47 protein-coding genes and 2 tRNA genes (1 of these 49 running past the window's edge) are annotated in these 57671 nt (G+C 59.6%); 32 read left to right on the top strand and 17 right to left on the bottom strand.

What is annotated here, in order from left to right; genetic code table 11:
* The 3 genes in view from oppB to HEP89_RS00235 are tightly spaced (at most 13 nt apart) and all read left to right on the top strand, a layout consistent with a single transcriptional unit that may run on beyond the window.
* Window positions 1-515 carry the 3' portion of an oligopeptide ABC transporter permease OppB gene (gene oppB, locus HEP89_RS00245; protein ID WP_031268981.1) on the top strand. Its footprint begins 409 nt before the window's first position, so 515 of the gene's 924 nt are visible here — the last part of the coding sequence; the start codon falls outside the window, past its left edge; its stop codon occupies window positions 513-515.
* 13 nt (window positions 516-528) lie between these two features.
* Window positions 529-1656 (top strand): ABC transporter permease subunit, encoded by a 1128-nt coding sequence (locus HEP89_RS00240; RefSeq protein WP_168691056.1) that lies wholly within the window; start codon window positions 529-531, stop codon window positions 1654-1656.
* Between the two features lie 10 nt (window positions 1657-1666).
* The gene (locus tag HEP89_RS00235) at window positions 1667-3292 is read left to right on the top strand and encodes an ABC transporter ATP-binding protein (protein WP_035908324.1); all 1626 of its coding nucleotides are present in this window, start codon (window positions 1667-1669) and stop codon (window positions 3290-3292) included.
* A 114-nt stretch (window positions 3293-3406) separates the two neighbouring features.
* Here the strand turns inward: HEP89_RS00235 and HEP89_RS00230 are convergent, their stop codons facing one another.
* Both HEP89_RS00230 and HEP89_RS00225 read right to left on the bottom strand, forming a co-directional pair.
* Window positions 3407-4174: a GntR family transcriptional regulator gene (locus tag HEP89_RS00230; RefSeq protein ID WP_161633233.1), complete on the bottom strand. Its 768-nt coding sequence runs from the start codon at window positions 4172-4174 to the stop codon at window positions 3407-3409.
* A 381-nt stretch (window positions 4175-4555) separates the two neighbouring features.
* On the bottom strand, window positions 4556-5623 hold the full coding sequence (locus tag HEP89_RS00225) for a dipeptidase (protein ID WP_077290455.1): 1068 nt from the start codon (window positions 5621-5623) through the stop codon (window positions 4556-4558).
* Between the two features lie 148 nt (window positions 5624-5771).
* Between HEP89_RS00225 and HEP89_RS00220 the strand changes: the two genes are divergently transcribed.
* Window positions 5772-6509 (top strand): L,D-transpeptidase, encoded by a 738-nt coding sequence (locus tag HEP89_RS00220; RefSeq protein WP_023000057.1) that lies wholly within the window; start codon window positions 5772-5774, stop codon window positions 6507-6509.
* Between the two features lie 66 nt (window positions 6510-6575).
* On the opposite strand, the gene HEP89_RS00215 is transcribed toward HEP89_RS00220, so the two are convergent.
* The gene (locus tag HEP89_RS00215; RefSeq protein WP_023000058.1) at window positions 6576-7229 is read right to left on the bottom strand and encodes a hemolysin III family protein; all 654 of its coding nucleotides are present in this window, start codon (window positions 7227-7229) and stop codon (window positions 6576-6578) included.
* 297 nt (window positions 7230-7526) lie between these two features.
* On the opposite strand from HEP89_RS00215, the gene HEP89_RS00210 reads away from it, so the two are divergent.
* Window positions 7527-9038 (top strand): malonyl-CoA synthase, encoded by a 1512-nt coding sequence (locus HEP89_RS00210; RefSeq protein ID WP_168691055.1) that lies wholly within the window; start codon window positions 7527-7529, stop codon window positions 9036-9038.
* On the opposite strand, the gene HEP89_RS00205 is transcribed toward HEP89_RS00210, so the two are convergent.
* The gene (locus HEP89_RS00205) at window positions 9039-9662 is read right to left on the bottom strand and encodes a TetR/AcrR family transcriptional regulator (protein ID WP_055658554.1); all 624 of its coding nucleotides are present in this window, start codon (window positions 9660-9662) and stop codon (window positions 9039-9041) included.
* Between the two features lie 215 nt (window positions 9663-9877).
* On the opposite strand from HEP89_RS00205, the gene HEP89_RS00200 reads away from it, so the two are divergent.
* On the top strand, window positions 9878-10438 hold the full coding sequence (locus HEP89_RS00200; RefSeq protein WP_168691054.1) for a carboxymuconolactone decarboxylase family protein: 561 nt from the start codon (window positions 9878-9880) through the stop codon (window positions 10436-10438).
* 35 nt (window positions 10439-10473) lie between these two features.
* Here HEP89_RS00200 and HEP89_RS00195 read toward each other — a convergent pair whose 3' ends face one another.
* Together HEP89_RS00195 and HEP89_RS00190 are read right to left on the bottom strand one after the other, a co-directional pair.
* Entirely contained in the window at window positions 10474-11850 is a 1377-nt protein-coding gene (locus tag HEP89_RS00195) for an MFS transporter (protein ID WP_168691053.1), read from the bottom strand.
* 82 nt (window positions 11851-11932) lie between these two features.
* Complete coding sequence (locus HEP89_RS00190; RefSeq protein ID WP_168691052.1) at window positions 11933-12907, bottom strand: LysR family transcriptional regulator; 975 nt, start codon at window positions 12905-12907, stop codon at window positions 11933-11935.
* A gap of 78 nt (window positions 12908-12985) precedes the next feature.
* Between HEP89_RS00190 and HEP89_RS00185 the strand changes: the two genes are divergently transcribed.
* From HEP89_RS00185 to HEP89_RS00175, 3 genes are all read left to right on the top strand, one after another.
* On the top strand, window positions 12986-13906 hold the full coding sequence (locus tag HEP89_RS00185; RefSeq protein ID WP_168691051.1) for a DMT family transporter: 921 nt from the start codon (window positions 12986-12988) through the stop codon (window positions 13904-13906).
* A 97-nt stretch (window positions 13907-14003) separates the two neighbouring features.
* Window positions 14004-14588: a nitroreductase family protein gene (locus tag HEP89_RS00180; protein WP_023000065.1), complete on the top strand. Its 585-nt coding sequence runs from the start codon at window positions 14004-14006 to the stop codon at window positions 14586-14588.
* 150 nt (window positions 14589-14738) lie between these two features.
* A complete protein-coding gene (locus HEP89_RS00175) occupies window positions 14739-15278 on the top strand; it encodes a DUF2867 domain-containing protein (protein ID WP_208993867.1) in 540 nt (179 codons plus the stop codon).
* Here the strand turns inward: HEP89_RS00175 and HEP89_RS00170 are convergent.
* Together HEP89_RS00170 and HEP89_RS00165 are read right to left on the bottom strand one after the other, a co-directional pair.
* Window positions 15263-15919 carry a cupin domain-containing protein gene (locus HEP89_RS00170; protein ID WP_168691050.1) on the bottom strand — a complete coding sequence of 219 codons (657 nt, stop codon included), beginning with the start codon at window positions 15917-15919 and terminating at the stop codon, window positions 15263-15265. The genes HEP89_RS00175 and HEP89_RS00170 overlap by 16 nt on opposite strands.
* Window positions 15920-16077: 158 nt before the next feature.
* Window positions 16078-16830, bottom strand: coding sequence for a transporter substrate-binding domain-containing protein (locus HEP89_RS00165; protein ID WP_023000068.1), 753 nt, complete (start codon window positions 16828-16830; stop codon window positions 16078-16080).
* Window positions 16831-17195: 365 nt separating this feature from the next.
* Between HEP89_RS00165 and HEP89_RS00160 the strand changes: the two genes are divergently transcribed.
* Both HEP89_RS00160 and HEP89_RS00155 read left to right on the top strand, forming a co-directional pair.
* A complete protein-coding gene (locus HEP89_RS00160) occupies window positions 17196-18671 on the top strand; it encodes an ATP-binding protein (RefSeq protein WP_031268989.1) in 1476 nt (491 codons plus the stop codon).
* Window positions 18672-18751: 80 nt separating this feature from the next.
* The gene (locus HEP89_RS00155; RefSeq protein ID WP_145915810.1) at window positions 18752-19117 is read left to right on the top strand and encodes a nuclear transport factor 2 family protein; all 366 of its coding nucleotides are present in this window, start codon (window positions 18752-18754) and stop codon (window positions 19115-19117) included.
* A gap of 25 nt (window positions 19118-19142) precedes the next feature.
* On the opposite strand, the gene HEP89_RS00150 is transcribed toward HEP89_RS00155, so the two are convergent.
* The 3 genes from HEP89_RS00150 to HEP89_RS00140 all read right to left on the bottom strand — a co-directional run bounded on the left by HEP89_RS00150 (window position 19143) and on the right by HEP89_RS00140 (window position 22135).
* A complete protein-coding gene (locus tag HEP89_RS00150) occupies window positions 19143-19547 on the bottom strand; it encodes a GFA family protein (RefSeq protein WP_168691049.1) in 405 nt (134 codons plus the stop codon).
* Window positions 19548-19614: 67 nt separating this feature from the next.
* Window positions 19615-19929 carry a hypothetical protein gene (locus HEP89_RS00145; RefSeq protein WP_062489557.1) on the bottom strand — a complete coding sequence of 105 codons (315 nt, stop codon included), beginning with the start codon at window positions 19927-19929 and terminating at the stop codon, window positions 19615-19617.
* Between the two features lie 172 nt (window positions 19930-20101).
* Window positions 20102-22135: a methyl-accepting chemotaxis protein gene (locus tag HEP89_RS00140; protein WP_168691048.1), complete on the bottom strand. Its 2034-nt coding sequence runs from the start codon at window positions 22133-22135 to the stop codon at window positions 20102-20104.
* 192 nt (window positions 22136-22327) lie between these two features.
* Here HEP89_RS00140 and hmgA point away from each other — a divergent pair, with 192 nt between their 5' ends.
* The 5 genes from hmgA (at window position 22328) to HEP89_RS00115 (ending at window position 27135) form a co-directional block, all read left to right on the top strand.
* Entirely contained in the window at window positions 22328-23698 is a 1371-nt protein-coding gene (hmgA, locus tag HEP89_RS00135) for a homogentisate 1,2-dioxygenase (protein ID WP_168691047.1), read from the top strand.
* A gap of 182 nt (window positions 23699-23880) precedes the next feature.
* Window positions 23881-24894 (top strand): fumarylacetoacetate hydrolase family protein, encoded by a 1014-nt coding sequence (locus tag HEP89_RS00130; RefSeq protein ID WP_077290443.1) that lies wholly within the window; start codon window positions 23881-23883, stop codon window positions 24892-24894.
* Between the two features lie 157 nt (window positions 24895-25051).
* Window positions 25052-25642 carry a carboxymuconolactone decarboxylase family protein gene (locus HEP89_RS00125; RefSeq protein WP_023000075.1) on the top strand — a complete coding sequence of 197 codons (591 nt, stop codon included), beginning with the start codon at window positions 25052-25054 and terminating at the stop codon, window positions 25640-25642.
* On the top strand, window positions 25639-26598 hold the full coding sequence (locus tag HEP89_RS00120; protein ID WP_023000076.1) for an MBL fold metallo-hydrolase: 960 nt from the start codon (window positions 25639-25641) through the stop codon (window positions 26596-26598). The genes HEP89_RS00125 and HEP89_RS00120 overlap by 4 nt, the downstream gene beginning before the upstream one ends.
* A gap of 3 nt (window positions 26599-26601) precedes the next feature.
* Window positions 26602-27135, top strand: a complete 534-nt coding sequence (locus HEP89_RS00115; protein ID WP_077290441.1) for a DinB family protein — start codon at window positions 26602-26604, stop codon at window positions 27133-27135.
* Here HEP89_RS00115 and HEP89_RS00110 read toward each other — a convergent pair.
* Window positions 27132-27362: a hypothetical protein gene (locus tag HEP89_RS00110; RefSeq protein WP_023000078.1), complete on the bottom strand. Its 231-nt coding sequence runs from the start codon at window positions 27360-27362 to the stop codon at window positions 27132-27134. The genes HEP89_RS00115 and HEP89_RS00110 overlap by 4 nt on opposite strands.
* 125 nt (window positions 27363-27487) lie before the next feature.
* Here HEP89_RS00110 and HEP89_RS00105 point away from each other — a divergent pair, with 125 nt between their 5' ends.
* The 9 genes from HEP89_RS00105 (at window position 27488) to HEP89_RS00065 (ending at window position 40610) form a co-directional block, all read left to right on the top strand.
* Window positions 27488-29104: an FAD-dependent oxidoreductase gene (locus tag HEP89_RS00105; protein WP_168691046.1), complete on the top strand. Its 1617-nt coding sequence runs from the start codon at window positions 27488-27490 to the stop codon at window positions 29102-29104.
* Window positions 29104-29292 carry a DUF2783 domain-containing protein gene (locus HEP89_RS00100; RefSeq protein WP_023000080.1) on the top strand — a complete coding sequence of 63 codons (189 nt, stop codon included), beginning with the start codon at window positions 29104-29106 and terminating at the stop codon, window positions 29290-29292. The genes HEP89_RS00105 and HEP89_RS00100 overlap by 1 nt, the downstream gene beginning before the upstream one ends.
* 298 nt (window positions 29293-29590) lie before the next feature.
* The gene (locus HEP89_RS00095) at window positions 29591-32035 is read left to right on the top strand and encodes a HAMP domain-containing methyl-accepting chemotaxis protein (RefSeq protein ID WP_168691045.1); all 2445 of its coding nucleotides are present in this window, start codon (window positions 29591-29593) and stop codon (window positions 32033-32035) included.
* Between the two features lie 269 nt (window positions 32036-32304).
* Window positions 32305-33213 (top strand): metal ABC transporter substrate-binding protein, encoded by a 909-nt coding sequence (locus tag HEP89_RS00090; RefSeq protein WP_228148054.1) that lies wholly within the window; start codon window positions 32305-32307, stop codon window positions 33211-33213.
* An 88-nt stretch (window positions 33214-33301) separates the two neighbouring features.
* A complete protein-coding gene (locus HEP89_RS00085; protein ID WP_062489545.1) occupies window positions 33302-34201 on the top strand; it encodes a manganese/iron ABC transporter ATP-binding protein in 900 nt (299 codons plus the stop codon).
* Window positions 34201-35112, top strand: coding sequence for a metal ABC transporter permease (locus HEP89_RS00080; RefSeq protein ID WP_023001559.1), 912 nt, complete (start codon window positions 34201-34203; stop codon window positions 35110-35112). The genes HEP89_RS00085 and HEP89_RS00080 overlap by 1 nt, the downstream gene beginning before the upstream one ends.
* Complete coding sequence (locus HEP89_RS00075) at window positions 35112-35963, top strand: metal ABC transporter permease (RefSeq protein ID WP_077290438.1); 852 nt, start codon at window positions 35112-35114, stop codon at window positions 35961-35963. The genes HEP89_RS00080 and HEP89_RS00075 overlap by 1 nt, the downstream gene beginning before the upstream one ends.
* Before the next feature lie 305 nt (window positions 35964-36268).
* Window positions 36269-37447, top strand: coding sequence for an efflux RND transporter periplasmic adaptor subunit (locus tag HEP89_RS00070; RefSeq protein WP_075284163.1), 1179 nt, complete (start codon window positions 36269-36271; stop codon window positions 37445-37447).
* A gap of 31 nt (window positions 37448-37478) precedes the next feature.
* Entirely contained in the window at window positions 37479-40610 is a 3132-nt protein-coding gene (locus HEP89_RS00065; RefSeq protein ID WP_077290437.1) for an efflux RND transporter permease subunit, read from the top strand.
* A 247-nt stretch (window positions 40611-40857) separates the two neighbouring features.
* Here HEP89_RS00065 and HEP89_RS00060 read toward each other — a convergent pair whose 3' ends face one another.
* From HEP89_RS00060 to HEP89_RS00045, 4 genes are all read right to left on the bottom strand, one after another.
* Entirely contained in the window at window positions 40858-42120 is a 1263-nt protein-coding gene (locus HEP89_RS00060; RefSeq protein WP_168691099.1) for a TRAP transporter large permease subunit, read from the bottom strand.
* Window positions 42121-42173: 53 nt separating this feature from the next.
* Window positions 42174-42722: a TRAP transporter small permease gene (locus HEP89_RS00055; RefSeq protein WP_031269566.1), complete on the bottom strand. Its 549-nt coding sequence runs from the start codon at window positions 42720-42722 to the stop codon at window positions 42174-42176.
* A 72-nt stretch (window positions 42723-42794) separates the two neighbouring features.
* Complete coding sequence (locus tag HEP89_RS00050; protein WP_055658597.1) at window positions 42795-43817, bottom strand: TRAP transporter substrate-binding protein; 1023 nt, start codon at window positions 43815-43817, stop codon at window positions 42795-42797.
* A gap of 29 nt (window positions 43818-43846) precedes the next feature.
* Window positions 43847-44404, bottom strand: coding sequence for a gluconokinase (locus tag HEP89_RS00045; RefSeq protein WP_023001566.1), 558 nt, complete (start codon window positions 44402-44404; stop codon window positions 43847-43849).
* Between the two features lie 132 nt (window positions 44405-44536).
* Between HEP89_RS00045 and HEP89_RS00040 the strand changes: the two genes are divergently transcribed.
* Window positions 44537-45547, top strand: coding sequence for a LacI family DNA-binding transcriptional regulator (locus tag HEP89_RS00040; RefSeq protein ID WP_353621962.1), 1011 nt, complete (start codon window positions 44537-44539; stop codon window positions 45545-45547).
* Between the two features lie 26 nt (window positions 45548-45573).
* Here the strand turns inward: HEP89_RS00040 and HEP89_RS00035 are convergent.
* Window positions 45574-45648 (bottom strand) — tRNA-Gln (locus HEP89_RS00035).
* A 360-nt stretch (window positions 45649-46008) separates the two neighbouring features.
* Between HEP89_RS00035 and HEP89_RS00030 the strand changes: the two genes are divergently transcribed.
* The 6 genes from HEP89_RS00030 (at window position 46009) to HEP89_RS00005 (ending at window position 57177) form a co-directional block, all read left to right on the top strand.
* Window positions 46009-46085 (top strand) — tRNA-Pro (locus tag HEP89_RS00030).
* Between the two features lie 701 nt (window positions 46086-46786).
* Window positions 46787-47335: an invasion associated locus B family protein gene (locus tag HEP89_RS00025; RefSeq protein WP_168691044.1), complete on the top strand. Its 549-nt coding sequence runs from the start codon at window positions 46787-46789 to the stop codon at window positions 47333-47335.
* A gap of 4 nt (window positions 47336-47339) precedes the next feature.
* Window positions 47340-49079 (top strand): ShlB/FhaC/HecB family hemolysin secretion/activation protein, encoded by a 1740-nt coding sequence (locus tag HEP89_RS00020; protein ID WP_168691043.1) that lies wholly within the window; start codon window positions 47340-47342, stop codon window positions 49077-49079.
* Between the two features lie 12 nt (window positions 49080-49091).
* Entirely contained in the window at window positions 49092-56282 is a 7191-nt protein-coding gene (locus tag HEP89_RS00015; RefSeq protein WP_077290433.1) for a hemagglutinin repeat-containing protein, read from the top strand.
* 11 nt (window positions 56283-56293) lie between these two features.
* Window positions 56294-56740, top strand: coding sequence for a hypothetical protein (locus tag HEP89_RS00010; protein WP_077290432.1), 447 nt, complete (start codon window positions 56294-56296; stop codon window positions 56738-56740).
* A gap of 86 nt (window positions 56741-56826) precedes the next feature.
* Window positions 56827-57177: a hypothetical protein gene (locus tag HEP89_RS00005; RefSeq protein WP_077290431.1), complete on the top strand. Its 351-nt coding sequence runs from the start codon at window positions 56827-56829 to the stop codon at window positions 57175-57177.
* The last annotated feature ends 494 nt before the right edge of the window (window positions 57178-57671 follow it).

The following is a 57671-nucleotide window of genomic DNA, read 5'->3' as shown; positions in this document are numbered from 1 at the left end:
TCGGTGTCACGATCCCCAACTTCGTCGTTGCGCCGATCCTGACCCTGATCCTCGGCGTGTGGCTCGGCTGGCTGCCCGTTGGGGGCTGGAATGGCGGGGCTTTCGTCAACCGGGTACTGCCGGTCGTGACTCTCGCGCTGCCTCAGATCGCGGTCGTGGCACGTCTGACGCGCGGCTCGATGATCGAGGCGCTCAGGTCCAATCATGTTCGTACTGCAAGGGCCTATGGGCTGACCTCCTACATGATCGTGGTGGTGCATGCGCTCAGAGGGGCGATCCTGCCGGTCGTTTCCTATCTCGGCCCGGCTGCGGCAGCGCTGCTCACCGGTTCCGTCGTGATCGAGACCATCTTCGGTATCCCGGGCATCGGCCGCTACTTCGTGCAGGGCGCTCTCAACCGTGACTACACCCTGGTCATGGGGACGGTTGTTGTCGTTGCCTGCTTTGTTATCTTGTTCAACCTCGTCGTGGATCTGCTCTATGCGCTGCTCGATCCGCGTGTGCGCTACGACTGAGGAGGAGACGACTGTGACCCTCACTGCTACTTCATCCACCGGGGCGCCTGCGAAGGGGCGTTCCCTGTGGGACGACGCACGCGACCGGTTGCTCGCCAACCGTGCGGCGGTCGCCTCCATCATCGTGCTTCTGACAATCGGCCTGATCTCGATCCTTGGTCCGATCCTGTCTCCCCATCACTACGACACCGTCTATCGTGACTACGTGAAGGTGCCAGCCAGCCTGGAGGCCTATCCGAAGCCTGAGCAGGTCGAGCCCGGTTTCATGTCTTCCGCCAAACGGGCGCGTCTGACCGTGGATTCGTTTGAGCGCGAAGGCGACACGATTGTCGCCAAGGTCACCTCCAGCCGGGATATCGATCCCCGGTCCGTGCTGTATTTTGACCGTAGCGACCTGTTCAAGAATACCGAGCTGACGGACATGTCCGCAGACAACAAGTCTGCAACGGTCAGGGCCGACATCAACTTCATGCATTTCTATTTCGGTACCGACGCCAATGGTCGTGACATGATGACCCGGACCTTCATCGCCGGCCGCGTGTCGCTGACCATCGGTCTGTTGGCGACCATCGTTGCGATCTCGATCGGTGTTCTCTACGGGGCGACTTCAGGATATCTCGGTGGCCGGGTCGACCAGATGATGATGCGCGTCGTGGATATCCTCTATTCGCTGCCGTTCATCTTCTTCGTGATCATGCTCGTCGTGTTCTTCGGCCGGAACTTCATCCTGATGTTCATCGCCGTCGGTGCCGTGGAATGGCTCGACATGGCGCGCATCGTGCGCGGGCAGACGCTGACCATCAAACGCCAGGAATATGTGCAGGCGGCGGAAGCACTCGGTGTGGCCGATAGCGGTATCGTGCGCCGGCACATCATCCCGAATACGCTTGGTCCGGTCGTGGTCTACATGACCCTTCTGGTGCCGAAGGTGATCCTGCTGGAAAGTTTCCTGTCCTTCCTTGGCCTCGGCATTCAGGAGCCGATGACCAGCTGGGGCGTGTTGATTTCCGAAGGCGCGCGAAATCTGCAAGGGGCTCCCTGGATGCTGATTTTCCCGTCCATCTTCCTGACATCGACCCTGTTTGCGCTGAACTTCATCGGCGACGGCCTGCGCGATGCCTTGGACCCGAAGGACCGGTGAGGAGAAGACCATGACCAGCGAAACCAAGAAAACGGTCCTCTCAATCAAGGATCTGAAGGTCGACTTTGAAACCGCGACGGGTACCGTCAATGCGGTTCAAGGCGTCGACATTCACGTCCAGGCGGGTGAAACCGTCGCGATCGTCGGGGAAAGCGGCTCGGGCAAGAGCCAGACCATGATGGCGGCTATGGGCCTTCTGGCGTCCAACGGGCGCACACGCGGCGAGGTGATCTACGAAGGCCGGAATATTCTCGGCTTGCCGGTGGGCAAGCTCAACAAGATCCGCGGTGCGAAGATCACCATGATCTTCCAGGAGCCGATGACCTCGCTCGACCCGCTTTACACCATCGGGCGGCAGCTGGCCGAGCCCATGGTCGTTCATGGCGGATTGTCGTGGAAAGCGGCCAAGGCAAAGGCCCTCGAGCTTCTGAAACTCGTCAACATTCCCGAGCCGGAACGCAAGATCAACGCCTATCCGTACGAGATGTCAGGCGGCCAGCGCCAGCGTGTGATGATCGCAATGTCGCTTGCCAACGATCCAGACGTGCTGATTGCCGACGAGCCGACCACTGCGCTCGATGTCACCACACAGGCGCAGATCCTGGACCTTCTGGCGGATCTGCAAAAGCGGCTCGGCATGGCGGTGATCTTCATCACCCATGATCTGGGTATCGTTCGCCGTATCGCGGACCGGGTCTATGTCATGAAAACCGGTGAAGTGGTGGAAAGCGGCGAGACCGGGCAGATCTTCACCCGGCCTGCGCATCCCTACACAAAGATGCTTCTGGATGCGGAGCCGACTGGCCACAAGCTGCCGGTGCCGGACAGCGCGCCTGTTCTGCTGGAAGCGCAGAAGGTCGAAGTGGAATTCGAGCTCGATTCCGGTTTCCTGAAGCCCAAGCATGTGTTGCGTGCGGTTGACGACATCAGTTTCTCGCTGCGCAAGGGCCAGACACTGGGCATCGTCGGCGAAAGTGGCTCTGGCAAGTCCACCCTCGGTCGTGCAGTGCTGAACCTGTTGCCGGCCGGTGGCCGGGTGGTGTTCCACGGACAGCAGATCACCGGCAAGAACCGCTCCGAAATGCGCGCGCTTCGCAAGGACATGCAGCTTATCTTCCAGGACCCTTTCGGGTCTCTGTCCCCACGTATGACGGTTGGCCAGATCATTTCCGAAGGGTTGATGGTGCACGAACCCTCACTCAACGCCCGCCAGCGGGATGAGCGCGCCTGCAAGGCACTTGAGGAAGTGTCACTCGACCCGGTCATGCGCAATCGCTATCCGCACGAGTTTTCGGGCGGACAGCGTCAGCGTATCGCGATTGCCCGCACCATGGTTCTGAAGCCGGAACTGGTCGTGCTCGACGAGCCGACCTCGGCTCTCGACCGGACGATCCAGAAGCAGGTGGTGGAACTGCTGCGTGACCTGCAGAAGGCTCATGACCTGACCTATCTGTTCATCAGTCATGACCTTGCCGTCGTGCGCGCGCTGTCCGACACGGTGATGGTGATGCAACGTGGCAAGGTTGTTGAGGCGGGGTCCGCCGACGCGATCTTCGAGGCGCCTAAGTGCGATTACACCAAGGAGCTGATCGGGGCCGCAATGCTGACCCAGCAGCAAATGATGGAAAGCGCCTGAGGGTGAACCCTCAAAAAGCATCTCGGGTGCGCGGGCGGTCAATCTAAAGCGGTTGGCCGCCCGCAACCTGTGGGCTCCCGGCCTGTGTGAGCGGGAAGGTCGATTGAGCTTAGCTTAGCGCCAATTGAAGCCAGCTGCCTGAACAGGCAACGCGTCGAACTGGTCCTGCAATTCCACGATATCCGTACCGTAAAAGTGTGGAGCCAGCAAAACGGCGCTCGACAGGATATGAGCTCGAAGAGCCGTCAGCGTCGCGTCGACATCATGAGCTTCCAGCGCTTCGATGACGGACCGGTGCGGGGTCACATTCGGCCTGGTCCATGACTGTTCGGAACGCGGTCTCGAAAGCATGACCCGTTGCAGGATCATGAAGGTCCTGACCAGCATAGGATCCAGAACCGGCATCCGGGCAATTCTGAAGAGTTTCAGATGCAGGGCACGGTCGATTTCCGCACAGCCGAACACGTCCCGCTTGTCGCGGCAGGCTTCGAACTGGTCTTCAAGGTCATAGAGTTCGTTCACCTGGTCCTTGGTGACATGTTTGACCGCTTCCACGACGCCGGTTGATTCAATGTCGATGCGCAGTTTCAGCATCAGACGGGCTTCTAGCGGGCTGGGATCTGTGACGTAGGTGCCTTGATAGCCGCGGCGAACAACGAGGCCGCATTCCTGAAGCAGCATGAGCGCTTCACGGATTGTGCTCTGCGAGCAGCCATAGTCCTGGGCAAGGGATTGTTCTGTAATCGGGCTTTCCGAGGTCATTTCCCCGGTCAGGATCTGGCGTTTGAGGTCCTGATAGACTGCATCGGACTTGCGCGCGCGCTTGCCCCTGTTTTCCGCTTGAACCGGCGAACGTCTGTCCGCGGTAAGTAATACATTCACGTCGCTGCCCCCCACTGGCATCGCGTCTGAATGGCAACGCAAAGAAAGACCACAGCCGACAAATATCGCCGTCTGCAATCTCGCGTTTTTTTCTCCATCCGGCCATCCGCTGGTGCGAAGGAACGGTCAATGGGACGTGCCAACCACGCACAACCGCCTGAATACTGCAACCTGCCTGCATCTTGTGCCACCGATGAGGGTGGGTCTTGAACGTGCAGTTCAGGTGGAATTCCGGATCTAATATTTAGACGGCTGCCAAAAAATAACAATAAATGCATTGTTTCTCCGCCCGTCCACAAATGCAATCGCTAACTGTTTACGCATGGTAACAAGTTTGCGAGGCGGGCGGAGTGATCTTGATCAAAGGCGAGACAGGCCCGTTCAGCCGGCAGCTTTCTCCAGTGCGGAGATCCAGTTTTTCCAGGCGATCTTTTCCAGTACCGGTGTATTGAAGCCGCGGCCATCTAGCTCTTCCATCAGACGGGACAGACCGGTGACGTCGCCAATGTCGCGCGGCAGGACACAGCCGTCGAAGTCCGAGCCGAGAGCCACGCTGTCTTCGCCGAGGCGGTCAACCAGATAGGCTGCATGGTCGGCAATGACCGAAAGCGGCGTGTCACGCGAATGACCACCGTCCTTGCGCAGGAAGGCAACGTGGAAATTGATGCCGACGAGCCCTCCGCTTTCCTTGATGGCATCAAGTTGCTTATCCGTCAGATTGCGGCTGCTTTCGCAAATCTTGTGAACATTGGAGTGGCTGGCAACGATCGGCCGTTCTGTGATGCGCGCCAGGTCCCAGAAACCCTTTTCGTTCAGATGGGACACATCAAGCAGCACCCCGAGCTGGTTGCAGGCGCGAACCAGATCTCGACCCGCGCCGGTCAGGCCGGGGCCGATATCCGGTGAAGCCGGGTGCGCCATCGGCACACCGTATCCGAAATCATTCTCTCGGCTCCACACCAGTCCAAGTGAGCGCAGACCGCGGCCGTAGAGTTCCTCCAGCGCATAGAGGTTGGTATCGATGGCTTCGGCACCTTCAATGTGAAGGCTTATGGCAATCTGGCCGGTTTCGATCGCTGTACGGTTCTCGTCCGGCGTTCTGCAAATGACGACATTGCCTTCCGACTGGGCTTCGATCTGCTCGGCCCGTTCCAGCATACGTTTTGTGAAATCAAACGCGCTCTTCTGCGGTACGGGCTGATAGTTGGCAGGGTCCTTCGGGTTGAAGGGGCGGGTGAAGTCCTGTTCCGGGTTGGACGGTACGAACATGGCGAAAAGCCCGCCGGCAAATCCGGCTTCCTGCGCCCGCACCATGTCGATGTGGCCTGTGGTCGAGCGGTCAAAGAAACTGCGCTCGGTGCCTTTCATGGCCTCGATTTCAAGTTTCAGGAGTGTGTCGTTGTGACCGTCGAAGACGGGAAAAGGCGACTTTGAAACGTTTGTCTGCACGGAAGGACCTTGAGTGTGGGGTGGGCCGGAGAAGGTCGGCTGGGAATAATCTAAGGATTCATCTGAAGAATGTAAGGCAGTTCGGCGAATGTGACTTGCAACTGTTGAAAACCTGTCTCAAGAAGGAGCCAGAATTTGTGGAGGTCTCATGAAGCGTTCCAATTCGCCGCTCGATGTTGACAGTTCGCCAGCAGGTGGCGCGATGAACAGGCGTGGTTTCCTGGCCGCCGGCCTGGTGCTTACGGCAGCCGGCCTTGCAGGATGTCAGTCCGCCGGGCTGGTTGGTCTGCCGGATCAGGCCGATCTGCCGGACGAGCAGTTCGACTATGCGGCTGCCTATGCGGCATGGCCCGATGGCGATTACACCTGGCCGGCAATCAACTACAAGAATTTCGACCAGAAGTACTGGCGGCAGATCGTGGAGTACAAAACCCGCGAGCGGCCCGGAACCATCATCGTCGATCCTTATAACAACTTCCTGTACTGGACGCTCGGCAACGGCAAGGCGCTGCGCTATGGCATCGGTGTGGGCAAGGCCGGGTTCGCCTGGTCGGGCGAGGCGAAGATCCGCGTCAAGCGGCCTCATCCGATCTGGCGCCCTCCACGCGAAATGATTGCCCGCAAGCCGTCTCTGGAGCGTTATTGGGAAAAGGGCTACCCGCCCGGTCTGAAGAACCCGCTCGGCGCGCGCGCCATGGATCTGTGGCAAGGCGCCACTGACACGCTTTACCGTATCCACGGCACCAACCAGCCGAACTCTATCGGCAAGAGTGTGTCTTCGGGCTGTATCCGCATGTGGCAGCAGGACGTGATCGACCTGTACAGCCGCGTGCCGCTGCAGACAAAGGTGGTCGTGCTCAGCAAGGATCCCAACGCGGACGCCTAAGCAGTCACGCTGATGGAAATGGAAAAGGGCGGTACCTGTCGGTGCCGCCTTTTTTGTCGAGTGGTTTCAGGCGGCCCTGATCAGGGCCACGTCGTGGAACACGGCAGAGAAATGACAGACCGCGGCGGCCAGTACGAAGGCGTGCCAGATCGCATTCTGGAATGGCAGGCGTTTCCAGGCATAGAAGGCTGTTCCAACCGTATAAAGCAGCCCGCCCGCCAGGATCATGTAGAACCCGAACGCGGATGCTTTCTCGATCAGCGGATTGACGGCAAAAACGACCACCCAGCCTAGCGCGAGGTAGATGGGGACAGTGAGGCGATCAAGCCCGGTCAGATGTGCCAGCTTGACGATGGCCCCGGCCAGCGCACCGGTCCACACGACAGCCAGCAGCACGCCGCCCGTCCATCCGCCGATGATCATTGCCGCCAGGGGGGTATACGTGCCCGCGATCATCAGGAAGATGGCCGCGTGGTCGAGCCGCCTCAAGATCCCTGTCTTGTGGTCTTTCGCCAGCATGTTGTAGAGCGCAGAACAGATCAGCATCGCCATCAGGCAGGCAGCATAGATCATGACAGTGACCTGCCGGGCAGGGTCACCCGCGTTCCAGAGCGTGGCTGCCAGAACAATGGTTGCGGTCAGCCCCAGGCAGATGCCGATCACATGAACGGCACCGTCGGCGACGAATTCTGCAAAGGTCTGCGGTCTGATTGTCGGCATCAAGTATCCCTCGGTCGTTCGGAGCGCGATTGCGTGGTCCAACCCCTCTCAGCTGAACGTGCGGATAATTTGACGAAGCAAATTCGCAATGCCGAGGAGGGCCAATCGGTCTCAAACCATTTCAGCACCATTTATGGCCTCACACCCTAAAGCATGGCGTGAAAGTTTTATGAAAGCTTGATTGTGGCAGGCCGCATTTCCCCGGACTTGCCCAAAATTCGCAGACTTGCTTTAAAATTGGGCACCGCTGGTATCAAATACATCCTTCCTGATTGCCCGCCATTTCGGAACACTGCGATGATGAACCATCTCTTTGACGCCCTGACCGCCTTCATACCGGATCAGTCCAAGGTCTTTCTCGAAACACTGGACGGCAGGAAGATTACCTATGCGGACATGTTCGCGCGGTCTGCGCAATATGCCGGTGCCCTCCAGAAACTGGGTGTCAAAGCGGGAGACCGCGTTGCTGTCCAGGTGGAAAAGACGCCCGATACCCTGATGCTCTATCTCGGCACGATCCGTGCCGGTGGCGTGTTTCTGCCTCTGAACACTGCCTATACCCCTACCGAAATCGGTTATTTCGTTGGTGATGCGGAACCGGCTGTCTTTGTCTGCGACCCGGCCAGGGCCGACGTGCTGGCCGGAACGGCGCAAAAGGCCGGCGCGCGATTGCACACGCTCGATCAGAACGGGGAGGGCAGCCTCAGTCTACTCGCAGACCAGATGCCGACGGACTATGACAACCGACCGCGTGAAGACGACGATCTGGCGGCCATCCTCTATACGTCCGGTACCACGGGACGTTCCAAGGGAGCGATGCTCACGCATGGAAATCTGGCGTCGAATTCGCAGACCATGGTGAAATACTGGCAGTTCACAGAAGACGATGTGCTGTTGCACGCCCTGCCGATTTTCCACACTCACGGGCTGTTCGTTGCCACCAACTGTCTGATGATGGCAGGCGGTTCCATGTTGTTCCTGCCGAAGTTCGACCTGGATCAGGTTCTTGCCGCTCTGCCGAAAGCAACAGCCATGATGGGTGTTCCGACATTCTATACGCGCCTGCTGGCATCGGACAGGTTCACGCGGGATGTGGCGGCCCACATGCGCCTGTTCATTTCAGGGTCAGCCCCGCTCTCGGCAGAGGTGCACAAGGAGTTTCGAGAGCGCACCGGACACGCAATTCTGGAGCGTTACGGCATGACCGAAACCAACATGAACACTTCCAATCCCTATGACGGTGCACGTCGGCCGGGAACGGTTGGATTTCCTCTGCCCGGTGTGGGGCTCCGTGTCGTCGATGCCAGAACCGGCCGAGAGCTGCCGGACGGAGAGGTCGGCATCATCGAGATCAAGGGTCCCAACGTTTTTCTGGGATACTGGCGAATGCCGGAAAAGACGGCGCAGGAATTTCGGGCGGACGGCTATTTCATCACCGGCGACATGGGGCGCGTCGATGAAGACGGATATGTTTCCATCGTCGGCAGGTCCAAGGATCTGATCATCAGCGGTGGTTTCAACGTTTATCCGGCCGAGGTTGAAGCGCTGCTGGACGAACTGCCGGGCGTCGCCGAAAGCGCGGTGATCGGCGTGCCGCATCCCGATTTTGGAGAGGCGGTGGTCGCCGTGCTGGCTCCGAAACCGGGAGCCGAACTGGGCCAGGACGCCGTTCAGGCCTCCTTGAACGATCGTCTGGCGAAGTTCAAGCAGCCCAAGAAGGTCCACATTCTGGAGGCCTTGCCGCGGAATACCATGGGCAAGATCCAGAAAAACGTGCTGCGTGAACGGTTCAGCGGCGATTTCGGCTGATCACGCCATCTTGCACTCACTCGCCTGTCCGCTTTTTTCGAGAAGGTCGAGACCTTTCAGCGTCGCTTCGCATGCAAGCCACAAGGATTTCTCTGAATGGACAACCTTGCTCAGCGTGTTGATGCCGATCATCAGCGTCTGAACCGCAAGTGCATTGCTGCGAATGTCATAGTCCTTCGGTAGTTCGCCGGTTTCGACACCCAGCTTGAGTAGTCTTTCCAACCGTTCCAGACTTCCGAAGATAACTTCTGCCAATACCGGCCCCAGTTCGGGATGGCTGCTGCAGAGTTCGCTAATTGCGTTGACAGCCATGCAACCGCGCCATTCCGGGTCACGGGCCCGCAGGCGGCATATGTCCTGAAAGAATTCAGTGATTACGCCACGCACCAGCTTGTTGGAATTGTCGTGAGCCAGAACCCTGTCCGGCGAGACCCGGGTGTAGCGGGCAAGCACTTCCTTGAACAGCTGCTCCTGGGAGCCGAAGGCGTTGTAGAAGCTCGATCGGGTTATCCCGAGAACCTCCGCAAGCGATTTGACGGAATTGTTGCGATAGCCTGTCTGCCAGATCTGGTTCATCACCACATCGAGCGCGTCTTCCCTGTCGAATTTGGACGGTCGTGCCATCGCTCTGGTCTCACGAACATGTTACGTCGATAGTTTTGTTCACATATGGACAAAACGCTTGTTCTGGTTTTATACACAAGTGATCAAAACGTAGCAAGTTCAAGCGCTGTCACGGACTGACGGGACGCATGGTGCGGTTCCCTCCAGTCGCGTCGGCGCCCCTGAAGACCACCTCGTTTCTTTTCCTCAGCCCAAGCTTTGAAGGAGCAAAAGGCATGTTTGACTACCACACCCCTGAAACTGCACCGCAAGGATCTCTGGACCTGCTCGAGAGGTCGAAGAAGGATTACGGCTTCTATCCGAAACTGCACCAGGTGATGGCCGAAGCCCCTTCCGTCTATGAAGCCTATCTGGAAACGTTCCGGCTTTTCACTCAAGCCACGGATCTGTCGCCGACCGAGCAGCAGGTCGTGATGATGACAGTGAACTACCTCAACGAATGTCACTACTGCATGGCAGGCCACACCATGCTGATGAAGATGGTGAAGGTGCCGGATGATGCGATTGCCGCCTTGCGCGTTGGAGGACGCCTGAACGACCCGAAACTGGAAGCGCTTCGCGTCTATACGCGATCCCTCGTCGAGCAGCGTGGACATATCGGTGACGATGCGTTGAAGGCATTTCTTGCTGCGGGTTATTCCAAACGGCAGGCGCTTGAAGTTCTTGTCGGCATCGCCGCCAAGACCTTGTCGAACTTTACCAACGCGTTGGCTCACACTGAGCTGGATGAGCCGGTCAAGCAATTTGCCTGGAAGAAGGAACCGGAAATGGCGTGACCTTCGAGGTCACTTGTTCCGGCACTCGGGAGAACTCAGCTCCCGGGTGCTGAACGGTAAGCTGGTGCATCATTGGCGAATGACCTGAAGCCATAGGCGCAGCACAGGGCGATCAGAACACCCATCACCCAGAAGATGGAGCCGAACCCTGCCTCCATGGCCAGCAGCACGCTGCCCATTGTGACACCGAGTGTTCCTCCAACCAGACGCGCCGTGATGACCAGGCCACTGACCTCTCCCTGCTTTTCCGAAGGGACCGCGTTGGCGGTGATCCGCCCGGTTGGGATCATCGCAAATGGAAGGGCAATTCCCCAGACCAGAAGAACCGGGGCTAGCACCAAATAGTTTTCCGCAAGGGTGAGGGTGCCGATAGCAATGTTGGCCAGAGCCAGAACCGCGAGGGCTACCAGAACCGGCTTGCGCGAACCGTGCCTGTCTCCCAACTTGCCGGCGGGTGCTGACAGGAAGGGAAACGGAAAAACGGCGACGACAGTTGCGAGACCTGCCGCCAGCGCCGTGAATTTCATGTCGAGCTGCAGGAAATGGGGCACGAAGATCGCAACGACGATCTTGTTCATCTGTGTCAGAAGGATCACGAGAACACTGGCGTGAAACGCCTTCAGTCGAAACAGGTGCACATCGATCAGCGGCATCCGTTGCCTGGCTTCAAAGGCTACGAAAAACACGGTCCCGGCAATTCCGGCCAGCAAGCTGCCCAGGATCAGTGGCGTCATCCAGCCAAAGTCGGGACCTTCCATCAGGCCGAAAATGATCCCCGTCATGCCAACAAGCAACAGGAGCAGACCTATCCGGTCTATGAGCGGGCGGGAAGGAGTTTGCTGCGGCGGTTGCCAGAACAGGCAGGCAAGCACAGTGCCAACGGCGACAATAGGAATGTTGACCCAAAAGACCCAGCGCCAGGAAAGAAAATCAGTCAGGACACCGCCCAGCAGCGGTCCCGCGGCCAGGAATATCGTTGCCATCCCCGCCAGAATGCCGATTGCACGGCCCCGTTCTGCCTTGTCGAAAGTGAGGGTCGCGGCTGCGAGCGTCATCGGGAACATCACTGCTGCGCAAAGGCCCTGGACGATGCGCATGCCGATCAGCAGCTCAGGTCCGTTTGAAAATCCGGCCAGAAGACTGGCGAGCGCAAACACACTGGCGCTGACAATTAGGGCAGGGCGCAACCCGAAAAGGTCGATCGCCTTGCCGCCGATAGCGGCGAAGCAGGTGAACGTCAGCATGTAGGCGTTGACGATCCAGTGGGTCAGTGTGGGCGATAGCCCCATCTCGGACCGGATTGCCGGGAGTGAAACGCCAAGGATTGTCTCGTCCAGCATCACCAGGCCGCCAAGCGTACCCATGGCCAGAACAAGCCCGCGTTTGCGATCCTTTTCGGAGAGTGAAGCCACTGCCTGTCTCCCCCGTTCGCCGGAAATTACCGGCTTTTCCCCTTCTCACCTTGAAAAGCTTACGAAGGTTACTGCTTCGCGCCTAGGTTTTTTTCAACTCCGACCCGGCAGTTTGACCCGTTCCGCCGAAGGCAAGCGTCGACAAGGCCCTGTCGGACTGGTGGCTCCAGGCGGTCAGGGCAGACGAGAGGCGTGCCGCCGGACTGTCCTGCGGGTCCGAGGCGCGGCGAACACACCACCAGTCGAGCGAAACACCGCCTTCGGCAATCGGGCGGGAAACCAGCGTCCCATCAGCCAGCTCCGGCTCGATGGCCCACTTGCTGAAGATGGCAACGCCGAACTTGGCGCGCACCAGATCGATCACGGCTTCCGGTGTCGGCATTGGGGTCAACCGCCGGAACGGCTGGGTGGGGGCGCCAAGCAGGGTTGTCCAGTCAAATCCGGGTTCTGCGGTCAGCGGATAAACGAAGAAACGCTCATCGCCCATGTTTTCGCTGTTGACGACAGGCTCTGCGGCAAGCGGGTGATTGTGCGCCAGCACCGCGACAATCGGGTCCGTGCCCAGCTTCACCGCGCGCAGCGAGGCAAGTGCCGGTTCGCGGCCGAAAACCAGCGAAACGTCCACGGAACCGTCGAGGAGCGAGGCCAGGGGATGCGCCGTCGCACGCGATGACAGATCGACCGACAGTTTCGGGTCGGCCGTGTCCAGATACTCCAGAAAAGCGGGAAACCAGTGATAGCGACTGTAGGTTGCCTGGCCGAGACGAACGAGGATCCTGGCGTCCCTTGCAGAGGCTTCAAGATCCTGCTCCAGACGAAACAACTCGCCGAGAAAGGTCTCGCCCAGATGCCGCAGACGCTCGCCCTCCGGCGTCAGTTCAATCCGGTTCTCGGCGCGGCGTGCCAGAACCACCCCCAGGCGGCGCTCTGCTTCCCGCAGCCTGTGTGAAGCTGCAGACTGGGACACGCCGAGACGGGTGGCGGACGCGGTCATGCTGCCGGTTTCGCCAAGCGCGGAAAGAAGGGTCAGGTGATGGAGGGCCAGTCGAGGGATCATATTAGTATGAAAGCATTTCATGATCTGAATGAAAACTAGGAATTTTGTTTGCTCATCGTTGCACGGTATCGACAAGGCATGAGCAACATCACCTTTCCTCACATCAGCCTTGGGACGACTGGGGCTACACTCGTCATTGCAGCCTCTGCAGCCTGTTTCGGCCTCGTGCCGATCTTCGTGCGGGAGCTTCAGGGCCTAGGCGCTGGCCCGGCTACAATCGCGCTACATCGTTACGGCTTTTCCGTCCTGTTCCTGCTTCCCTTTCTGCCGTTCGAGAAGCGCAAACGAGGCGGCGCCCTGTTGATGGCGGGAGCAGGTCTGGTGCTGGGGCTCAGCCTGATCGGCCATCTGGAGGCGATCCGCGTGGCACCCGTTGCCGCTGCCGGTGTCGTCTACATGTCCTATCCGGTTTTCGCGGCCCTCTTTGCCTGGGGTCTGCTCAGGCAAGCGTTGACTTGGAGATCATTTGCCTCGGCAGGTCTGGTTATTCTGGCCGCCGGGCTGCTGCTCGATCCGTCGTCGCTATCCCCCGAGGCACTGCAGGCACTTTTATGGGCCATTCCTGCTCCCATCGCGTTCGGCTTTCTGATTGTTGTCCTCAGCGGGCTGGCAGGCGAGTTGAATTCGCTGGAACGGACGGCTTGCGGACTTTCCGGGTCCGTCATTGGTTTGTTGCCCCTCGCGATCAATGAAGGGCAGGGCTCAGTTCTGCCGGCAAGCACCGGCCAGTGGGGCCTCATCGTCGCCATGGGACTTGGAACGGCTCTTGTTCCGCAGATCCTCTATACGATCGCTTGTCAGAAGGTTGGGCCTGTTCGCACCGCGGCTGCGGGAAGTTTCGAGCTGCCGACCATGTTTCTGGTCGGCTGGCTGGTCTTTGGCGAAGCGATTGGCTTGAGGGAGTTGCTGTCCGCAGCCGTGGTGTTGTCGGCAATCCTGATCGCGCCATCCATCGAGGCAGGACCCCGATTGGATCGGGAAGTCGCACCGACAACATAAAATCTTGGAGTAAAGTATCTTGATATCGAGATAAAAATCACCTATCTCCTGTTCAGCCCGATGGATATATGCCCGGAATAGACTGGAGACACTGCTCATGACTGCCCGTACCCCCGATCATCCGATTGAAAACCTGTTCGTCGACCGCTGGTCACCACGTGCCTTTGACCGGTCGACGATCGAGGAAGCGGATCTGAAAACCATTCTGGAGGCTGCCCGCTGGTCGCCGTCTGCCTTCAACATCCAGCCTTGGCGTTTCGTCTATGCCCGCAGGGGCGATGCCGACTGGCAGGTCCTGGTCGATCTTCTCAACCCGTTCAACCGCGACTGGGCGCAACACGCCTCCGCACTTGTCTATCTGTTTTCCGACAGCGAAGTGGACGGCAAGGATGGTAAACCGAACAGAGCCAACGGCTTGCACACTTTCGATGCCGGTTCAGCCTGGGCGCATGCAGCCCTGCAGGCAACCGCGCTTGGTTTTCATGCGCATGGCATGGCCGGGATCCTGAAAGACGAGATCCACGAAAAACTCGGTGTGCCAGAACGCTATCTGCCGCAGATTGCCATTGCCATTGGCCGGCGGGGTGACACTGCGGACCTGCCTGAAACCTTGCAGGAACGCGAAACCCCAAGCAGCCGCAAACCGCTGGCTGAAATCGCTTTCGCAGGCGCCTGGGCCTGAGGGCGGAGGTCGGCACACAATCACTTTCCCAAAAAGGCAGCGGGCTGATTCCGCTGCCTTTTTGCTGCGGCAATCTGCAAGGGGTTTTTCCGGTGGCAGCAGGTATAGGTTTGGCAAGTCGAATTTGCTGGAGGGAGCCAGGACATGGCCATGACCGACAAACTGCCGGAAGAAAGTCTCCTCAATACCTATAGGGCGGCCGACGATTATCTCGACACCTTTTCCATCCCGATCCGCGGACGGGAAGACCTGTTGACCGCAGATATGCGCGTACTTGCCGAACGCATTCTGATGGCAGAAATCGGCTGGGTGACTGCGCTTCTCTCGTTCCGCGACAAGCTTGCAGGGCTCGTCGGCATGAAGACAACGAAGGCTCTGGCACAGGAACAAGGCGCCGATAACATCATCTGCAAGGGCGAGGGAGACCGGATCGGTTTCTTCAAGATCTATTCGGTTTCAGAAGATGAGATCATTCTGGGCGAGAACGACTGGCACCAGGATTTCCGTGTCTCCGTGTTCCGCAAAAGGGGAGGAGCCGCGCGGATCTATGTTTCGACCTGCTGCAAACGGCATAACCTGGCCGGTCATGCCTATCTTGCGTTGATCCTGCCGTTGCACAAGATGATCGTCAAAACCCAGCTTGCCAGGGGGACGGCCCTCCAGCACTGGGCAACTCAGAACGCCAGGTGACCCGTTTTTCTCCAAACGCGGGCGCCCTGGGTTGTCGTGATTTCCTGCCGGGTTCCCGCCGGCAGGCGTATCCAGGTACCTTGATCGTGACGGCCGCTCTCGTCTTCGAAACTGCCTTCAACGACAAAATACTCCGCTCCGCCCGGGAAGGTTTGCGGAGCCAGTCTGGCGCCTCTTTCCCAGTCGAGCATCACCACTTCCTCTTCCGGCCGGATGAACAGCGGCAGGATGCTCTCTCCGGGTCTGCCGGCCTGCCAGCCGCTGGGGTCCAGAGTGTTCACCCGGACAAAGGCATCATCGTCAGGCTGCATCTGGCGTAATTTCACAAGGATGACGGCGCCAGGTTCGCTCGAAGGCACATGGCTGGAGCCCGGAGGATTGCGGACATACATGCCTTTGGGAAAATCCCCGCTTTCATCCGAGAACACACCGTCCAGAACCAGAAATTCTTCACCCATGTCATGCTTGTGAGCGGAAAAGGCAGAGCCGGGAGCGTATCTGACCAGACTGGTGGCTCGCGCGACCTCTTCACCATCGCGCTCCAGCATCCTTCGCTCCACACCTGCCATTGGTGAGGGCACCCAGTCGAGCGTGGCGCTGTCGACAATTGCAGGCTGCGTCAGGTCTGCATGAATTTTCATCCGGTCCATCCCAATATGATTCTTATTATGTTCACATGGGGCAGGATATCCCCATTTGGAAGGGGACAGATTTGAACTCGTTGTGAAGCATTTCAGGCATTGCAAGCAATCGAGGGAGCCAAATCAGAGCCTGCTTATTTCTCGCGGCTGCCCGGGCCTCAGGACGGGCTTGCCTGGGACTGACCCTCCCCATCGCGTTCCGGCCACAAAAGGCGGTCATATTCTCCGGTGTCGCGAAGCTTCCTCAAACCTTGGTTGAACCGGGTGCACAGTTCCTCACCGCTTTCAATGTTCCTGGAAACGATTACGCGGTAGTCCCAAAGGACATTGACGTTTTCCAACGACTTGAAACGCGCGGTCTCCTCGGGAGAAAAAGCGTCAGCCAATGCATCGGCAGCCACCTCTCCGTTGCCCATGACCACATCGACACGCCCTACATCAAGCATCTTGAAAAGGTCTGCCAGGGAACTTTGGCGATAGACGGTGATCTGATCGGCGGTAACCAGTTTATCCAGGTCCTCCCCAAGGGCTGCCCCGTCAAGTGCGCCAAGGCTCAATCCGCTGAGGTCCTGCACATTTTGCGCATTCACAGGTCGGTCTGACGAATAGAAGAATTGCTCGCGCTCAACCAGAACTGCGTCGCAGAAATGAAAGAAAGGTTCTCGCTCAGCGGTTTTGCCCCAACCTGCGGAAGCCTGCCAGCGGCCGGACTGGGCTTCCAGCAAGGCACGTTTCCAGGGAAAGAAGCCGTACTCCACCGTAAGGCCTTCAAGTTCGAAGGCCTTTGCGACGACCTTGGCGTAGGTTCCGTATCCTTCGTCACTTTCGGAAAAATAAGGGGGCCACTCACCGACGGCGATACGGACGATATCGGCTTTGGCGGGATGCACCGCAAGCGCAAGGATCGACAACAAAGCGCCGGCAAGCAGCGTTTTGAGTTGTATTAAAACGAGCCGGCACGAAGAGCCTGCCAATCCATTGACTGTCACAGCGATTTCCCTGAAAAAGCTCCCGTTCTACCAACCTTAGCACAGAAGTCCTGCGTGGCACCTGGCAAAGCCGACATTGCTTAACGCAGGCCCGAACCGGATTTTCGGCCTCTTCTGGAGACAGCCTGTCAGTTAAAGGTTGCTATTCGGTGGAATTCTGGGAAAACCCGGCTTTCCCGGCAGGCTGGCTTTGCAAGTGGCACGGAATCGTGCTGACTACCGCACTGCACGAAATCCAGAAAACGGAGAAGCCGCAGCGCTGCCGAGGCTGCAAGAAAAGTGGTCGCATGACGGTACAAATCGATATCGGGGAAATGACAGGCGGCGCACGCGCCGGTCTTGATCTGGAAGAACTGCTGGCAACGCGCCTTCTGGTGCAGGGCAATTCCGGCTCGGGAAAGTCGCATCTCCTGCGCCGGCTTCTTGAACAGTCCGCGAGCTGGGTCCAGCAGGCCATTATCGATCCCGAAGGCGACTTCGTGTCTCTGGCAGATAAGTTCGGCCATGTCGTTGTCGATGCGGTCGGCACCGAAAAGGATCTTCAGATGATCGCCGCACGTGTGCGCCAGCACCGGGTGTCGGTGGTACTTAATCTGGAAGGTCTTGATGCGGACCGGCAAATGAAAGCGGCTGCAACCTTTCTCGACGGCCTGTTCGATGCGGACCGCGATCTCTGGTATCCGATGCTGGTCATCGTTGATGAAGCACAGCTCTTTGCACCTGCCGCTGCCGGCGAGGTGACCGAGGAGGCCCGGCGCCGTTCACTCGGAGCCATGACCAACCTGATGTGCCGCGGCCGCAAACGCGGACTTGCCGGCGTCATTGCCACCCAGCGTCTCGCCAAGCTTGCCAAGAACGTCGCCGCAGAAGCGTCCAACTTCCTGATGGGCCGTACGTTCCTGGATATCGACATGGCACGTGCTGCCGACCTTCTCGGCATGGAGCGGCGCCAGGCCGAAAGTTTCAGAAATCTCGACAGGGGCCACTTCATCGCTCTCGGACCGGCCATGTCGCGCCGTCCCGTTCCGGTCAAGATCGGCCCGGTGGAGACGATGGGGCGGGGCGGAACTCACAAACTGCTGCCACTGCCGGAGCAGCCCAAGGAAGACGCCAAGGATCTGATCTTCACGCCGGGAGCGGACGAAGTTCAGCCGGTCCGCCAGCGTTTCGTCGAGCCTGTGGTTTCGACCGGCGACGTGCTCGACCAGCTCAGCAGTGCAGAACGAGCTAGCGCTGAAGACGTGCCACAGGCTGAGAGCCTGCTCGATTTCGGCGAACGCGAGCAGAAAATTTCCGAAATCATTGCAGGTATTCTGGAAGACGAGGAAGCTGCGTTCCAGCCGATTGCCACGCTCTATCAGGACTTTCAGGTCCGCTGCCGCATTTCCAAACTGGCGGGCGGCGCACCGGACCTGCAGACTTTCCGAGAAAAGCTCTCCGTTGCCCGTGCGGGTGTCGAAAAGGGCGAAATGGACGACGGAGCCTGGGCCCAGGCGGAACTGATCGCCTCCGAACTGCCGGAAGACATGCGCGGTGTGTATCTGTTGCTGGCAAAGGCCGCGATCGCGAAGGCGCCGTGCCCCGGCAACATTGAAATTGCCACCGCCTACGGCACACGGTCGCCCGGTAGGGCGCGCTGGCTGTTGAGCCATATGGAAGAACGCGGATTTCTTGTCTGCGCCACCGACTTGCGCGGCAATCGTATCGTGACGCTGACCGACCTTGGCTGGCAGACGGCACCGGGTGACGAAGCCGCCGCCTGACGCGGCCTTTGCAGCACACTGACTGGCGAGATTGCTAACTTTCGCGCATGCTTCTGCAGAAGACTGCAAGGGAGGCAAACATGACGCTGGAAGAGACCATCGACATCTATTGTGCAGCCTGGTCTGAACGTGACCCATCCTATCGGCAGGATCTGCTCGGCAGGTCCGTAGCGGAAGACGTCAGATACACGGACCCGGAAACCGATGTGACCGGTATCGCTGCGCTGGTTGACCACATCTCCGGCGTTCTGGCAAAAAGGGTCGGTGCGAAGATCCTTCGGACCAGCAGTGTCGACAGCCACCACGGTTCAGCGCGGTTTGCCTGGCAGATGGTCAATGCGGACGGAACGGTGCTGCCGGAAGGACTTGATGTCGTCTGGATTGACGAAGAAACCGGAAAACTCAGGACGGTCCTCGGGTTCTTCGGCGCCTTGCGACGGGAATAGGCAAGCCGATCCGGCGTTCCGGGTTTCAGGAAGGCAAGGCTTCGAATTTCGGGACAGTTTCCAGGCCGTCGTCCCAATCGGCGCGGCTGGCGGTGAAGATATGACCTGCCGGTTTCAGGGTGACGGGCGTGTCCAGACTTCCTGCCGGCACAACCAGTAGCTTGCCGTCCATCAGAAGATTGGGAAGGGCTGATCCACACTCGGTGCAGAAGGCCTTCGTGTGGCGCGTACCAGCCAGCGTGAAGGACCTGACCTTGTCCTCACCGGATGTCCAGGCAAGGCTTGCCGTTGAGGAAAAGAGATTGGCCGCATGTGCGGATCCGGTGTCTTTCCGGCAATGTCCGCAGTGGCATAGAAAGAAGGTCTCGAAGTCGCCTTCGATGGTGAAAGTGGCGTTGCCGCACAGGCAACGTCCTTTGTGAACCGACATTTGACAGCATCCTGCAAGGTGGGGATCTGCTGCTGCATAGCAACTTGCACCTTCAAAGGCCACCCGGTCAGATTGCAGGGCGCATCCGTCTTGTGGAAGAGTTGCGCGACGGATCAACGGGCTGAGATGCCAGCAAATAGTCGAGCTGCGAAAGCTCCAGCGAAATGCCATCGATCGTGCGGGTAAGCACGCTTTCCAGATAACTGCCACCGGGAGACCTGTCCCGGATCGCGATAGCCCGCTCCCGCGCCTTGCGCAGGTAAAGCATCATGGTGCGGACCTCGCCGCGCGTGACGGAGGTCAGTTGTTCCGTGCCTGGCGTCGACGCAGCAGCGGAGGAAACAGCGCAGGAATGCGCAACAGCAGTGTCGGCGAGCCGCATCGACTTTCTCCATTGTTCCTGTTTTGTTCTTTTTACGTCAGCTCGTATTTTCATTCAAGTGTGGAATCTCAAAACAGCCATTTCCGAGAACGGGAAATATGCCGGACAAAACAAAAAAACGGGCTCGCACAAGGGTTTGCGCGAACCCGGTTCTTGAGGTTATGTGTCTGACTTAAGCTGCGCGCACGCGGCTCAGGAAGTCTGCAATGGTGGCCTGCAAGCCCTGGGCATGTTCGGAAACCGACTGGGAGACCGACAGGACGTCGGCTGCCGAGCTGCTGGTTTCCTCGGCTGCCTGCATCACGTCGCCAACGCTGTTGCTCATGTCGCTGGTGCAGCTGGCTGCCTGCTGGACATTGTGGCTGATCTCGTTGGTGGCATCACCCTGCTGCGAGATCGCCGCGGCAATGGCTGCCGTGAACTGGTTGACCTCTTCCATGGTGCTGGCGATTTCCTGGATCGAGCCGACGGCATTGCGTGTCGAGGACTGGATACCGGTGACCTGCGTGGAGATTTCTTCCGTCGCCTTGGCGGTTTGCGTGGCCAGTTCCTTCACTTCCGCGGCAACCACCGCAAAGCCCTTGCCGGCTTCTCCGGCGCGAGCGGCTTCGATGGTGGCGTTCAGCGCCAGCAAGTTGGTCTGTTCTGCGATCGCCTGGATGAGGCTGACCACTTCACCGATCTTCTGCGCGGCGCTGTCGAGGCTGCCGACCTTGTCGTTGGAGTCGTTGGCAGCACGGGTTGCACTCGTGACGACTTCCTTGGTTTGGCCGATCTGGCGACCGATTTCGGAAATTGAGGCGGACAGCTCTTCAGCGGCGGAAGCCACTGTCTGGACGCTGCTTTGCGCAACTTCGGAAGATCCGGCAACCGAGGAAACCTTGGCGGAAGTGTCGCGCGCGATCGCATCGAGAGACGCTGCGGTCTGCTCCATGCGCTTGCTGTTGCCGCTGACCTGGTCGAGAACGGCGTGGACGTCGCGCTCGAAGGTTTCGATCAGGGCTTCGACAGTCTTCTGGCGCTCCAGCTGGCTGTGTTGGGCCTGCTCGGTGTCGTTCTGCAGCGACCGCCGTTCGGTTTCGTTTTCAACGAAGATTTCCAGCGCACCGGCCATCTGGCCGATTTCGTCCTTGCGGTCGAGATAGGCCACCGGCGTATCGACATCGCCTTCGGCAAGCTTGCGCATGCGAGCGGTCAGCATCTGCACCGGTCCGGCAATTGTGGAACCAAGCATCCACATCAGGAACGTGCCGGCTACCAGCAGGCCGAGGGCGAGCAGCAGGCTCATCTGCATGGTGGAATTGGCGCTTGCCAGAAGTTCGCTCTCGTCAACGGCGACAACAATGAACCAGTGTTGGCCGGTGCCGTCCAGTTCGAAGCCCTTGATGGCTTCCACCGTACCGTTTTGGGTCGTGAAGGCAGCTTCATTCTTGATCGACTGGATCTTGCCGACCATTGCCGCATCGGCCTTCTGGCCGAGGAGGGCTGCGTCCGGATGGGACACCCATACACCGGTTTCACTGAGAAGGCCGACATAGCCGCTTTCATAGGTCTGGCCGGCGCTCACCGCCTTCTGCAGGCCTTCCAGCGACACGTCGATGGTGGCGCCACCGATGCCGCGTCCGGAAGCATCCATGATCGGCGAGGAGGCCGTCGCCATCAGCACGTCGACATTATTGACCGGGTAGAGATAGGGCTCGGTCACCGTGTCGTGGCCCAGGTTCTTCGGCTTGTCGTACCACTCTTCAGAGCCGCTATCGCCACCGAACAGGAGCGGTTCCCATGCGACTTTTGCACCGTCGTTATAGAAATACGGAATGAAGCGTCCCTTGTCGTCGGAGAAGTTGGCGCCTGCATTGTCCGCGTCCTTGCCGGCCATGTCCGGTTCCAGGATCGCACCGCCGCCGACAAAATGTTTGTTCTGGCTGATCTGGTGCTCCATCACGGCTGCATAGGCGTTGCGATCGCTAACGCCGGCGTGCTGCATTCCCTCCAGGGCATCGGCCGCAGCGCGGGCCGCAAGCTGTGCCTGTGCCAGTGTCTTGCCGGCATCCAGAGCAAGTGCCTCGGCAGTCTTGCGGATGAGATCTTCACCCGATTTCTGCGACGTGGCCTGGGTCATGAAGGTGACGGCAAGAATAAGCGTCAGGAATCCAACCAGGAACACGCCGCTCGAGGCGAAAAAGATTCGATTTCTAAGAGACATGAAAAGCTCCAACGGTGAGACTGCGGGAACCCTAGGAGACGCACGTAAAGCAAAGCTTACGTTCTGCGGTTTTTTTGCATTGCGGCAGGAGAAAATCCGGCGCGGTCGCAAAAGCATCGACATGCCGCTTGATCCCGGGGATCAAAATGGTTACATATGCAACTAAATTCATCTCCGAACCGGGAGGACGTCATGGATCAGAGAACCGACAGCAATCAAAATCTAGCTGGAAACGGCCGTAACACGGCGGATCTGGAATATATGCCGGGCTTCGGCAACGATTTTGAAACCGAGGCTCTGCCGGGCGCCCTGCCGCAGGGCATGAACAGCCCGCAGAAATGTGCCTATGGCCTTTATGGCGAGCAGTTGTCCGGCACCGCCTTCACCGCTCCAAGCCATCAGAACGAGCGGACCTGGTGCTATCGCATCCGCCCGTCAGTCAAGCACACCAGCCGGTTCAGGAAGATCGACCTGCCTTACTGGAAATCGGCTCCGAATGTCTGCGACGACGTGGTTTCGCTCGGCCAGTACCGCTGGGACCCGGTGCCACACACGGATGAAGGCCTCAACTGGCTGACCGGCATGCGCACCATGACGACAGCCGGCGACGTCAACACACAGGTTGGCATGGCCAGCCACATCTACCTGATCACCAAGTCGATGGAGGACGAATATTTCTACTCCGCCGACAGCGAATTGCTGGTGGTTCCGCAGGAAGGTGTCCTCAGGTTTTGCACCGAGCTGGGCGTGATCGAGCTGGAGCCGAAGGAAATCGCAATCCTTCCGCGCGGCCTCGTTTACCGGGTCGAGCTGGTGGAAGGTCCGGCGCGCGGGTTCGTCTGCGAGAACTACGGCCAGAAATTCGAACTGCCGGGCAGGGGGCCGATCGGGGCCAATTGCATGGCAAACCGCCGAGACTTCAAGACGCCTGTCGCGCACTACGAGGATCGCGATGCCCCGTCGACGGTGACGGTGAAATGGTGCGGCCAGTTCCACGAAACAAAAATCGGTCACTCGCCTCTCGACGTTGTTGCCTGGCACGGCAACTATGCGCCCTGCAAATATGACCTCAGGAACTATTGCCCGATCGGGTCGATCCTGTTCGATCATCCCGATCCGTCGATCTTCACGGTGCTTACCGCTCCGTCCGGCGTTCCGGGCACCGCCAACATCGACTTCGTGCTGTTCCGCGAGCGCTGGATGGTGATGGAAGATACCTTCCGGCCCCCCTGGTATCACAAGAACATCATGTCGGAGCTGATGGGCAACATCTACGGCCAGTACGATGCCAAGCCGCAGGGCTTCATTCCCGGTGGCATGAGCCTGCACAACATGATGCTGCCGCATGGGCCGGACAACAATGCCTTCGAAGGCGCTTCGAATGCCGACCTGAAGCCGGAAAAGCTCGACAACACAATGTCCTTCATGTTCGAGACCCGTTTCCCGCAGCTCCTCACGGAATTCGCCGCCAAGGATGCTCCGCTGCAGGACGATTACATTGACTGCTGGGACTCGCTGGGCAAAAAATTCGATGGCACGCCCGAAGGGACCTGGAACAAATAGCCAAATCATCCAGGATTTGACCAACCGCAAACGGCAGATTGATCCGCACCGGTAGGTTACCCTGAACCTCCGGCGTCTCGCCGGGGGGCGGACAAGAACAAAGGCAGGAAGCCGCTGGCGGCTTCCCGGGAGAAACATCGCCGGGCACCACGGTCTGGCGAACATTAGGAGCTGAAAACCCGATGAAACTGGCAACGCTCAAGGATGGCAGCCGCGACGGCAAGCTGGTGGTGGTCAACGACCGCCTGACCTTCTGCACCGACGCAAGTCACATCGCGCCGACTTTGCAGGCAGCGCTCGATGACTGGGAACATGTGGCGCCGAAGCTGGAACTGCTGGCCGAGAGCCTGTCTCACGAAGCCGTACCGACGCTGCGTTTCCATGAACACGATGCTCATTCGCCGCTGCCGCGTGCCTACCAGTGGGCGGATGGTTCGGCCTACGTCAACCATGTCGAACTGGTGCGCAAGGCGCGCGGTGCGAAGATGCCGGAAAGCTTCTGGACGGACCCGCTGATGTATCAGGGCGGCTCCGACACATTCCTCGCCCCGCGTGATCCGATCTCCATGCGCGATGAGGCCTGGGGCATCGATATGGAAGGCGAAATTGCTGTCGTCACCGGCGATGTACCGATGGGTGTCAGCGCGGAAGCCGCGCGCGATCACATCCTTCTTGTGCTTCTGGTCAACGACGTTTCCCTGCGTGGCCTGATCCCGGCAGAACTCGGCAAGGGCTTCGGCTTCTTCCAGTCCAAGCCGTCTTCCGCCTTTTCGCCGGTTGCCGTCACGCCGGATGCGCTCGGCGATGCCTGGAAGGGCGGCAAGCTTCACCTGCCGCTGCATGTCGACCTCAACGGTCAGCCGTTCGGCCGCGCAAACGCGGGCATCGACATGACCTTCGATTTCGGCCAGCTCATTGCCCATGCGGCAAAGACCCGGCCGCTCAGTGCCGGCACGATCATCGGTTCGGGCACGGTCTCCAACAAGCTGGACGGTGGTCCGGGCAAGCCGGTGGCAGACGGTGGCGTCGGTTATTCCTGCGTTGCCGAGATCCGGATGATCGAAACGATCAACACGGGCGAAGCCAAGACGCCTTTCCTGAAGTTCGGAGACACTGTCCGCATCGAGATGCTCGACACCGAAGGCCATTCGATCTTCGGGGCCATCGAGCAGACCGTGGAGAAATACGAAGGGTAGTGATCAGGCCTTCCGGGATCTCGACACCATTTTCGGCAAGTAGCCCCTCCGCCTTGTGGGGAGGGGCTCGGGGGTGCGATTTTCCATCCAGAAGAAAGACAAGAGCGCAGCGTTGGGTTGAGCCCTTCCGCCGCCATAATATTTCAGGGAGAGGGCAATGCCTCACGTCGACCCGCTTGACCGGGCGGATCTGCCTCAGTTCGAGGAAAAATTCGCGCGTTACGATGAAATCCGCGGCTTTCTGCCGAACTCGATCCTCACCATGGCGCGCCGGCCGAATATCGCCAAGGCGTTCATGGAACTGAACCAGGCCATCCTTTATGAAGGCACGGTGCCGGAAGACCTGAAGATGATGGTCGCACTCATGACGTCCATGGCGACCGGCTGCCGCTATTGCCAGGGCCACATGGCCAATCTGAGCCACGTCTACGATGTACCGGACGAAAAGATTGCCGCCGTATGGGAATGCGAGACTTCGCCGCTCTTTACGGAGGCCGAAAAAGCGGCACTGGTGCTGGCCCGCGAGGCTGCCGGTGTTCCGAACGACGTGACCGAAGCTCATTTTGCGGCGCTCAAGCCGCATTTCAACGACGCCGAGATTGTAGAGATCGTCGCTTCGATCGCGCTCTTTGGCTACCTCAACCGGTGGAATGACACCATGGCAACCACAATGGAAGCCCATCCGGCTGCCGTCGCCAAAAAGGCGATGCCCGCATGGGACGAAGGCAAACACGGAGCCTCTGAATGAGCAAGCAATTCGCATCCGCCGGGGACATGACCGAGAAGAAGATCTCCTTCACCGAGATCGGCAAGGATCTCTGGGCCTTTACCGCTGAAGGTGACCCGAACACCGGCGTCATCATCGGCGACGACAGCGTCATGATCGTCGAGGCGCAGGCGACCCCCGAACTCGCCAACAAGGTCATTGAGAAGGTGCGGTCCGTCACCGACAAGCCGATCAGCCACCTTGTGTTGACGCATTACCATGCCGTTCGCGTGCTGGGCGCTGCCGCCTATCGGGCACCGACCGTGATCATGAGCCAGAAGGCCCGTTCGATGGTCGTGGAACGGGGCGCGGAAGACAGGGAATCCGAATTCATGCGCTTCCCGCGTCTGTTCATGGGCTATGAAAACGTCAACGACATTCCGCCTCTGACCTGGCCGACCACCACCTTCAACGACCGCATGACTGTCTATCTCGGCAAGCGCCGGGTCGACCTCAGCTTCCTTGGTCGCGCCCACACGGCCGGAGATATCGTTATCCACGTGCCGGACGCGAACGTCATGTTCACCGGCGACATCGTCGAATACCACTCGGCCTGCTATTGCGGCGACGGCCATTTCAACGACTGGCCGACAACGTTGGAAGCGATCCGTTCCTTCGATGTGGAGGCAATCGCGCCTGGCCGCGGCGATGCGCTGGTCGGCAAGGAGATGGTGGGCAAGGCGCTGACCAACACCGCCGATTTCGTCTCCTCGACCTATCGGCCGGTGGCCCGGGTCGCCCAGGGTGGCGGATCGCTGAAAGAAGCCTGGGACGCCTGCCGTGCCGAATGCGATCCGAAGTTCAAGGATTACGCCATCTACGAACACTGCCTGCCGTTCAACGTTGCCCGGGCCTATGACGAGGCTCTCGGCATCGACACGCCGCGCATCTGGACGGCGGAACGCGACGCCAAGATGTGGGCGGATCTGCAGGGCTGACCCATGAACACTGTCCTGGACCACCTCCGCCTGATGGCCCGCAACAACGCCTACGCGAACGAACGTCTTTACGACGCCTGTTGCCGGTTGTCGCAGGCGGAGTTCGATGCGGAAAGATCCGGGTTCTTCCCCTCGATCCGGGAAACACTCAACCACAATTGGGAAGTGGACCGTTACTATCTGGATGCCTTGAAGGAAGAGGGGCAGGGGCTGTCGGTATTCGACACGCAGCATCTTGCCTCTGCAGCAGAACTGAAACCGGCCCAGAAGAGTGCCGACCAGGCTCTGATCGCATTCTGCGACCGGATGGTGGAAGGAGACCTGGACCGGAATGTCGCTCAGGACCGGGGCAAGAGCGGTGTCTTTCACGAGACGATCGCCAACACGTTGCTGCATCTCTTTCAGCACCAGATCCATCACCGGGGGCAGGTGCATGCCATGCTGGCAGGCACCAGTGTTGCGCCGCCTCAACTTGACGAGTTCTTTTTGGAGTTCGATCGCCACCCGTCGGCGCAACGTTTCTGGGAAACTGGCTAGCGCTTCGGTGCAAGGATCAGCAGGGCGAGCCAGGTGAGGCCACCTGCAAGAACTATGATCTCGCTCACCACGATGGCGATGCCGACCATGCTCCAATTGTCGGCAAGGACGGTGGCGGGAGCGGCGATGAGAAGCGCAAGGGCGACCGCGGACATCAGTCCGGCAATCAACCGGAATGTCCAGCGTCGGCCGGATGTCAACATGTTCTGACGTGTCAGGACTGGCATGTCACACCTCCTTCTTGGGGGATTGTCTAACGAAAACGCGCAAGCCCCCCTGCGGGTTCCGCGAAACAGGCAAAGGCGAACCGGTTCACGATGCCGGTACGCCTCGGCAATTGGGAGAAACGCCTGTGACCAAGTTGTTTGAAGCGCCGCTTTATCCGTACAAGCGGTCCCAGGATCAGGATGCAGCGACACCCGTTCGCCATCCGGTGGTGATCATTGGAGCCGGACCGGTGGGCCTCGCCACGGCTATCGATCTGGCTCAGGCGGATGTGCCGGTCGTCGTTCTCGATGACAACGACAAGGTTAGCGTGGGCTCACGGGCGATCTGCTTTTCCAAGCGCTCGCTGGAAATCTTCGACCGGCTGGGCTGCGGCGACGAGATGGTCGACAAGGGCGTCGTCTGGAACGTCGGCAAGGTGTTTTTCGGTGACCGGCAGGTCTACGATTTCAACCTGCTTCCGGAGCAGGGGCACAAGCGCCCGGCCTTCATCAACCTGCAACAATATTATTGCGAACTTCATCTGGTCGAACGCATTCGCGCTCTGCAGGTGGAAGGCAAGCCGGTGGAAATCCGCGGTGGCAGCCGGGTTGCGAACCTCAACCAGCGGGACGACCACACGCTGGTGACCGTTGAAACGGTCGATGGTGCCTACAATCTGGAAGCGGAGTGGCTGATTGCCTGCGACGGGGCTGGTTCGCCGTCCCGCCGGATGCTCGATCTCGATTTCGTCGGCCGGGTGTTTGAAGACAACTTCCTGATTGCCGACGTCATCATGAAGGCGGATTTCCCGACCGAACGCTGGTTCTGGTTCGATCCGCCCTTCAACAAGGACCAGTCGGCGCTTCTGCACAAGCAGCCGGACGGGGTCTGGCGCATCGATCTTCAGCTGGGCTGGGACATCGACAAGGAAGAAGAAAAGAAACCGGAAAACGTCATTCCCCGGCTCAAGCAGATGCTGGGCCAGGATGTCGAATTCGATCTGGAGTGGGTGTCGATCTACACATTCCAGTGCCGCCGCATGGAAAAGTTCCGCCATGGCCGGGTAATCTTTGCCGGAGACAGTGCTCACCAGGTGTCGCCTTTCGGTGCGCGTGGTGCCAATTCCGGGTTCCAGGATGCCGACAATCTCGGCTGGAAGCTGAAGCTGGTCATTGATGGCAAGGCTCCGGAGAGCCTTCTGGACAGCTATGCTTTTGAGCGCGAAATGGCCGCGGACGAGAATATCCTGCAAAGCTCGCGTTCAACCGACTTCATTACTCCCAAATCGGAAATCAGCCGTATTTTCCGTGATGCGGTGCTGGACCTTTCCGAACATCACGCCTTTGCCCGGCCTCTGGTCAATTCCGGAAGGCTGTCCGTTCCTTGCGTCTATGACGGTTCGAAGCTCAATGGACCGGATGTGGAAGGCCTGCCCGCGCGCACAAGACCGGGAAGCCCGGCTGTGGATGCGCCTCTGGCAGACGGCTGGCTGCTGGACTGGCTTGGCAGCGGCTTCCATCTGCTTGGCATCGGCACCGAAGTACCCGAGAAGCTTCTGATCGACGGTATCGAAATGACCGGTGTCAGCATTGCGACTTCCGCAGCCGGTGAAGAGCTCAAGGCCCGCTATCTCGGTGACGAGCCTTCGGCCGTCTATCTGATCCGGCCAGACCAGCATGTGGCGTCGCGCTGGACAGGCTATGACCGCACCGCGGTCGAAAACGCATTTGCAATTGCACTCGGGAAAGGCGGAGAGGCCTAATGGCGGAGATTGTCACCAAAGCGAACCTTGAAACGCCCGACGGGTTTTATGCTGACCTGCTGACCGCCCATGAAGGCCTCACAAAGGCCGAAAGCGATGCGTTCAATGCCCGGCTGATCCTGTTGATGGCAAACCAGATCGGTGAGCGGCAGGTGCTCGAAAAGCTGCTTGAGGCCGCCAAACAATAGGTCGAACATGGCGTCGCGCATGTGCTGCTGCCGTACGCATTGAGGCTTTTGACGAGGGTGTGAGAGATTCGCCCAATCACACCCTCGGTAGAATTTCAGTTTCACCTGATAGCGATGCAGGTAATCGGAATTATTTTGGGCAAAAATAATTTTCAGAAAAATGTCCAGTATCGCCTTGTCGATAAAGACTAAAAAACGCCCGATTTAATTCGCGACGGCTAACAAAAGTCGAACCCGAAATTTTTCACCAATTGTTTATCTGCCCACACCTTCAATCGCGGAAAGTGCGGGGGAAACAATGTCCAGGTTACTTACACCTTTAAAGAATGTGCGCCTTTCTGCGAAAGTAGGCGGTGGCTTTGCAGCCATGATTCTGGTCGCCGCCGCGGTCGGTGCCGTGGGTGCGGTCGCTATTCTCGGCCTCAGAACACAGTCGGATGTCAGTGCGAAGGCAACAACCGCAATGGCAAACCTTCAGCAGGTCGCACAAGCGCAGGAAGCCTATCTCTCGGATCGCACACCGGAGCTGGCTGACGCAGCCCGGTTTCAGATTGACCAATTGGAAACTGCGCTGGTCACGCTCGACGGCGTCTCGGGGCCAGGAGAGGGCGAAACGGCCACCGCAGAGGCCATCTCGCTGGTAGGTCAGCTTGGTGGTGAGTTTGATGGTGTCGTGCAGGCTGTCGAGAACAGGCAGGCTCAGGTCGACAAGTTGCTGCGGTCCGCTGTCAATCTGGCAACCATCGCTGCCCAGATCAACGACAAGATGAGCAAGATCCAGCGTGATGCGGGCGGCGCCGCCAAGACCGCATCAGGCACACGCAACCGGGCTGACAAGGTCGGGCGCATGTTGTCGGATATGGAAGACCTCGTCGCCGGTCTGGAAGCCAGGATCGCCGAGGTGAGTGAAGGTGCTGATCTTCCGCCTGAAACGGTGGCGGCCATTGTGGAGGGCACGCAGACCCTGGCAAAGACGGCAGCGAAGGCTGGAAAGCTGAAGGTGGACGGCGTCGACCCGGCAAAGGTCAAGGAATTGGCGGACATGGCGGCAGCGCTCGGTGAAAAACTGCCGAAGCCGGAAGCGGACGGCGCTCGGCCGGCACCGGTGTCGGCTACCGTTGCTGCGGATCTCGTAGCGGGACTGGAGAAACTCCACACTCAGGCCTCTGCCTTGCGCAAGACAGTTTATGCGGCAACCGATGACGCCAAGTCGATTGCCGGCAAGGCAACGTCGAAACTCGGTATCGTCGATCTCGTCAATGTGAACGTGAACAAGTACCAGAACGCGTCCCTGGATATTCGCTCTGCGACAATGGAGTATTTTGCTGGCTTCGATACAATTGGTGCGGAAGAGGTTCTCAACCGTATCGAAACGCTGCGCTACCTCGCCAATCTGCTGAAGGCGGACAGTGCCGCTTTCCCGGAAATAGCGGATGCCATTGCGTCGATCGAGGCAGAGGTTGGCACTTATGAGGCCGAATTCGCCGCCATGGTCGCTGCGAAGGATGCGTTCGATGTCAGACGGACAGAGCTTGTTGCACTGTCCGGCAAGGTTCGCAGCGTCATCACGGCTCTCACGGAGGCTCAGTCCGCGGGAGCTTATGCGCGGGCCGATACCGCGCTTGGGCTGATCGCGGTCGCACTCGTCGTTGCCGTTGCAGCCGGTGGACTGCTGGCCTTTGTTCTTTCTCTCGTGATCACGCGCCCGACACGGGCTTTGACCGAAGCCATGGGCCGCCTCGCGGAGGGGGATATCGACGCCACCATTCCCTCGACTGATCAGCGGGACGAAATCGGAGACATGAGCCGCACCGTTCAGGTGTTTCAGGAAAACGCCCGCGAACGGATTCGCCTGGAAATCGAAGCGAATGCCCATCGCGAGGCCCAGAATGCGCGTCAGCAGGACATCGAAGATCTGATCCAGAACTTCCGAGGTGAAATCCAGGGACTTCTTGGTGCGCTGGACGAAACGGCCGCCGGCATGTCCAACACAGCTTCGGCACTAGGCGGCATCGCGGAAAGCAGTGCGGAACAGGCAGGCGATACTTCCAGGGTCAGTGAAGACGCCAGCATGAGCGTTGAAAACGTTGCCGGTGCGGCCGAGGAACTGTCGGCATCCATCGCCGAAATCGGGGAACAGGTACGCCGGTCTTCCGACATCGTCACGTCGGCGACGAGCGCGGTACACGAGACCAATGGCAAGGTGCAAGGACTGGCGGAAGCAGCCTCGAAGATTGGCGAAGTGGTCAGCCTGATCCAGGCGATTGCCGAACAGACCAATCTTCTGGCGTTGAACGCCACTATCGAAGCGGCTCGTGCAGGCGAGGCAGGCAAGGGCTTTGCCGTTGTGGCCGCCGAGGTCAAGGAACTGGCGACACAGACTTCGAAGGCAACCGAAGAAATCTCGTCCCAGATCCAGACCATTCAGAACTCCACCAGTGAAGCCGTCGCGGCCATCGGGGCAATTTCCGACACGATGGAAGAGGTCAACGGTTACACTCAGGGAATCTCGGCAGCCGTTACCCAGCAGGGCGCGGCCACCAACGAGATTTCCGGCAATGTGCAGCGGGCAGCCCAGAGTACGCAGGCTGTTCAGACCAATATGTCCAGCCTCGCCCGGGCGGTTGGCGATACCAAGGAAGCATCGGGGGATGTTCTGGCTGCTTCAGGAGACCTGAGCAACCGCAGCAACGCTCTGAAGCAGGGAATTGAAACCTTCCTGGCCCGCGTTGCAGCAGCTTGACGGCAAACGGGAAAGGCAACACTTCGGCACCCCACCGGACTCCGATCCGGTGGGGTGCTTTTTATTCGATTGATACATCGGCATGACACGCTTCAACCTTAATGCAGGAACAAGGTTGGGCTTGCCCGGTGACGCCGCGTTCTTCCTGAGGTGGTTCGCCCGGCGAAGGCACATGAAGACAAGAATGATATTGCAACTCATTCGCAACAAGCTTGACAGTTGCGAATGAGTTGCAATATCACTTGCAGAAATAATGTTCGAACCGGGATATGGTGATGTTGAAAAAACTGCTTCTGACGGTCTCTCTTGCGGCACTTGCAGCCGGACCGGTAAACGGCGCTTCCGCACAGGACAAAATGAAAGTGGTGACCACATTCACCGTTCTTGCCGACATTGCGCAGAATGTTGCCGGGGAGACCGCCGACGTGGTGTCGATCACCAAGCCGGGTGCCGAAATCCACGGTTATGAGCCGACACCGCAGGACATCGTGCGGGCATCCGACGCGGACCTGATCCTGTGGAACGGCATGAACCTTGAGCGGTGGTTCGAGCAGTTTCTGTCCAACCTAGGCGATATCCCCTCCGTAACCCTTACAGACGGGATCGAACCGATCTCGATCGCGTCGGGTTCCTATGAAGGAAAGCCGAACCCGCATGCGTGGATGGGCCTGGACAACGCGCTGATCTATATCGACAACATCTCCAAGGCATTTGCCCAATACGACCCGGAGAATGCGGAGGTCTATGCCGGCAATGCGGATGCCTACAAGGCAAAGCTGCGCGAAACCATAGAGCCGCTGCGCCAGGCCGTTGCCGATATCCCGGAAGACAAGCGCTGGCTGGTGACCTGTGAAGGTGCGTTCAGCTATCTCGCTCGTGATTTCGGCATGAAGGAGCTGTACCTCTGGCCGATCAACGCCGATCAGGTCGGCACGCCGCAGCAGGTCCGTTCGGTGATTGACGGGGTGCGAGAGCACGACATCCCGGTCGTCTTCTGCGAGAGCACGGTCAACACTTCGCCTGCCAAGCAGGTGGCCCGGGAGACCGGCGCGAGATATGGCGGCGACCTTTATGTCGATTCCCTGAGCGAGGCGGACGGCAAGGTGCCCACCTACCTGGATTTGCTGAAGGTCACCTCGAGCACGGTGGTCGAGGGGCTGAAATCCAATTCACAGTGATGGCCCGTAATAAAGACTGCCGGGCAGCATGACCCGATGCTGCCCTTGATTGTGTCACAGTAACTTCGGATTGTACTGGAAAGCCTGCATGCTGAATGTCATCAAGGACCCGGTTATGGATATGCCCAACGTCAGGGACGATGGCGGAATTGCCGCCGAAGACGTTACGGTTACCTACCGGAACGGACATACGGCACTCTGGAACGCCAGCTTCTCGATCCCGCGCGGCACCGTCACGGCTCTGGTCGGCGTCAATGGCGCGGGCAAGTCGACGCTGTTCAAGGCCATCATGGGGTTCGTGCCCACAGCCAAGGGGCGCATCCGGATCCTGGATATGACCGTCCGGGAAGCCCTCAAGAAGAACCTCGTCGCCTACGTTCCCCAATCGGAGGAAGTCGACTGGTCATTCCCCGTTCTGGTGGAGGACGTGGTGATGATGGGCCGTTATGGCCACATGGGGTTTTTGCGCCGACCAAAACCAGCGGACCATGCCGCGGTCGACCAGGCACTGACCCGCGTGAACATGCAGGATTTCCGGCATCGGCAGATTGGCGAGCTTTCCGGCGGTCAGCGCAAGCGCGTCTTTCTCGCCCGCGCTCTTGCCCAGGACGGCCAGGTGATCCTGCTGGACGAACCGTTCACCGGTGTCGACGTGAAAACCGAGGAACAGATCGTGGCTTTGCTGCGGGAGTTACAGGCCGAGGGCAGGGTGATGCTTGTCTCCACCCATAACCTCGGTTCCGTTCCCGAATTCTGCGACAGGACGGTGCTGGTCAAGGGAACGGTGCTCGACTACGGGCCAACCGCGACAACCTTCACCCGTCAGAACCTGGAGAAGGCCTTTGGCGGGGTGCTGCGCCATTTCACCATTTCCGATCAGACCCTGCACACCGATGGCGATCAGCGTACGGTGACGATCCTGACCGACGACGAGCGCCCGTTCGTTCAATACGGCGACGAAGTGCAGACAAGAGAGGCGCGCGACTGATGGAGCCTTTCAGTTTCGCCTATCTTCTCGAACCCTTTCAATACGGCTACATGACCAACGCCATGTGGGTTTCCGCACTTGTCGGCGGGGTTTGCGCGTTTCTGTCGTCCTACCTGATGTTGAAAGGCTGGTCGCTGATCGGCGATGCCCTGTCTCATTCGGTCGTGCCGGGGGTGGCCGGTGCCTATATCCTGGGCCTGCCGTTTTCCCTTGGGGCCTTTCTGGCAGGCGGACTTGCAGCCGGGGCCATGCTGTTCCTGTCCGAACGTTCGGGCCTGAAGGTCGACGTCATCATCGGCCTCATCTTCACGTCCTTCTTCGGCCTTGGTCTCTTCATCGTTTCCATCAGCCCCATGTCGGTCTCGGTCCAGACGATCACCATGGGCAACATTCTGGCCATCACGCCGGAAGATACCCTGCAACTGGCCATCATCGGCTTTGTGTCGCTGGCGATCCTGACGCTCAAGTGGAAGGATCTGATGGTCACTTTCTTTGACGAAAGCCATGCCCGCACAATCGGTCTGAGGCCCGGTCTCCTCAAGGCAATCTTCTTCGTGCTTCTGTCCGCTTCCGTGGTTGCGGCCATGCAGACGGTCGGGGCCTTTCTCGTTATTGCAATGGTGGTCACGCCCGGTGCGACAGCCTACCTCTTGTGCGACCGCTTCCCGCGCCTGATCCTGACCTCCATCGCGATCGGCACGCTGACCAGCTTTGCCGGGGCCTATATCAGCTACTTTCTGGACGGAGCCACAGGCGGTATCATCGTCACCTTGCAGACCCTGATCTTCCTGTTCACATTCGTTCTGGCGCCAAAGCACGGCCTTCTGGCCGCCAGGCGCAAGTCGGCGGAAGCCCTGCGCCGGGGATACGCTGCGGACGTTGCGAAATCAGAAGCGGGAGATCAGGCTTGATGGACCTCGAGACACTGCTTCTGCCGTTCGAGTTCCCCTTCATGCAGAACGCGTTTCTGATTTGCGTGATCGTGTCCATCCCGACGGCTCTCTTGTCGAGCTTCCTGGTGATCAAGGGTTGGGCCCTGATGGGGGATGCTGTCAGCCACGCAGTTCTACCTGGCATCGTACTGGCTTACATCTTTGGCATACCATTGATCGTCGGCGCTTTTGCCGCCGGCATGGTCTGTGCCGTGCTGACGGGTTATCTGTCAGGCAACAGCCGGGTGAAGCAGGATACCGTGATGGGGGTCGTGTTTTCTGGCATGTTCGGTGTCGGCATCGTGCTTTACGTCTCGATCCGGACAAACGCTCATCTGGACCATATACTGTTCGGCAACATGCTGGGTGTGGAGCAGCACGAGCTTGTAACCGCAGGCGTTATTGCCCTTGTTGTCGGCGGTGGGCTGGTGCTGAAGTGGAAAGACCTTCTGTTGCACAGTTTCGATCCGGCCCAGGCTCAGGCCTCTGGTTTGCCGGTTAAGCTGTTGCACTACGGCCTTCTGGCGGCACTGTCGCTGACGATCGTGGCAACGCTTTCTGCTGCGGGCCTTATCCTGGCGGTTGCCTTGCTCATTGCACCGGGGGCAATCGCATTCCTGTTGGTCCGCACCTTCAAGTCGATGCTTTACGTGTCGGTGCTGGTCTGCATGGTGTCAATGGTCGCAGGCACCTATGCCAGCTTCTTCCTCGACAGCGCACCGGCCCCCACCATCGTCCTCATTTTGACAGCCGTTTTCATCGCTGCGTTTGCCCGCCGCCAGATCCTGACCCGGCAAGCATCCCTGCGCCGCGTTGACGAAGCCGCATAGGGACAGATCCTGCCATCCTGAAAGAGAACCGGTACCGGACGCTCGGCACTGGTTTCGGGCAATCACTACGCTATCTGGATAGAAATCCCGGCCAGAAGACGTTCTCACGGCGGTTCCGGCAGTCAGTTTCTATATCATAGGTAGAATTTGCAAAGATGGAACAACTCATTGGCGTGAAAGTGTGTCGTTTCGCTTACAAATTGGTACACCTTATCGATTGTTGGCATACGGGAATTGCCGTAGATAACTGGTTTCAGGAAACAACCGTTTTCGGCAGTGCCGGCAAGTTCTGATCGGAGTTCCAATTGTCAATTTGGAAACAGCTCGTTCTCACCCTCCTGGTTGTCATCGTGGCGGCGGGGCTCTGGGTTCGTTATTATCCGGGGGCCGGCGCGCACCTGTCCGCCTGGGGGATCGACTGGCTGGATTTTGTCGTCGCCGATGCAGCGCCAAGCGGAGGCGATCAACCACGGCGTGGCCGGGGTGGGCCGCAAGGTGCCGTCGTTGCAACGCCGGTCGTCGAAATCACGATCAATGACCGTCTGTCGGCGATCGGTACCAGCACGGCACTGCAGTCTGTTGCCGTGACGCCTTATACAAGCGGCCGCATGACCGAGGTGCTGGTCAAGTCCGGTGCCACCGTGAAGGCAGGAGATGCCATTGCCAAACTGGATCTGGACGCCGAGCAGATCGCCGTCGAGAGAGCCGCAAATGCTCTGAAGGATGCCGAGGCCCGGCTTCAGCGCATGCAGGTGCTGCGGAAAACCAATACGGCTACGGCTGTTCAGGTGACAGACGCGGAACTCTCGGTAGACAATGCGCGGCTGCAACTTCGCGAAGCCGAACTGGCGCTCTCCCGCCGCTCCATCGAAACTCCGATTGCCGGCGTGGTCGGCATTCTTCCCATTACCGCAGGCAATTACGTTTCCTCGCAGACCGTCATCGCTACCATTGACGACCGCAGCGAAATTCTTGTCGATTTCTGGGTTCCGGAGCGGTTCGCCTCCGCTATCGCAGTGGGATCTCCGATCACCGCCACGTCGGTCGCCCGCCCGGGTGAAACCTTCGAGGGTGTCATCAGTGCCGTCGACAACCGCATCGATATCGACAGCCGCACACTTCAGGTTCGTGCCCGTTTTCCGAACAAGGCCGACAAGTTGAGAGCCGGCATGTCGTTCCAGGTCTCGATGAAGTTTCCCGGCGACAAATATCCGGCGGTTGATCCGCTGGCCGTGCAATGGGGTTCCGACGGTGCCTTCGTCTGGGCCGTGCGTGAAGGCAAGGGCGTTCGTGTCCCGGTCAGCATTATCCAGCGCAACACCGACAGCGTGCTGGTCGACGCGGAGTTGACGGTTAACGACGAAGTCGTGACCGAAGGCATTCATCTGGTTCGCAACGGGGCCGACGTGACGGTTGCTGACCGCAAGCAGGCTCCGGCATCGGACACTCCGGCGACAACTGCTTCCAGCCAAAGCGGTTCCTGAGAATTGACCTGAAGGTCTTGGAGAGATTGCCATGCAGATGGACCGTTTGAAGGAACTTGGCATCACTGGCCTGTTCGTGCGGCGTCCGGTTCTTGCCTTCGTGATCAACATGCTGATCGTGGTAGCGGGGATCGCGGCAATTTTCGGCATCGAAGTGCGCGAACTGCCCGACGTCGACCGCCCGGTCATCACCGTCAGCACCGATTATCCGGCCGCAGCTGCCGAAACCATCGACCGTGAAGTGACCGGTGTCATCGAAGGCGCCGTGGCACGTGTCTCCGGCGTGAAGTCTATCTCTTCATCGTCCTCCTTCGGTCGAAGCCGTGTGACCGTGGAATTTTCCGATGATGTCGATCTGGACGTTGCCGCTTCCGACATGCGCGATGCGCTCGGGCGCATCACCAACGATCTGCCCGAGGACGCCGAGCCTTCCCGTATCATCAAGGCTGATGCCAACGCCCAGCCGGTACTGCGCCTGGGTCTGACTTCCGACCGCATGTCGGTCGAGGACATGACGGTGCTGGTGGAAGACGAGATTTCCGACGTCCTTGCCGCTGTTCCGGGTGTCGCGGACGTCCAGGTCTACGGTGACCGCGACAAGATTTTCCGGATCGACATCGACCAGGCCAAGATGGCCAGCCTCAATCTGACCATCGCGGATGTGGCAAATGCCCTGTCCTCCATGGCCTTCGATACGCCGGCAGGCTCGCTGACCAGTCAGAACCAGGATCTGATCGTCCGCGCCACGGCTTCCATTGATACGCCTGAAGAATTCGAAAGCGTCATCATCAATCGCCGCGCAAGGCTCCGCGATTTCGTGACGGTGACACTTGGCCCGGATCTGGGCCAGACACAGCTGCGCGCCAACGGCAAGTCGGGCATCGGACTTGGCGTCATTCGCTCGGCCCAGTCGAACACGCTCGAGATTTCGGAAGGCGTTCGCTCCGCGGTCGACCGTATCCAGGAGAACCTGCCTGAAGGCATGACCATCGAGGTCACCAGCGATGACGCCACCTTCATCAATGGCGCCATTCATGAAGTCGAGATTGCCCTTGCCATCTCGGTCAGCATCGTTCTGCTGATCATCTTCATTTTCCTGTGGGACTGGCGGGCAACCATCATTCCGGGCGTGTCCCTGCCGGTGGCGCTGATCGGCACACTTGCGGCGATCTATCTTGCCGGGTTCTCCATCAACATCCTGACGCTTCTGGCGCTGGTTCTGGCAACAGGCCTTGTGGTCGACGATGCCATCGTGGTGCTGGAAAACATCGTGCGCAGGCGAAACGAAGGCATCGGACCACGCGCTGCGGCGGTTCTGGGTGCCGAAGAGGTCTTCTTCGCGGTGCTGGCGACAACGGCGACACTGATTGCCGTGTTTGTACCGCTCTCCTTCCTGCCGGGGCAGACCGGCGGGCTGTTCCGCGAATTCGGCTTCGTACTCGCCATCGCGGTGTTCCTGTCCTCCATCGTGGCGCTGTCGCTGTGTCCCATGCTGGCCTCGCGCATTCTCAAGAGCAAACCGGCCGGCAAGGCCGATGATCACGGGGGCGGTGCCGGCGGTCTGGGTCGGATGTTGAGCGCTCTCTACCGGCGCTGCCTGCATGCATGCCTTGATGTGCCGATGGTGGTTGTGGCTATTTCGCTGCTGTTTGCAGCCACCGCGGGTGTCCTGTTTCCCACCATCAAGTCGGAACTGACGCCGACTGAAGACCGCTCGATTGCCTTCATGCGCATTTCCGCGCCTCAGGGCGTGAGCCTTGATTACCTGTCTCAGCAGATGCGCCAGATCGAAAACCTGCTGGAGCCTTACCGGGAAAGCGGCGAGATCAACAGCACCTTCTCGATTGCGGGAACAGGCGGTTCCAAGAACAGCGGCTTCATCGTCATGCGTCTGGCGCCGTGGGACCAGCGCGAGCGGTCGCAGCAGCAGATCCTGTCCGAAGTCAGTGCGCTTGTGCGCGATGTACCGGGTGTGCGGGCCTTCGCCTTCCAGCCTAACAGCCTCGGCATTCGCGGTGCCGGGTCCGGCCTTCAGTTTGCCGTCGCCGGCAGCAACGACTATGCGACGCTCGGCGCAACGGCGGACAAGATCATCTCGGCGATGGAGCAGGACCCAAGGTTCCGGCAGGTCCGCCTGTCCACCGAGGCTACCCAGCCGCAGCTTTCGGTTTCCATCGACCGCGAACGCGCCTCCGACCTCGGCATCGACATCAACGGACTGGGCACGGCCATGCAGGCCATGCTGGACGGTCGCAAGATCGGTCAGGTTTTCATCAACGATCAGGCCTATGACGTGAAATTCGTCTCCACGTCCAACCCGATCAACGATCCGACGGACATGGAGAACATCTTCATCAAGACAGGTGATGGCCGCTTCGTACCCGTGTCGACCATTGCCAGCCTGGTGGAAAAGGCCGTGCCGCCTTCTCTTGCCAGGGAACAACAGCTGCGCTCCGTTGCTGTAACGGCAGGTCTTGCGGACGACTTCGCCCTCGGCAATGCCTATGAGGAAGCGCTGAAGATCGCCGAACCGTTGCTGCCGCCCGGTGCCCGTATCGTGCCGCTGGCGGAAACGGCAACGCTGGGTGAACAGTCATCCTCCATGGCGCGCACGTTCGGCTTTGCGATCATCATCATCCTGCTGGTGCTGGCGGCCCAGTTCGAGAGCTTCATCAGTGCGCTCATCATCATGGCGACGGTTCCGCTTGGCCTGGCCTGCGCTGTCTTCGCCATGCTGCTGACCGGGACGACACTCAACGTCTATTCCCAGATCGGCCTCGTGCTGCTTGTGGGCATCATGGCGAAGAACGGCATCCTGATCGTGGAATTTGCCAACCAGCTGCGGGATCGCGGGCAGGGACTGCGCGAAGCGATCGAGAATGCCTCGAACATCCGCCTGAGACCGGTGATGATGACCATGATCTGTACCATTGTCGGCGGCGTGCCGCTGATCATGGCAAGCGGGGCCGGGGCAGAAGCGCGAATTGCCCTGGGGTTTGTCATTGTCGGAGGTCTGGGCCTTGCGACTGTCTCGACCCTGTTCCTGACGCCGGTTGCCTATCTCCTGCTCGGACGGTTCATCACACCGGCCGTTCAGGAAGAAGAGCGCCTCCACAAGGAACTGGACGCGGCAAGGACGATCGGTCAACAGCCGGGCGAGTGACAACACTGGAAAGCCGGCTTTGGGCTGGCCTTCTTCCAGCGGCAGTCATCCCGGGCGCAGCGCAGCGGATCTCCGGGATTGGAGAGCCGGTTCGTGCGAGCAGGCGGAGGTGACCGGGTATCTTCAAAACCGAAAGATCAGTGCCTCTTTGATCCCGGCTCACGCTGCGCTTGGCCGGATTGGCGAGCAGAGGCATCGCGAAAAAAGAAACCGCCCGTATGTCCACGGGCGGTTTTTTGTTTTTGCCTTACCGCCCGGTGATGGCCGGGAAGAACAGCAGGATACCTACGGCGAGTATCTGCAGGGCGATGAACGGCAGCAGCGAGCGGAAGATCGTTGCCAGCGTTATGCCCGGTGGGGCCACGCTCTTCAGGTAGAAGGCGGCGGGCCCGAACGGCGGTGACAGGAACGACACCTGCATGTTCATGCAGAACAGAACGCCAAACCAGACCGGATCGTAGCCGAGATCCTTGATGATCGGCACGAAGATCGGCATCGTCAGCAGCGCGATCCCGACCCAGTCCAGGAACATGCCGAGCACGAACAGGATCAGCATCATGAACAGCAGGATGATGGTCGGATTGTCGGAGATGCCGGATATGAGCGCCGAGACGAACTTGATGCCGCCCATCAGGTTGAACACTCCGACCAGAGCACTTGCACCGATGCCGATCCACACGATCATGCCGACGGTCTGAAGCGTCTGCAGGGCAGCGCCTTTCAGAAGCTCGAGTGTAAATTCCCCCCGAACCACCGTCGACAACAGCACCCCGGCAACGCCGACCGCCGATGCCTCGGTGACACTCGCGATGCCGCCGTAAATGGAGCCAAGCACGCCGGCAACGACGGTAAGCGGCAGGATCAGCCCCTTCAGGAGGCGGAGTTTTTCCGCCATCGGTACAGGTTCATCGTCCTGTACCGGCGCGATGGCCGGATTGAGGTAGGCCCGGATCAGGACATAGGCGACATAAAAACCGGCCAGCATCAGACCCGGCAGAAAGGCGGCGGTGAAGAGATCGCCGACCGAGACGTTGGCGGTAAGGCCGTAGATGATGAGTACGATGGACGGCGGTACCATTGTGCCGAGCGCACCGCCTGCGCACACGACGCCGATGGCCAGGTGCTTGTCGTAGCCGAGGCGCAGCATCTGGGGCAGCGCAACAAGGCCGAGCAGCACGACTTCGCCGCCGATGATGCCGCTCATGGCCGCCAGGATCACTGCCACGACGATGGTCTGGATAGCGACCCCTCCGCGCAGGCGTCCGCCCAGCAGCTTCATGGCGTCGAACAGATCTCTGGCGATGCCTGATCGGTCGAGGATTGCCGCCATCAGAACGAACATCGGCACGGAGACGAAGACGAAGGAACCGACGAAGGAGTAGACGCGGCTGGTGATCAGCGGCACGACCATGGGGCCGAACCAGCCGAGCGCGAAGATCAGCGCAACCAGCAGGGTGACGAAGGCAAGCGGGATGCCGGAGACCAGCAGGGCCAGCAGCATCGCGAACATGAGCAGCGTGCCGGTCTCGATGCCGAGCCCTTGAAGAGAGCCGAAGAACTCTGTCACTTGCGCCCCCTGGCATAGTTATAGGCAAGAATGAGGAACTGGACGGCCATCACCGTCATGACGACCAGAAGGAAAACCTTGATCAGGCCCGGGAAGACAGGGTCCCAGGCACTGCCGGAGCGTTCCAGACGGAAGCTGCCATCGGGCCGAAAGGCCGCCTTTTGAACCATCAGCCAGCTGGCGTAGGCAAAAAAGGTGCTGGCGACCATGCAGATGAGCGAGATGACGACGTCAAGGACACGCCGCAGAGGTGGCGGCAACGTGTCGTAGATCAGCACGACCCTGATGTGGCGGTCGCGCGCGGTGCAGTAGAGCCCGCCATAGAGAAAGGCGGCGCCGCACAGGAAGATGGTGGTCTCGTGCGCCCAGATTGTGGGGGCGTTGAAGACGTAGCGCAACAGCACTTCGTTGATGAGGATCAGCATCGAAGCAACGATGCCGATGGCAAACAGCAAGCCGCCCCTGTCGATCCAGCGCCCGAGCATGCCGGCCTCGGCAATAGCGCCGGGATCCTTTTCCCGCTCCGGGGTTTCGTTCGGTTCCACCAAGGTTTCCTCCAGCTTCTTTTACAAAACGGGCGCCCGAAGGCGCCCGCCAGGTATCCACAATGAGGCAGCTTACTGCATCAGGCCGTTTTCTTTCAGGTAGCTGGTCAGAACGTCATAGACCTTCTGGGCATTGTCCGAACGTTCGGCGACCTTGGCCCATTCACCGGTGGCGATGGAGCGGAACTTCGCGCGTTCTTCCGGCGACCAGTCCGTGACGGTCACCTTGCCGCTGGCCTTGGCTTCCTCGACGGCTTTCTGGTCGCTCTCGGCGAGAGCTGCCACCTGCGCGTTGGCGAAATCCCTGACGCTTTCTTCAAGGGCGGTCTTGAGATCGTCCGGCAGGGCATCCCACTTGGCCTTGTTCATGGAGATTTCCACCAGCGGCATGGAGTGGAAGCCCGGATAGACCGGGTTCGGGGCAACGTCGTGCATGCCCTGGGCCTGGTTGGTGGAGAAGACCGAGTAGTCGGCTGCGTCGATCACGCCTTTGTCGAGCGCGGTGAAGACTTCGGACCCGGGCAGGTTGACCGGAGCAGCGCCAGCCGCTGCAAACACCTGCTGCACCAGGCCTTCAGGCGCACGCATCTTCAGGCCCTTCAGGTCGTCAACACCGTTCAGCGGAACCTTGGAGACGAAGGCCTCCAGGCCCGGTGTCGTCGCGCCGATGAAATGCAGGCCGTAAGGCTCTACCAGCTCGTTCATCAGGTCCTTGCCGCCGCCATCATACATGAAGGCAAACATCTGGTCCGGCGACGCCCAGGCGCCAACCGGGTTGGCGATCAAACCGAAAGCCGGATCCTTGCCGGCAAAGTAGGACGTATCGGTGATATGGCCGTCAAGAATGCCGGATGCGATGGCATCCTGGGTCTCGCTGTGGGCCACAATGGACTCCACAGGCAGCAACTCGACCTCGATCTTGCCGCCGGTCTTTTCCTTTACGCTTGCGGCCCAGCCCTGCTGAAGCACGAAATTCGGGTTGCCTGCCGGGTCGGAAGACTGGAAGCGGAACGAATAGTCCGCAGCCATGGCGGTTGTGGCAAGCGCACCGGCCGCAACGGCGGCAAGAGCGGTTCTGGTCAAGAGTTTGAGCATGATTTCCTCCCTAGTCGAAACGTCATCGCTCAAGAGGCGATGGTGGTACGAGGCGGCCTTGCTGGCCGCAGTTCTTTCATGGCTTTGTCGACAAGTTCGTCGACAGGCCTTGAAATATCCAGGCTGAAGCCGGCTTCCCCGACTTGCAGCGGTTCGAGCGTCGCCAGCTGGCTGTCCAGCAGCGTTTCACCGACGAAGTGTCCCTGGCGCCCACCCAGGCGCTCGGCGATCAGGCCGCGTTCTCCTGCCAGGTGAACAAAGATGCACGAGGGCAGGGCAGCCCGTAAACGGTCCCGATAGGCGCGCTTCAGGCTGGAGCAGGCGATCACTGCACCGCCGGCACAGTAGATCTGCAGCTTGGCGGCAAGTGACACAGCGTCCAGCCAGGGCATGCGGTCGGCATCGGTCAGCGCTTTTCCTGCCGCCATCTTGCGCTTGTTTTCCGGGCTGTGAAAGTCGTCAGCTTCAACCATGCCGACGCCGAGCCTGTCCGCGAGGCGGTTCGCCAGCAGGCTTTTGCCGGCGCCGCAAACGCCCATCACGACGATGGCCGTTTCGCCAGAGGCTGATGGCAATTCACCCTGCATTTCCGTCCCCGAATGATCTCGTTGTTGGGCGCATTGAAAATGATAGCGCTAACATTTGTCAAACACTTTTTTCTGGGATATTATCGAAGAGTTGATTTGCAATGGTATAAATAATTGTAATGGTTGAATAATTTGAAAATCACGATCGCCGATGTTGCCCGGGAAGCTGGTGTTAGCGCTATGACTGTGTCGCGCGCGCTACGTGATCCTGACAAGGTCTCCGCCAAGACACTGACCAAAATCCGGGAGGTGGTCGACAGGCTCGGATACGTGCCGGATCCGGCGGCCAGCGCGCTTGCGGCGGGCAAGACCAACGTCATCGGCGTCATCGTGCCGTCAGTAACCAACAACGTCTTTTCGGATGTCATGCGAGGCATCTATGAAGCGGCTGAAGGGTCGAAATGGCAGATCCAGCTCGGCAATTCCCGCTATTCCCCACTTGAAGAAGAAAGCCTTGTGCGAACCTTCCTGAGCCAGCGTCCCGCTGGCCTGGTCCTGTCCGGTCTGGATCAGTCGGAAGACACGGCCCGGCTGCTGGAGCGGGCAGACTGCCGCATCGTCCAGATCATGGAGTGCGGGCCGGCGCCATATGACATGATGGTCGGCTTTTCCCACGTGGAGGCTTCTGCCGCGGCAACTCGCCATCTTCTTGCTGCCGGATACAGGCGTCCGGGCTATATCGCTGCCCGGCTCGACCCGCGCAGCCAGCGCCGCCTTGCCGGGTTTCGCGGGGAGGCGGAAAAGGCAGGTGTCTTCGATGCGGGCCGGATCGTGACGACACCACGTCCTTCAACCGTCACCCTTGGCTGTGAACTGGTCGCCGACCTTCTGTCGAAGGCGCCGGAAACAGATGCGATCCTGTGCAACAACGATGACCTTGCGCTTGGCGCCCTGTTCGAGTGCCAGCGGCGCGGCATCCGTGTTCCGGATCAGATGGGTATCTGCGGTTTCAACGATCTGGAAATGATGGCCGCCGCCAATCCGCCGATCACTAGCGTTCGTACGTTCCGCCTGGCCATGGGACGCGATGCCTTTCGCATGCTGACGGGTGCCCTTGCCGGAATTGAGCCGGAACAGCCGGTGGTCGATCTCGGCTACGAGGTCGTGGCACGTGGCAGCACGGCCCGAAACGGGCAAGGCTAGAAGATGTCTTTTAAGGGAAGAAAGACTGGCTGGGGTGGAAGGATTCGAACCTTCGCATGGCGGTACCAAAAACCGCTGCCTTACCGCTTGGCTACACCCCAAGGCCGTGGGGACGCTGTATAGCGAGCCTCGATCCTTTGCGCAAGTCTCCACAAGAGCAAACTTTGACGGGAAAGGACCGGTTTTCCCCAGGTGCGTTGCAAAGCCATCGCCGGGACGATTGGAGGCCGTTTCAATCCGCTACAAGTTGGCGGAACGGCAAGCCGGACTTGGCGTGTCTGCTGGAAAGCGGCGTAATTCGCCCTTGCCTTGCCGAGGTTGTTCACAGTTTCAAAAAAGTGACATTCGGCAATGCAAATCGCTTGCGGGATCAGACCAGCTTTGCTAAATGACCCTCCACGCAGCGAGGGATTGCCCAGCTGTTCCCGATGAGCCTAGCTTTCTAAGCTCATATTCTGTGTCGGAGTGTAGCGCAGCCTGGTAGCGCACCTCGTTCGGGACGAGGGGGTCGGAGGTTCGAATCCTCTCACTCCGACCATTTTCTTCCTTCCAATTTGAACGCCTCGCGATCTGCAACGCATGCGGACCTGTTTTCGCCCGCAGCGATTGGTACGCCTGCGTCGACGTTTTCTCCCCTAGGCCACAGTCTCGGCTAACCGAATTGGCACTTGCGATGCCCGTTGCCTTCCTTGCTTTAGCTGTGCGTTTCAGACCTGTTTTTGCAACCTGCTGCCGTTTTGGGTCGTCTCTCGAGACCGGCCTTTACATTCGTCCCCGATAAAAAGCGTGGTTTGATCAGGCTGCGCGCCACTTGCTTGCCGGACTGGAAGATACTAGCAAGTGCTCGTTTTGATTGAGAGTTTTGCGAAATAAAACTGAAATTAAATCGATTGCTAAACAAAAATCCTCAACCATATGAGGCAATTTTCCCGCAAAAATTGCTTGCAACCTGTGGCTTAAACCCTTAGGGCAGCATTAACAAAAAAGACAATGCGGGAAAAGACAATGCGCAACAGTTTCGCTGTTTTTTGAACAACTTGCCGGTTCTGAATTTGAAGATCCGGCGACGATAGCTGCCTTTTTACGATCCTGATCATTGGCCTGCCGGCTCTCCCGGCAGAACGCCTCTGCACGCCCTGCGTGCTGTCCGTCAAAAAACAGATACTCCAGGCACAGACAATGTTTTTCCAATTTTTCGTACCGTCGAATTTCGTCTCAGGTCGTCGCAATGCGAGGTCCTTGAGACCTGAACCGCGCCGAGAGTTCTGGAAACCGGTGCTGGTGGCAGCAGGTCTGCTGGCTGTGTGCACGCAAGCCTCCGCCCAATCGGAACAGCCGGACCAGAAGACCCTCACTGAACGGTTCAAGGCTTGGACGGTGACGTGCGTGGAGGCCGAAACACGCACCTGCCGGATGACGCAGGAGCTGGTGCAGCAAAAGACCGGGCAGCGTCTGTCCGCCTTGTTGGTCGAGGAACGGGCCGGGGAGGGGCCGGTGCTGACGGTTCTGGCGCCCTTTGGCCTGGCCTTCTCGCAAGGGCTCACACTTGCGGTGGATGACGTTGAGTTGCCGAAGGCGCAGTTCCTGACCTGCCTTCCCTCAGGCTGCGTGGTGCCGGTGCCGCTGGATGAAACGGCCCTTGAAAAACTCCGGACGGGCAATCGGCTCACCGCAGTCGGTGTCACCGCCACCAACGACAAGCAGGTCCGCATCGAGTTTTCGCTGCAGGGCTCCGCTGCCGCATTGGCCCGGTTGAAGGACCTTTCCGCGGGCAAGACGACCGACTGACACCATGCGAGCACTTGCACGTTTCCTGGCTCCGCTTGCAGGGGCACTGCTGTTTGCACTGCCCGGGGCGGCTCAAACGCCTGCGGGGATCGAGGACGTGCTACGCCAGCAGCAGCAGATCATCGAGCGCGAGGAACAGCAGCGCCGGTTGGAGCGTGACCGTTTTCTGGGCGGAACGACGGAACCATCCCAGCGTTCGCCGGATCTGCTGCCGCAGGCAACCGGCGGCGAGGGACCATGTGTTGACGTCGACAGGATCCGGTTCGAAGGCGCAAAGCGCGTTCCGGCAAACCAACTGGAGTTGCTGGTCGGCAACCGTCAGGGCGCCTGCCTGACGCTGACCGACATCCAGAACGTGCTCAGAACGGCGACCAATTATTACGTCGAGAAGGGCTTCGTCACCTCGCGCGCCTATCTGGTGCCGCAGGATCTCGGTTCCGGAGAATTGCGTGTCCTCATCGTCGAGGGCTCGGTGTCCGAGGTTCGCCTTCAGGAAAACGGCAAGGCACGGCGAGGGGCAAGGCAGCTTTTCGGCGAGCGATCCGGCCGGATCATGAATATCCGCGATTTCGAGCAGGGGCTGGAGCAGATCAACCGGCTGGGATCGAAGGAAGCCGTCATCCGCATCGAGCCGGGCGCGGGCGTTGGCCAGAGCATCGTCACCATCGAGGTGAAAGATGCCTACGCGGTGCAACTGTCCGCATCGCTGGACAATGGCGGAGCCACAAGCACCGGCCGTCATCAGTGGAACGGCATCGCCGGCTTTGAGGACGTGCTCGGTTTGAACGAGCTGTTGACGATCTCTGCCCGCAGTTCGCTCGACAGGCTGGACGAGCGTATCTACTCGCGCTCGATCAACGCCTATCTGTCCGTGCCCTGGCGGTATTGGGCCGTCAACATCAGCGGGTCCTATCTGGACTATCTGTCCCGCCTGGAAAGCCCCTCGGGCGACTATTCCTATGATGGCACCAGCTGGGAAGGCCGCGTGGAGTTGGACCGGGTGCTGCACCGGAACGGACGCTTTGTCTGGCGTGCCGGCGGCGCGTTCTCGCTGAAGGAAGCCAACAACTTCATCGAAGAGATCTTCATCGATGCCTCTAGCCAGCGGTTGGCCGTTCTGGAAGCCTCCACGAAGATCAGCGGCCGGATTGCCGGTGGGTTCGGACAGGCCAGTATCGCCTTCAAGCAGGGGCTGGAGGGCTTTGCCGCCCAGAAGGACAGTCGCCAGCTGGATGGCACGCCGGCGGCCCAGTTCAGCCAGGTGACGCTGTCGGGGTTCTACCAGCGGGTCTGGCAGAACCCGGTCGGCCAGCTTTCCTTTCAGGCCAGCACCTATGGCGCTTTTTCGCCCGACACGCTGTTTGCCTCCGAAAGGGTAACCATCGGCGGGCCGTTGTCCGTTCGCGGGTTCCGCGATGTCAGCCTGTCGGGTGATGCCGGTGGCTACAGCCAGCTTGAGCTTGGCTTCACGCCCGCATTCGCCAGCAAAGCTCCGGACAACCTGAAACGGCTATTCGGTCTGCCGCAGGTGTTTGCCGGTCTGGATGCCGGCAGTGTTCTGGAAGATGCCGACGATCCGCTGGAAGGCGGAGAGCTGATGGGCGGTGCGATCGGCCTGCGGCTGAGCGGCGGCATCGTGACCGGCGAAGTGGCTTATGAGCGGGCTCTGGCCCATCCGACATTTCTGGATCCGGCGGAAAACGGCTTTTTGCGTTTCCGGCTGGGCATTTCTCAAACGTTTTAGGCGGATCGGCTTATGATCAAGTCCGTTTTAAATGGTTTCTTCTGTACCGTCTTCCTGGTCCAGACCTCCCTGCCAGCCTTTGCCGGCGGGCTGACACCGGATGGCGCTGCTGCGCCCGGCAACCGGCCGGAGATCATCGCGGCGCCAAACGGAGTGCCGGTCCAAAACATCGTCACCCCAAATGCGCAAGGCCTGTCCCATAACAAGTTCACCGATTTCAATGTCGGCAAGAACGGCCTGATCCTCAACAATTCCAAGGGTGTCGGCCAAAGCAACCTGGGCGGCTACATTGTTGGCAACCCCAACCTTCAAGGCTCCGGCCCGGCAACGGTGATCCTGAACGAAGTCACCTCGTCCAACCGGTCTCTGTTGCAGGGCGCGACGGAGCTGCACGGCGGGCAGGCGAACTATATCCTCGCCAACCCCAACGGCATCACCTGTAACGGCTGCGGCTTCATCAACATTCCGCGGGCAACGCTGACGACCGGCGTGCCGCAGGTCGATGCGGGAACGCTGAAGGGCTTCTCTGTCGACCGCGGCACCGTCACCATCGGTGCGGATGGCGTCGCGGCGGAAAGCGTCGATTATTTCGACATCGTCTCGCGCGCGGTCGAAATCAACGGCAAGATCCACGCCGGCGAGAACCTCGGCGTCTTTGCCGGTCGAAACGACTACGACTATGCCAACCGCTCGGTTGCGGCCAAGGCCGGGTCGGCGGCGGACAAGCCGGAATTTGCCATCGATTCCTCCGCGCTTGGTGGCATGTATGCCGGCCGCATCAAGCTGATCGGCACGGAAAGCGGCGTCGGTGTGCGTGCTCCAGAAAGCGCGACGGCCGCCACCGGCGATTTTCAGATAACCGCCGATGGCAAGCTGGTGCTTGGCGGCACGGTGTCTGCCCGCAAGACCCTGCGTGCCCAGTCCGTCAACGGCTCGGTCGAAATTCAGCAAAATGCGTCCGTCTACGGCCAGGAAACGCTGATCCTGAAGGCCGGTGGAGATATCAAGATTGCCAAGGAGGCAACCCTTGGTGCCGGCAACCAGGTGGAATTGGAAGCAGCAGGCATCGATTTTGACGAGGCGCAGCTTCTGGCGGGCATGGCGCCCGGCGGCACGCTGGCAGCAGGGGTCGGCTCCATCAAGGTGGCAACGACGGGCCTGGCCGATTTTTCCGCCGCCAGCCACCTTCAGGCGGGCGAGGCCATCACCTTCAACGTCGGCGCGCTTCAGCAATCCGGAACCGTTGCCGCCGACACCTACACAGTGCAGGCATCAAACGACGTGGTTCTCGGCAGCGCGTCGATCGCCAGTGCAATCGATGTCGCCTCCAGCCTTGGCGACGTCACGGTCTCCTCCGGATCGGTGCTTTATTCCGGCGGAAACCTTGCCCTTTCTGCGGCCGGCCGTTTGACCGTGGCAACGGCGGGCGAAGTCAACGCGCGCGACCATGTCGCGCTGACCGCGCCGGTGATCGACATTTCCGGCGGAAAGGTTTTTGCCGGCGTCACCGGCGAAGGCGCCGCGATAACGGACGCCGGCACGTTGACGCTCACCGCATCCGGTTCGCTCAACGTGGCCGCCGGGTCCCGCCTCCAGTCCGGCGACCTGACACGGATCACCGCCGGCACCTGGAACCAGCTCGGCGCGCTGGAGGTCGGTTCGCTGGCGCTTGATCTTGGCGGGCTTTCCCTCAGCGGCTCCGGGGCGACGGTCGCGGCGCGGGATATCTCCGGCAGCATCACCGGCACGGCAACGCTTGCCGCTGCCGCCCCGGGGTTGACCGCCACCAACACGCTGGACCTCAGCGTCAACGATCTGACCGTTGCCGGGCTGCTGCGCGTGAACGGAACCGGTCAGCTGACCATCGGCGGCACGCTGTCGGTGACCGGCAAACTGGAAGCGACCGGCGGGCTGACGGTCAACGGTGGAACCACCAGCGTCGCCTCCGGCGCTTACATCGTTGCCAATGATGCTGCCCTGTTAGATGGGCTGGACAGCTTCACCAACCGGGGCGGCGTTCACGCCGGCAACGGCCTGACCATCCGCTCAGTCAACCTGGACAACCATGGCGGCGTTCTTGTTGCCGAAAACGGCCTGACGCTGGAAGGCCGCACGGCGGGCACCAAGGCGGCCAGCATCATCAACCGCAAGGGCGGGATCATCGAGGCACGGTCCGGAACGCTGACGATCCGGGCTGAAAGCCTGAAGAACATCACCGGTGCCACTTTCGACACCAAGACGACCGCATATGCCAATGAAGTCGTCGCCGGGGCCTATCCTCCCGACTGGCTGAAGGGCGGCTTCTCCAAATACTGGGCGGCCGGCGGCATCGGCGACTGGGACCAGTTCTGGGACACTGGCGGCGGGCCCGGCGGCTATGTGTTCGTGCCGCACCCGGAAAAGATCTCTGAGATCCTCAAGGCCAAAAATGCCACGGCAGCGGACTGGGACCAGAACTGGTGGAAGGAATACGCACCGACATCCATTCCCGAGTTCGATCCGGACAACGGCACCTATGACGACTGGCTGATGCTCGCCCCCGACGAGGACGGCGCAGCAGGTTCGGGCGATGTGGTGACCATCTACGTCACCGAAGACACCTTTGAACTGGTCGACCCGGTCGCGCGCATCGCGGCACAGAACGGCAACATGGTGCTGGATGTCGGTACGCTGGAAAACGAATACAGCGACATCGTCGCCTCCGGCGACATGCGCATCGACGGCACCAGCATCGTCAACGGCGGCAAGACCCTGACACGGGTCATCACCATCCACCAGAGCTGGTCGAGCTACGAAACCCGCACGCTGGGCTTTGCCCCCTCGCACAAGTTTCTGGACAACGGGGTGCAAAGCAAGACGCTGAGCGCCGAAACGATCGACGCCGTTCCCGCGACCATCCACGCCGGCGGATCGCTGATCGGCAACCTGACAGGCACGCTCACCAACAAAGCCGGCGAGCCTTCCACCCCGGAGGACCTGCAGAAGTCCACGCAGGACACGTCCATCGTTCAGCTCAACGCAAGCTCCCAGGCCCCGGCCTTCGACCCCGCGTCCTACAAGTTCAACGGCCAGCTTTTCAGCCGGGCTCCGGAAAGCAGCCCGTTCCTTTACGAAACCCGCTTCGCATTCGTCGACATCGGCGCATTCTTCGGATCCCAGTATTTCCTGGATACGGTCGGCATTCCCGACATCGACAAGCACATCCGCTCGCTCGGCGATGCCTATTTCGAAAGCCAGTATGTGGCAGAGCAAGTGCGCAGGGCGACGGGCCGTCGCTGGCTGTCCGCTGACCAGACCTCCGATGCCCTGCAGATGAAGACGCTGATCGACAACGCGGGCGCACAAGCCGAGGCGCTGGACCTGGCGTTCGGCGTGTCCTTGAGCGAGGAGCAGATCGCGCTCCTGACCAGCGACATCGTCTGGTACGAACGCGCGGTGGTGGATGGCGTCGAGGTGATCGCGCCCCGTCTCTACCTTGCCTTGACAACAGGCCTCAACAAGACCGGCGCGGTGATCGCCGGGCGCAACACGACGCTAGAGGCAGCGGCAATCAGGAACGTTCGCGGCACGATCAAGGCCGACGAAACCCTGGTCGCCAGCGCCGCCGGCACCCTGCTCAACAGGTCCGGCACGATCAGCGGCAGGGATGTGACCCTGTCCGGCGAGACTGTCTCGATCGAAACCGCAACCCGGGCGACCGGCAACGGCACCACGGCCATCGGCACCTGGGCCTATGAGCGCGGCACAGTGACGGCGGAAGACTCGCTGACCATCCGCAGCGATAACGACACCCGCATCACCGGGGCCGATCTTGCCAGCGGCGGCAGCCTGGAAATCGACGCCGGCCGGGACCTGGTGGTGACCGCCATCGAGCTCGACAGCCATTTCGAAGCCAGTGGCCAGGCAGGCAGCAACCGTTACGATGTGCGCGAAAGCCAGACCCGTGTGTCCGGTTCCACCATCCAGGCGGCAGAAGCGGCTGACCTCAAGGCAGGGCGCAACATCGCCGTGGAAGGCTCGCTGATTGCCAGCGACGGAACGGCCAGCCTGACAGCCGGTGAAAACGTCACCATCGGCACGGCGGAGGAAAGCCGGGAAGACCGGTCCGCGCGCAACAAAAGCGGCTTCCTGACCTCAAGTTCCAGGAAACGCGACAGCAGCAGCACCACGCAGGTGGGCTCCATGGTGACCGCGCTCGGCGATCTGGAGATCACGGCCGGTGCAGGGGATGTCGTGGTCAAGGGCTCTGCCGTATCCTCCGAAAGCGACGTTGCCATTTCGGCCGGGCGCGATGTGCGCCTGGAAGCTGCCCAGAACACCTCCGAAGACAGCCGGGTCGACAAGAAAAGCGGCTTCTTTGCCGAAACCGGCAACATGGGCGTGGTCGCCGGCTACAAGTCCGAACGGCATACCTCCGACACCAGCTCGTTGACCCAGGTCACCTCGGCGGTGTCCGGCCGGAACGTTTCCATTGATGCCGGGCGCGATGTGGTTTCCGAAGCTGCCTCCGTCGCCGCAGACGAAGACCTTGGCATAACCGCCGGGCGCGACATCGTCCTGGACAGCGTCCACGATCTTTATGCCCATTCGGAAAGCCACAAGATCGACACCTTCGCGCTGTCGGTCGGCGCCTTCGAAAACATTTCCGGACCGGTGAAGTCGCTGGCGGATGCCCCGCGCATGGCAGCCTCGGGCAAGGGCAATCTCGGCTATCAGGCGCTTTCCGCGGTCTCCGCCGGGCTGAAGGCGGTCGACGCGCTCAACCAGCTCAACGCCATCCGCCAGGGCGGCACCATTGCCGGGGTGCGCATCGGCATCGGCATCTCCCGCGAGGAAAGCAGCTCGTCGGAGGTTAGCGCCATCGCCCGCACCGCCACGCTGTCGGCGGGCAACGACATGTCCCTGGAGGCGGGACGCGACATCACCGCCAAGGGCGCCCGGATCGACGCCGGCAACGACATTGCCATGGCGGCGGGACGGGATGTCATCCTGGAATCGGCGCAAAACCATCTCGCCTATGAGGGCGAAAGCTCCAGCATGTCCGCGGGCATCGGGCTGACGCTTGGTGTCGGCGCCAGTGGCAAGAATGGAGCCCCCGGCGCCAGCCTCAGCCTGGGGCTGGATGTCTCCGGCCAGCAAAGTTCCTACAGCCAGTCGCAGACCTATCACACCAACACGGATGTGACGGCGGGCGGCAATGTGTCGGTCGCAACCGGCCGGGACCTTGCCCTGAAGGGCGCGCGGATCGAAGCCGACAGTGCCGATCTCGACATCGGCCGCAACCTCACCATCGAAAGCCGGCTGGACACGGCCGAAGGCTCCAACCAGAGCAGCGGCTACAGCGCCGGGGTTTCCGTTGGCATCGGGCTGGGGGCAGACGGTGCCGGGCCCACCTTCGGCGCCTCTGCCAGCGTCAACGGGGCCAAGGGCTCCAACAGCTCGGCCTGGGTGAACGCCCCCTCCGGCATCGTCACAGACAACGCGCTCAATGCCGATGTCGGCGAAACGACCTCCATCACCGGCGGGGTGATCGCCTCGCGCTCCGGCGACCTGACCCTTGAAACCGAGCGTCTGGAAACGGCGGATATCGACCTTCACCGCAAGGGCCGGCAGGTTTCCGGTTCGGTCGGCGTCAGCGTCGGCTCCAATCCGGAAGGCAAGTCCAAACCGGGCATCACGGTGGAAGGGGCCTATTCCAACTCCGAAACCGAGGGCGTTGCCCGCGCCACCATTGGCGAGGGCGAGATCATCGTGCGCGACGGCGACGGCGACGGCATCAAGGCCGCCGACCTGGAAGCCGAGGCCGACGCGGCAGAAGCCGAAGGCGACACGGCCCGCGCCGAAGCCCTGCGCACCGAAGCGGACCGGGAAGCGGCGGAAGATAAAACAACAACAGAAACCCAGCTTGCAAACATCAATCGCGATCCGGATGCCGTCGTGGTTGTCACATCCCGGAAAGAAGAAGGGTTCGAGCTCTATCTCTCCGACACATCTCTCGAGAAGGCTGTCGAAGGCATCGAAGTCACCGGAAAGGCACTCGGGGAAGCGTTCCGGGCGTTGGGAGAAGAACTGGCCGCATCTGGTGCGCTCACTCCGTCGGAACTGGACACGGCAAAAACCGTCGCCAAGGCAATTGACGAAGGCGACCTCGATCTTCGTGCGCTGGTAACCTGTTCCGGTCGCCGAGGCTTCAACCTCTGGGACCTCGTTGTCTCCTCGGCCCATGCTGCCACCGGCTGTGTGCTGTTCGATGAAAACGGCCGTGAAATTGCAGAACTGACACCGCGGGAACGCGAAGCTTGCGTCCAGATGCTCAGCCGCTTGCTGGAGGAATACGCACGCGATTATCTGGTTGGTGAGAGAGGCGACACCGAACTACCTGCTTCGATTACCAAAACCGCAGAAACGCTGCGCGAGATGGCCTCGGATGAAGTGTTGGTCGCAGGGGCGCAGTCTCTGGGCATGTCGGTTTCGTTGATCCGCGACGTGAGCATGCGGCTTGCGCTCGGCGAGGAGAAATACGCTGAGTACAAAGAGGCGCTTAAACCACTTGCAGACGCAGGGGAGCTTTCTTCAGAGGCTGTTGCCAGAACGGTTGAGCGTTTTGCAAAAGAGCAAGGCCTTTCCAATCAGGAAGTCAAAGACCTGAAATTGGTCGCCGCCGTCACAACGGCGGCGATTGTTACTGCTTTGGGGGCAAAACGCGTACTTATCAATGGAAACAGGGCGCCGTATACCGCAGACGTTGCGTTTGCGACCATTGATGAATTCAGAAAGCACAAAGGTGGACTGATTGAATTAGGAGATAGTATCCCTCTTAAGGGGGACAGAAAGGGAACTGTTGCGTTCGTTGATCTCGATGGGAAACCCGTGTTTGGCGTGAATTCGTCAGTGCTCGTTAGGGACACGGATAAAGAACTAGGTAGATCGTGGGCTGATACTCTAGGCGTAAAATATGGTCAGGGCACTGGGCAATATCTCACGCATGGAGAAGCGCATTCCCTGATGCGGGCGTATGAGAAATCCAGAGGAAGCATGCCTTCGACTGTCAACATGTTCGTTGATCGATATTCATGTAGTTTCTGCCGTGACCCAAAGGCACTACCAGATCTGGCTCAGAGGATGGGTATCGAAAATCTAAATCTGACCTTCAAAGACGGTAGTACTGCTGTAATTAATAGTGGTCGGTTTATTTCGAAGTAGGGAGTGTCTTGATGGATGTAAACGCCTCATTTCCTGGGATGCGTGGCCCAGAGTTGCCAACAAATGAGCAGATCGAGCCACTATTTTTGGAGAACTTTCCAGAGGCATGGACAGAAGATGCTGATGTCACCTGGTATTTGCAGGATAGCGAATGTTACCATCTGTCTATAGTTGCCAATCCACAATATGGGATCTGGTTATGGCATCGCCACAATAGACCAGACGGCAGTGAAGAGAATTATATTTCACTTGGAAATATTGAAAAACTAGACACGTACGTTGAAGCGGTGGAAGACTCGCTGACACTTGAGGGCTTTTTTTTGCCCCCTGAGCAGGCGTGGCTTGCGGTTCAGGACTTCATAAACTCGCCAGGGGTAAGGTCAGAGAGAATTAATTGGATGCACGAGGATCAAGTGCCTCGGGGAAAGTACTGGCTTGTGTCATCGGATTGTCTCTGAGTTAGAGAAATCTATCATACCAATGGAGATGATTTCTACTCCGACAACTGGCCAGGTGGGTCACATCCAGCCTTTGAGGTAAGTTGATGGAATTTGGGATCATTGATCAGGTATTAGCTGAAAACATCGATCTTCTTGACCGAGCTACATCGGGCATTCGCCAATGTCTGCCTGCCTACGAGAAAAGATGTGCTGAGCTGATACATGATATTGCGACACGTCATTCTTTTGCAGAATCAGAAGAGGACTTTGATAAGTTGCTGGAAATTCAAGGGCGCCTAGCAACTTTACTTTTCAAGTATCGTTTTGAAATCGGCGATAAGCTTGAGATTTTGACCAGAGAATTCGATCGTCTCTATGACCCTTACATCCGAGAGTATTGGTACAAAAAGTTCAAAGCAGGCGCAGCTTGGCCCGAACTACCCGCGACGACCTAAATCTTTTGTCCAGAAGTATGCACCTCCTCCGCGCCCAGATCCGAAACATTCTCGCGCTACTTCTCATCGCGCTTATGCCAGTTGCGGCGTTTTCTGCAGCCGGCGATTGGTCGCAGATCAGCTATCCGCTTGAGGCGCAAGAATTGAATGCCGAACTGGCCAACCTGATGAACGCCGCCCGTGCCCCACCGATCGCCAGTGCAAATGTGATGGCTACCGGCACTGCGTTCACGTGCTCTGATTGCTCTGATCCCCGAAAACTTCGATGCCTTCATCGCTTCCGCTCCTTCTCCCAGCCGAGATCCTAGCGCGGAAAACTCCAGTCAAAAACGATCCAGTTTTCGGGGATCAGAGCACATGGTCGAGCGGTAATCATCCCCGCAAACCATTGGGTTGAAAATTGGACTTCTCCGGCCTTTTATACGCTTGGAGAACGACATGAAGAAATCGAGATTTACGGAAAGCCAGATCCTGTCAATTTTGAAGCAGGGTGA

Origin of the sequence: Labrenzia sp. 5N (assembly GCF_012395805.1) — a bacterium.
Taxonomy (GTDB): domain Bacteria; phylum Pseudomonadota; class Alphaproteobacteria; order Rhizobiales; family Stappiaceae; genus Roseibium; species Roseibium algicola.
The sequence above is the reverse complement of the archived record's forward strand: the minus strand, read 5'-3'. Positions and strand labels throughout refer to the sequence as shown.

Coding starts and splice junctions, on each gene's coding strand:
- HEP89_RS00235 (WP_035908324.1), top strand. CDS start 1,667: ATGACCAGCGAAACCAAGAAAACGGTCCTCTCAATCAAGGATCTGAAG.
- HEP89_RS00220 (WP_023000057.1), top strand. CDS start 5,772: ATGAAGCGTTCCAATTCGCCGCTCGATGTTGACAGTTCGCCAGCAGGT.
- HEP89_RS00215 (WP_023000058.1), bottom strand. CDS start 7,229: ATGCCGACAATCAGACCGCAGACCTTTGCAGAATTCGTCGCCGACGGT.
- HEP89_RS00210 (WP_168691055.1), top strand. CDS start 7,527: ATGATGAACCATCTCTTTGACGCCCTGACCGCCTTCATACCGGATCAG.
- HEP89_RS00205 (WP_055658554.1), bottom strand. CDS start 9,662: ATGGCACGACCGTCCAAATTCGACAGGGAAGACGCGCTCGATGTGGTG.
- HEP89_RS00200 (WP_168691054.1), top strand. CDS start 9,878: ATGTTTGACTACCACACCCCTGAAACTGCACCGCAAGGATCTCTGGAC.
- HEP89_RS00190 (WP_168691052.1), bottom strand. CDS start 12,907: ATGATCCCTCGACTGGCCCTCCATCACCTGACCCTTCTTTCCGCGCTT.
- HEP89_RS00185 (WP_168691051.1), top strand. CDS start 12,986: ATGAGCAACATCACCTTTCCTCACATCAGCCTTGGGACGACTGGGGCT.
- HEP89_RS00180 (WP_023000065.1), top strand. CDS start 14,004: ATGACTGCCCGTACCCCCGATCATCCGATTGAAAACCTGTTCGTCGAC.
- HEP89_RS00175 (WP_208993867.1), top strand. CDS start 14,739: ATGACCGACAAACTGCCGGAAGAAAGTCTCCTCAATACCTATAGGGCG.
- HEP89_RS00170 (WP_168691050.1), bottom strand. CDS start 15,919: ATGAAAATTCATGCAGACCTGACGCAGCCTGCAATTGTCGACAGCGCC.
- HEP89_RS00160 (WP_031268989.1), top strand. CDS start 17,196: ATGACGGTACAAATCGATATCGGGGAAATGACAGGCGGCGCACGCGCC.
- HEP89_RS00155 (WP_145915810.1), top strand. CDS start 18,752: ATGACGCTGGAAGAGACCATCGACATCTATTGTGCAGCCTGGTCTGAA.
- HEP89_RS00150 (WP_168691049.1), bottom strand. CDS start 19,547: ATGTCGGTTCACAAAGGACGTTGCCTGTGCGGCAACGCCACTTTCACC.
- HEP89_RS00145 (WP_062489557.1), bottom strand. CDS start 19,929: ATGCGGCTCGCCGACACTGCTGTTGCGCATTCCTGCGCTGTTTCCTCC.
- HEP89_RS00140 (WP_168691048.1), bottom strand. CDS start 22,135: ATGTCTCTTAGAAATCGAATCTTTTTCGCCTCGAGCGGCGTGTTCCTG.
- hmgA (WP_168691047.1), top strand. CDS start 22,328: ATGGATCAGAGAACCGACAGCAATCAAAATCTAGCTGGAAACGGCCGT.
- HEP89_RS00130 (WP_077290443.1), top strand. CDS start 23,881: ATGAAACTGGCAACGCTCAAGGATGGCAGCCGCGACGGCAAGCTGGTG.
- HEP89_RS00125 (WP_023000075.1), top strand. CDS start 25,052: ATGCCTCACGTCGACCCGCTTGACCGGGCGGATCTGCCTCAGTTCGAG.
- HEP89_RS00120 (WP_023000076.1), top strand. CDS start 25,639: ATGAGCAAGCAATTCGCATCCGCCGGGGACATGACCGAGAAGAAGATC.
- HEP89_RS00115 (WP_077290441.1), top strand. CDS start 26,602: ATGAACACTGTCCTGGACCACCTCCGCCTGATGGCCCGCAACAACGCC.
- HEP89_RS00110 (WP_023000078.1), bottom strand. CDS start 27,362: ATGCCAGTCCTGACACGTCAGAACATGTTGACATCCGGCCGACGCTGG.
- HEP89_RS00100 (WP_023000080.1), top strand. CDS start 29,104: ATGGCGGAGATTGTCACCAAAGCGAACCTTGAAACGCCCGACGGGTTT.
- HEP89_RS00095 (WP_168691045.1), top strand. CDS start 29,591: ATGTCCAGGTTACTTACACCTTTAAAGAATGTGCGCCTTTCTGCGAAA.
- HEP89_RS00090 (WP_228148054.1), top strand. CDS start 32,305: ATGGTGATGTTGAAAAAACTGCTTCTGACGGTCTCTCTTGCGGCACTT.
- HEP89_RS00085 (WP_062489545.1), top strand. CDS start 33,302: ATGCTGAATGTCATCAAGGACCCGGTTATGGATATGCCCAACGTCAGG.
- HEP89_RS00080 (WP_023001559.1), top strand. CDS start 34,201: ATGGAGCCTTTCAGTTTCGCCTATCTTCTCGAACCCTTTCAATACGGC.
- HEP89_RS00075 (WP_077290438.1), top strand. CDS start 35,112: ATGGACCTCGAGACACTGCTTCTGCCGTTCGAGTTCCCCTTCATGCAG.
- HEP89_RS00065 (WP_077290437.1), top strand. CDS start 37,479: ATGCAGATGGACCGTTTGAAGGAACTTGGCATCACTGGCCTGTTCGTG.
- HEP89_RS00060 (WP_168691099.1), bottom strand. CDS start 42,120: ATGTTCGCGATGCTGCTGGCCCTGCTGGTCTCCGGCATCCCGCTTGCC.
- HEP89_RS00050 (WP_055658597.1), bottom strand. CDS start 43,817: ATGCTCAAACTCTTGACCAGAACCGCTCTTGCCGCCGTTGCGGCCGGT.
- HEP89_RS00045 (WP_023001566.1), bottom strand. CDS start 44,404: ATGCAGGGTGAATTGCCATCAGCCTCTGGCGAAACGGCCATCGTCGTG.
- HEP89_RS00020 (WP_168691043.1), top strand. CDS start 47,340: ATGCGAGCACTTGCACGTTTCCTGGCTCCGCTTGCAGGGGCACTGCTG.
- HEP89_RS00015 (WP_077290433.1), top strand. CDS start 49,092: ATGATCAAGTCCGTTTTAAATGGTTTCTTCTGTACCGTCTTCCTGGTC.
- HEP89_RS00010 (WP_077290432.1), top strand. CDS start 56,294: ATGGATGTAAACGCCTCATTTCCTGGGATGCGTGGCCCAGAGTTGCCA.
- HEP89_RS00005 (WP_077290431.1), top strand. CDS start 56,827: ATGGAATTTGGGATCATTGATCAGGTATTAGCTGAAAACATCGATCTT.